At 66.8% G+C, this 57,671-nt stretch carries 51 protein-coding genes (2 of these 51 running past the window's edge); 28 read left to right on the top strand and 23 right to left on the bottom strand.

Going from position 1 to position 57,671, the window contains the following annotated elements; genetic code table 11:
• Positions 1-1,356 carry the 5' portion of a SpoIID/LytB domain-containing protein gene (locus ACQPW1_RS01110; protein WP_433660915.1) on the bottom strand. It extends 1,002 nt beyond the left edge of the window, so only the first 1,356 of its 2,358 coding nucleotides appear in the window; its start codon is at positions 1,354-1,356; its stop codon lies off the left edge, out of view.
• Positions 1,357-1,714: 358 nt separating this feature from the next.
• On the opposite strand from ACQPW1_RS01110, the gene ACQPW1_RS01105 reads away from it, so the two are divergent.
• Positions 1,715-4,348 (top strand): N-acetylmuramoyl-L-alanine amidase, encoded by a 2,634-nt coding sequence (locus ACQPW1_RS01105; RefSeq protein ID WP_433660914.1) that lies wholly within the window; start codon positions 1,715-1,717, stop codon positions 4,346-4,348.
• 608 nt (positions 4,349-4,956) lie between these two features.
• On the opposite strand, the gene ACQPW1_RS01100 is transcribed toward ACQPW1_RS01105, so the two are convergent.
• Together ACQPW1_RS01100 and ACQPW1_RS01095 are read right to left on the bottom strand one after the other, a co-directional pair.
• On the bottom strand, positions 4,957-5,757 hold the full coding sequence (locus tag ACQPW1_RS01100) for an HAD family hydrolase (protein ID WP_433665579.1): 801 nt from the start codon (positions 5,755-5,757) through the stop codon (positions 4,957-4,959).
• 551 nt (positions 5,758-6,308) lie between these two features.
• Positions 6,309-7,832, bottom strand: coding sequence for a hypothetical protein (locus ACQPW1_RS01095; RefSeq protein ID WP_433660913.1), 1,524 nt, complete (start codon positions 7,830-7,832; stop codon positions 6,309-6,311).
• A gap of 159 nt (positions 7,833-7,991) precedes the next feature.
• Between ACQPW1_RS01095 and ACQPW1_RS01090 the strand changes: the two genes are divergently transcribed.
• The 8 genes from ACQPW1_RS01090 to ACQPW1_RS01055 all read left to right on the top strand — a co-directional run bounded on the left by ACQPW1_RS01090 (position 7,992) and on the right by ACQPW1_RS01055 (position 17,967).
• Positions 7,992-8,969: an ABC transporter permease gene (locus ACQPW1_RS01090; protein ID WP_433660912.1), complete on the top strand. Its 978-nt coding sequence runs from the start codon at positions 7,992-7,994 to the stop codon at positions 8,967-8,969.
• Positions 8,966-9,886, top strand: coding sequence for an ABC transporter permease (locus ACQPW1_RS01085; protein WP_433660911.1), 921 nt, complete (start codon positions 8,966-8,968; stop codon positions 9,884-9,886). Before ACQPW1_RS01090 ends, ACQPW1_RS01085 begins: the two co-directional genes overlap by 4 nt.
• Positions 9,883-11,763, top strand: a complete 1,881-nt coding sequence (locus ACQPW1_RS01080; RefSeq protein WP_433660910.1) for an ABC transporter ATP-binding protein — start codon at positions 9,883-9,885, stop codon at positions 11,761-11,763. The genes ACQPW1_RS01085 and ACQPW1_RS01080 overlap by 4 nt, the downstream gene beginning before the upstream one ends.
• A 12-nt stretch (positions 11,764-11,775) precedes the next feature.
• Positions 11,776-13,464 (top strand): ABC transporter family substrate-binding protein, encoded by a 1,689-nt coding sequence (locus tag ACQPW1_RS01075; protein WP_433660909.1) that lies wholly within the window; start codon positions 11,776-11,778, stop codon positions 13,462-13,464.
• A gap of 68 nt (positions 13,465-13,532) precedes the next feature.
• Positions 13,533-15,182 (top strand): ABC transporter family substrate-binding protein, encoded by a 1,650-nt coding sequence (locus tag ACQPW1_RS01070; RefSeq protein WP_433660908.1) that lies wholly within the window; start codon positions 13,533-13,535, stop codon positions 15,180-15,182.
• A 32-nt stretch (positions 15,183-15,214) separates the two neighbouring features.
• Positions 15,215-16,897, top strand: a complete 1,683-nt coding sequence (locus ACQPW1_RS01065; protein ID WP_433660907.1) for an ABC transporter family substrate-binding protein — start codon at positions 15,215-15,217, stop codon at positions 16,895-16,897.
• Positions 16,894-17,556, top strand: coding sequence for a hypothetical protein (locus ACQPW1_RS01060; protein WP_433660906.1), 663 nt, complete (start codon positions 16,894-16,896; stop codon positions 17,554-17,556). Before ACQPW1_RS01065 ends, ACQPW1_RS01060 begins: the two co-directional genes overlap by 4 nt.
• Before the next feature lie 3 nt (positions 17,557-17,559).
• Positions 17,560-17,967: a hypothetical protein gene (locus tag ACQPW1_RS01055; RefSeq protein ID WP_433660905.1), complete on the top strand. Its 408-nt coding sequence runs from the start codon at positions 17,560-17,562 to the stop codon at positions 17,965-17,967.
• Between the two features lies 1 nt (position 17,968).
• On the opposite strand, the gene ACQPW1_RS01050 is transcribed toward ACQPW1_RS01055, so the two are convergent.
• Positions 17,969-19,423: an NF041680 family putative transposase gene (locus ACQPW1_RS01050; RefSeq protein ID WP_433658095.1), complete on the bottom strand. Its 1,455-nt coding sequence runs from the start codon at positions 19,421-19,423 to the stop codon at positions 17,969-17,971.
• Positions 19,424-19,551: 128 nt separating this feature from the next.
• Between ACQPW1_RS01050 and ACQPW1_RS01045 the strand changes: the two genes are divergently transcribed.
• The 5 genes from ACQPW1_RS01045 to ACQPW1_RS01025 all read left to right on the top strand — a co-directional run bounded on the left by ACQPW1_RS01045 (position 19,552) and on the right by ACQPW1_RS01025 (position 23,329).
• Positions 19,552-20,385, top strand: a complete 834-nt coding sequence (locus tag ACQPW1_RS01045; protein ID WP_433660904.1) for an MFS transporter — start codon at positions 19,552-19,554, stop codon at positions 20,383-20,385.
• A gap of 54 nt (positions 20,386-20,439) precedes the next feature.
• Positions 20,440-21,162, top strand: a complete 723-nt coding sequence (locus ACQPW1_RS01040; RefSeq protein ID WP_433660903.1) for a FadR/GntR family transcriptional regulator — start codon at positions 20,440-20,442, stop codon at positions 21,160-21,162.
• Between the two features lie 23 nt (positions 21,163-21,185).
• The gene (locus ACQPW1_RS01035) at positions 21,186-21,902 is read left to right on the top strand and encodes a sterol desaturase family protein (protein ID WP_433660902.1); all 717 of its coding nucleotides are present in this window, start codon (positions 21,186-21,188) and stop codon (positions 21,900-21,902) included.
• Positions 21,903-22,121: 219 nt separating this feature from the next.
• Positions 22,122-22,331, top strand: coding sequence for a heavy-metal-associated domain-containing protein (locus ACQPW1_RS01030; RefSeq protein WP_433660901.1), 210 nt, complete (start codon positions 22,122-22,124; stop codon positions 22,329-22,331).
• A gap of 29 nt (positions 22,332-22,360) precedes the next feature.
• Positions 22,361-23,329: a hypothetical protein gene (locus tag ACQPW1_RS01025; protein WP_433660900.1), complete on the top strand. Its 969-nt coding sequence runs from the start codon at positions 22,361-22,363 to the stop codon at positions 23,327-23,329.
• A 199-nt stretch (positions 23,330-23,528) separates the two neighbouring features.
• Here the strand turns inward: ACQPW1_RS01025 and ACQPW1_RS01020 are convergent, their stop codons facing one another.
• Positions 23,529-24,587, bottom strand: a complete 1,059-nt coding sequence (locus ACQPW1_RS01020) for an RNA-guided endonuclease InsQ/TnpB family protein (RefSeq protein ID WP_433660899.1) — start codon at positions 24,585-24,587, stop codon at positions 23,529-23,531.
• A gap of 89 nt (positions 24,588-24,676) precedes the next feature.
• Here ACQPW1_RS01020 and ACQPW1_RS01015 point away from each other — a divergent pair, with 89 nt between their 5' ends.
• Positions 24,677-26,929, top strand: coding sequence for a heavy metal translocating P-type ATPase (locus ACQPW1_RS01015; protein WP_433660898.1), 2,253 nt, complete (start codon positions 24,677-24,679; stop codon positions 26,927-26,929).
• 48 nt (positions 26,930-26,977) lie between these two features.
• On the opposite strand, the gene ACQPW1_RS01010 is transcribed toward ACQPW1_RS01015, so the two are convergent.
• Together ACQPW1_RS01010 and ACQPW1_RS01005 are read right to left on the bottom strand one after the other, a co-directional pair.
• A complete protein-coding gene (locus tag ACQPW1_RS01010) occupies positions 26,978-27,106 on the bottom strand; it encodes a hypothetical protein (protein ID WP_433660897.1) in 129 nt (42 codons plus the stop codon).
• A gap of 115 nt (positions 27,107-27,221) precedes the next feature.
• Positions 27,222-28,112 (bottom strand): NAD(P)H-binding protein, encoded by an 891-nt coding sequence (locus tag ACQPW1_RS01005; RefSeq protein ID WP_433660896.1) that lies wholly within the window; start codon positions 28,110-28,112, stop codon positions 27,222-27,224.
• A gap of 86 nt (positions 28,113-28,198) precedes the next feature.
• Between ACQPW1_RS01005 and ACQPW1_RS01000 the strand changes: the two genes are divergently transcribed.
• The gene (locus ACQPW1_RS01000) at positions 28,199-29,068 is read left to right on the top strand and encodes a hypothetical protein (RefSeq protein ID WP_433660895.1); all 870 of its coding nucleotides are present in this window, start codon (positions 28,199-28,201) and stop codon (positions 29,066-29,068) included.
• Positions 29,069-29,169: 101 nt separating this feature from the next.
• On the opposite strand, the gene ACQPW1_RS00995 is transcribed toward ACQPW1_RS01000, so the two are convergent.
• A complete protein-coding gene (locus ACQPW1_RS00995; protein ID WP_433660894.1) occupies positions 29,170-30,321 on the bottom strand; it encodes a helix-turn-helix domain-containing protein in 1,152 nt (383 codons plus the stop codon).
• Positions 30,322-30,503: 182 nt separating this feature from the next.
• Between ACQPW1_RS00995 and ACQPW1_RS00990 the strand changes: the two genes are divergently transcribed.
• A complete protein-coding gene (locus ACQPW1_RS00990; RefSeq protein ID WP_433660893.1) occupies positions 30,504-30,749 on the top strand; it encodes a hypothetical protein in 246 nt (81 codons plus the stop codon).
• Between the two features lie 341 nt (positions 30,750-31,090).
• Here ACQPW1_RS00990 and ACQPW1_RS00985 read toward each other — a convergent pair whose 3' ends face one another.
• From ACQPW1_RS00985 to ACQPW1_RS00965, 5 genes are all read right to left on the bottom strand, one after another.
• Complete coding sequence (locus ACQPW1_RS00985) at positions 31,091-31,429, bottom strand: hypothetical protein (RefSeq protein WP_433660892.1); 339 nt, start codon at positions 31,427-31,429, stop codon at positions 31,091-31,093.
• Between the two features lie 409 nt (positions 31,430-31,838).
• Positions 31,839-32,126 carry a hypothetical protein gene (locus ACQPW1_RS00980; protein ID WP_433660891.1) on the bottom strand — a complete coding sequence of 96 codons (288 nt, stop codon included), beginning with the start codon at positions 32,124-32,126 and terminating at the stop codon, positions 31,839-31,841.
• Between the two features lie 755 nt (positions 32,127-32,881).
• On the bottom strand, positions 32,882-33,004 hold the full coding sequence (locus tag ACQPW1_RS00975; RefSeq protein ID WP_433660890.1) for a hypothetical protein: 123 nt from the start codon (positions 33,002-33,004) through the stop codon (positions 32,882-32,884).
• Positions 33,005-34,411: 1,407 nt separating this feature from the next.
• Positions 34,412-35,164 carry a lysophospholipid acyltransferase family protein gene (locus ACQPW1_RS00970; RefSeq protein WP_433660889.1) on the bottom strand — a complete coding sequence of 251 codons (753 nt, stop codon included), beginning with the start codon at positions 35,162-35,164 and terminating at the stop codon, positions 34,412-34,414.
• Between the two features lie 14 nt (positions 35,165-35,178).
• Complete coding sequence (locus ACQPW1_RS00965) at positions 35,179-35,925, bottom strand: lysophospholipid acyltransferase family protein (RefSeq protein WP_433660888.1); 747 nt, start codon at positions 35,923-35,925, stop codon at positions 35,179-35,181.
• A gap of 316 nt (positions 35,926-36,241) precedes the next feature.
• Here ACQPW1_RS00965 and ACQPW1_RS00960 point away from each other — a divergent pair, with 316 nt between their 5' ends.
• A complete protein-coding gene (locus ACQPW1_RS00960; protein WP_433660887.1) occupies positions 36,242-37,069 on the top strand; it encodes a hypothetical protein in 828 nt (275 codons plus the stop codon).
• Between the two features lie 134 nt (positions 37,070-37,203).
• A complete protein-coding gene (locus tag ACQPW1_RS00955; RefSeq protein WP_433660886.1) occupies positions 37,204-38,775 on the top strand; it encodes a Rieske 2Fe-2S domain-containing protein in 1,572 nt (523 codons plus the stop codon).
• A 14-nt stretch (positions 38,776-38,789) separates the two neighbouring features.
• Here ACQPW1_RS00955 and ACQPW1_RS00950 read toward each other — a convergent pair whose 3' ends face one another.
• Positions 38,790-39,746: a DMT family transporter gene (locus tag ACQPW1_RS00950; RefSeq protein WP_433660885.1), complete on the bottom strand. Its 957-nt coding sequence runs from the start codon at positions 39,744-39,746 to the stop codon at positions 38,790-38,792.
• Positions 39,747-39,875: 129 nt separating this feature from the next.
• Positions 39,876-41,126, bottom strand: a complete 1,251-nt coding sequence (locus tag ACQPW1_RS00945) for an oxygenase MpaB family protein (RefSeq protein ID WP_433660884.1) — start codon at positions 41,124-41,126, stop codon at positions 39,876-39,878.
• Positions 41,127-41,226: 100 nt separating this feature from the next.
• Here ACQPW1_RS00945 and ACQPW1_RS00940 point away from each other — a divergent pair, with 100 nt between their 5' ends.
• On the top strand, positions 41,227-41,871 hold the full coding sequence (locus tag ACQPW1_RS00940; RefSeq protein WP_433660883.1) for a TetR/AcrR family transcriptional regulator: 645 nt from the start codon (positions 41,227-41,229) through the stop codon (positions 41,869-41,871).
• Positions 41,872-41,919: 48 nt separating this feature from the next.
• Here ACQPW1_RS00940 and ACQPW1_RS00935 read toward each other — a convergent pair whose 3' ends face one another.
• The 4 genes from ACQPW1_RS00935 to serS form a co-directional block, all read right to left on the bottom strand.
• Positions 41,920-42,525 (bottom strand): hypothetical protein, encoded by a 606-nt coding sequence (locus tag ACQPW1_RS00935; RefSeq protein ID WP_433660882.1) that lies wholly within the window; start codon positions 42,523-42,525, stop codon positions 41,920-41,922.
• Between the two features lie 123 nt (positions 42,526-42,648).
• Positions 42,649-44,190: an MFS transporter gene (locus tag ACQPW1_RS00930; protein WP_433660881.1), complete on the bottom strand. Its 1,542-nt coding sequence runs from the start codon at positions 44,188-44,190 to the stop codon at positions 42,649-42,651.
• A gap of 153 nt (positions 44,191-44,343) precedes the next feature.
• Complete coding sequence (locus ACQPW1_RS00925) at positions 44,344-46,209, bottom strand: putative bifunctional diguanylate cyclase/phosphodiesterase (protein WP_433660880.1); 1,866 nt, start codon at positions 46,207-46,209, stop codon at positions 44,344-44,346.
• 367 nt (positions 46,210-46,576) lie between these two features.
• Positions 46,577-47,839 (bottom strand): serine--tRNA ligase, encoded by a 1,263-nt coding sequence (gene serS, locus ACQPW1_RS00920; RefSeq protein WP_433660879.1) that lies wholly within the window; start codon positions 47,837-47,839, stop codon positions 46,577-46,579.
• 170 nt (positions 47,840-48,009) lie between these two features.
• Between serS and ACQPW1_RS00915 the strand changes: the two genes are divergently transcribed.
• The 6 genes from ACQPW1_RS00915 (at position 48,010) to ACQPW1_RS00890 (ending at position 53,802) form a co-directional block, all read left to right on the top strand.
• Entirely contained in the window at positions 48,010-49,710 is a 1,701-nt protein-coding gene (locus ACQPW1_RS00915; RefSeq protein ID WP_433660878.1) for an aldehyde dehydrogenase family protein, read from the top strand.
• A gap of 78 nt (positions 49,711-49,788) precedes the next feature.
• Positions 49,789-50,925: a septum formation family protein gene (locus ACQPW1_RS00910; RefSeq protein ID WP_433660877.1), complete on the top strand. Its 1,137-nt coding sequence runs from the start codon at positions 49,789-49,791 to the stop codon at positions 50,923-50,925.
• A gap of 9 nt (positions 50,926-50,934) precedes the next feature.
• Complete coding sequence (locus tag ACQPW1_RS00905) at positions 50,935-51,285, top strand: metallopeptidase family protein (RefSeq protein ID WP_433660876.1); 351 nt, start codon at positions 50,935-50,937, stop codon at positions 51,283-51,285.
• A 159-nt stretch (positions 51,286-51,444) separates the two neighbouring features.
• Positions 51,445-51,765, top strand: a complete 321-nt coding sequence (locus tag ACQPW1_RS00900; RefSeq protein WP_433660875.1) for a PE domain-containing protein — start codon at positions 51,445-51,447, stop codon at positions 51,763-51,765.
• A gap of 43 nt (positions 51,766-51,808) precedes the next feature.
• The gene (locus ACQPW1_RS00895; RefSeq protein ID WP_433660874.1) at positions 51,809-52,975 is read left to right on the top strand and encodes a PPE domain-containing protein; all 1,167 of its coding nucleotides are present in this window, start codon (positions 51,809-51,811) and stop codon (positions 52,973-52,975) included.
• A complete protein-coding gene (locus ACQPW1_RS00890; RefSeq protein ID WP_433660873.1) occupies positions 52,972-53,802 on the top strand; it encodes an ESX secretion-associated protein EspG in 831 nt (276 codons plus the stop codon). The genes ACQPW1_RS00895 and ACQPW1_RS00890 overlap by 4 nt, the downstream gene beginning before the upstream one ends.
• A gap of 29 nt (positions 53,803-53,831) precedes the next feature.
• On the opposite strand, the gene ACQPW1_RS00885 is transcribed toward ACQPW1_RS00890, so the two are convergent.
• Positions 53,832-54,284 carry a MarR family winged helix-turn-helix transcriptional regulator gene (locus ACQPW1_RS00885; RefSeq protein ID WP_433660872.1) on the bottom strand — a complete coding sequence of 151 codons (453 nt, stop codon included), beginning with the start codon at positions 54,282-54,284 and terminating at the stop codon, positions 53,832-53,834.
• A 62-nt stretch (positions 54,285-54,346) separates the two neighbouring features.
• Between ACQPW1_RS00885 and ACQPW1_RS00880 the strand changes: the two genes are divergently transcribed.
• Positions 54,347-54,715: a VOC family protein gene (locus tag ACQPW1_RS00880; protein ID WP_433660871.1), complete on the top strand. Its 369-nt coding sequence runs from the start codon at positions 54,347-54,349 to the stop codon at positions 54,713-54,715.
• A 14-nt stretch (positions 54,716-54,729) separates the two neighbouring features.
• Here ACQPW1_RS00880 and ACQPW1_RS00875 read toward each other — a convergent pair whose 3' ends face one another.
• The 3 genes from ACQPW1_RS00875 to ACQPW1_RS00865 all read right to left on the bottom strand — a co-directional run bounded on the left by ACQPW1_RS00875 (position 54,730) and on the right by ACQPW1_RS00865 (position 57,333).
• Positions 54,730-55,413: a histidine phosphatase family protein gene (locus ACQPW1_RS00875; RefSeq protein ID WP_433660870.1), complete on the bottom strand. Its 684-nt coding sequence runs from the start codon at positions 55,411-55,413 to the stop codon at positions 54,730-54,732.
• Positions 55,410-56,324, bottom strand: coding sequence for a prephenate dehydratase (gene pheA, locus ACQPW1_RS00870; protein ID WP_433665578.1), 915 nt, complete (start codon positions 56,322-56,324; stop codon positions 55,410-55,412). The genes ACQPW1_RS00875 and pheA overlap by 4 nt, the downstream gene beginning before the upstream one ends.
• Before the next feature lie 592 nt (positions 56,325-56,916).
• Positions 56,917-57,333: a hypothetical protein gene (locus ACQPW1_RS00865; RefSeq protein WP_433660869.1), complete on the bottom strand. Its 417-nt coding sequence runs from the start codon at positions 57,331-57,333 to the stop codon at positions 56,917-56,919.
• Between the two features lie 207 nt (positions 57,334-57,540).
• Between ACQPW1_RS00865 and ACQPW1_RS00860 the strand changes: the two genes are divergently transcribed.
• Positions 57,541-57,671, top strand: partial view of a DUF2470 domain-containing protein gene (locus ACQPW1_RS00860; protein WP_433660868.1) — the 5' end (the start) only. The gene runs 637 nt beyond the window's last position; only the first 131 of its 768 coding nucleotides appear in the window; it begins with the start codon at positions 57,541-57,543; the stop codon falls past the right edge of the window.

Genomic DNA, 57,671 nt, shown 5'->3' with positions numbered 1-57,671 from the left:
TGCAGCTTCATGCACCGGAGGCACATTCGCGCTGGATGGGACCGGATCCGGGACCGGCGGCACGCCAGCGGCTGGCGGAGCGGGCTGGGCGGCTGGCGGAGCGCTCGCGCTGGACAGGGGCAACTCAGGCAGCGGCGGTACGGCGGCGCCCGATGGTGTGGATCCGGGCGCCGACGGCACACTCGCACTGGATGTTCCGCCTCCGCGCGCGGCTGGGTCGGGCACCAATTGCAGGAGCGTGGTGAAGTCGACTACCTGTGCGCCGAGGGTGGCCGTCGAGATGATGACCCCGTTGGTGAACATGCGATACGTACCAGCGTTTTCCGGCAGTGCCATCTCCGGGCCGAGCGGCTGACCGACCTTGCTTGCCGGGCCACCGATCCGCCGGTATTCGACGTCGATCGGTGATTCACCGACGGCGGCCTGTTTGCGCGGATCCAATGGAACGCTCGGCGCATTGGGGGCGAGATCGGTCAGGGCGGGTCCGACTTCGAAGGTGTAGATGTCGGCGGGTTCGCCACCGCCGGGTGCGGAGGAGTACTCCGACCGCAGGATTCGCCCGTCGCGCAGCAGTACGGTCCCCGCGGAGGCAGCGACGGCGGCGACCGCACGCGGATCCTCCTTAGCGGTACCGGGATACGCCTGACAGTCGGTGGTGTCGCAGCTTTGCGCGTACGAATAACGGTGCTCGGCAAGGACATACGAGCGCGCGGCGATCGCCTGCGCCCGCAACGCCTCGGCCCCGCCCTTGTCCGCCCAGTTGGCCTGCACCTCGGCCGGGATGACGCCGAGCAGGTAATCCTCCACGTCGACGCGGTTGACGGTGCGCGCCTGCCCGTTCTCCGTCGCCACCCCGAGCGCGCCGCGATACCCCGAACCACCGCACAGGGTCAGGTGTTCCGCGGCGGGACGGTTGGGCCCCGGGTCGATCGGATAGACCCACGGATCGTCGGTCGCCGCCTGCCACAGCACCTCGCCGTCGCACCCGACCGTCACCACCACGTTCGCGCCGCCGGTCGGCAACGGGGTGAGATGCGCGGCCTGCCCGGCCTCGACCAACTGCCCGGCGACGCGAAGACCGGCGCCCGCGAAGGTGTCGAGAGTGGAGTCGTCTTGGGCGGTCAGCCGAATCCCCACGGCGTTTGCCGGAACGGTGCCGAGCGTGGCGCCGGGGTAGTAGTGCCCGAGGATTCTCTCCGCGGTCCACCCCTCCTGCGCGTTCGCGAACGCGCCGAGCTGACTCATGCCGCGCCCGTGACCCGGTCCCGCCACCGTCCGATACGGTGTCTCCCCCGGCCATGCCCACAGCACCAGCACGGCGCCGACGCTCAGCGTCACACCACCGACGACCAGCACCGTACGGCCGGATAGCGCAGGTTGACCCGGTCCGCGCTGCCGCTGCCCCCGGCGTGTCGCTCGTTTTGCTCTGCGCGCAGATTTCACCCGCATTTGTGCTCCCCCCGTGCTCTTTCGTTCCGGTGCTGTGTGGCGTCGCATCCGTTCACTCCCACGGTATTCCGGGGCCGGGCGGATTGGATACCTGTCGGCATGTCGTTCCATCCGGCCGCATTACGAGAGCTACATTCGAGCAATCACATAATCCTCAACCTGAGGTTTAGATATGTGACAGTTGTGACTATTGTGATCGTTGATACATCAGGAAGCAACCCTGGTTTTGCACACGATCACTGGTTCGACCTGAATGGAGACGCTCGTGCCCTACCGCAAACCGAAACGTTCCTACGTCCTCCCGGTTGTCACCACGCTTGCGGTAGCGGCCCCGCTCGCGGCGCTCACAATGAGCGACTCGCCCGACTACCGCACGACCACCGGATCCGAGCTCGCCGCCGTACCGGCGCAACTGGCCGAGGTCGTGCTGAACTCGGCCCCCGATATCGTGCTTCCGCTGCGCGAACTCACCGGATTGGATCTGCCGGATCTACACCTGTCGGATCTGCGAATGCTGCCGCTACCCGCGTCCATTCCCATTCCCGACGGACTACCGCTGCCCCCGGGTGTGCAACTACCCAAGGAAATCCCTCTTCCCAAGCTGAACGGTCCGCATCCGGCCACCCCCGGCCAGCAGAGCGCGCCAGGTCTGAACACCGCACCTGGATCGAACGCCACTCCCGGGCAGGGCATTGCACCAGGACAGACAGCATTTCCAGGCCAGGCCGCCGCACCGGGACAGGCACCATTCCCCGGGCAAGCCGCGACACCGGGACAAACACCAATTCCCGGCCAAGCCGCCGCACCCGGACAGACATCAATTCCGGGGCAAGCCGCCACACCCGGGCAAACATCAATTCCCGGCCAAGCCGCCACGCCCGGACAAACATCAATTCCCGGGCAGGCCGCCACACCCGGGCAAACGGCATTTCCCGGTCAGGCCGCCGCGCCGAGCCAGAACACCATTCCGGGGCAGGTCCCCAATTCCGGGCAGACCGCACCGGCGCCCACCCAATCCATTCCCGGCGTCCCCCGTTTCGTCGCCGATCCCGCCCGACTCGAACCGGGCACCACACCCGACACGCCCGCGCTCGCTCCCGGCGCGGTCTCGCCCGAGCTGGCCGACCAGGTCGGCGCACAGGTCAAGGAACTGACCAGGGAAACACCCTTCAGCGTGGTCGCACTGACCGCCGCCGATCTGACGAACACCAAGGCCTTGCTCCGCGCCCGCCAACCCGACGGCTCCTGGGGCCCCTGGTTCAACACCGAACCGGTGGACACCCGGCGCACCGATCGCGCGGCGGCAGGCGGCAAGACCGGCACCGAACCGCTCTACGTCGGCACCACCAACGCCGTGCAGATGCTGGTGACCCGCAAGCCCGCCGCGGCAACGGCACCGGACGCGGCCGCCCCGGACGCCGCCACCCTGCCCGCACCGCGCTCGGACGATCCCGCGCAGATGTCTGGCATCGACCTGACCGCCGTCCTCATCGATCCGGGCCGCGGCGCCATCGACGGCGCGCTGCACAAGGTTGCCGCGCCCGCGCCCGGCGGCGGACCCAAGGTGATCACCCGCGAGGGCTGGGGCGCCGACGAAAGCATCCGCTGCGAAGAGCCGACCTACGACGACGGTCCCGGCAAGGACGGCCTCGGCGGCATCACCGTGCATCACACCGCCGGACGCAACGACTACACCCAGGAAGAATCCGCGGGCATCGTCCGCGCGATCTACACCTATCACGCACAAACGTTGGGCTGGTGCGACATCGGCTACAACGCACTCGTCGACAAGTACGGCCAGATCTTCGAGGGTCGCGCGGGTGGACTCGACCGCGCGGTGCAGGGCGCACACGCGGGCGGGTTCAACGAGAACACCGCGGGCGTCGCGCTGATGGGCAACTACACCTCCGAACAGCCCACCGAGGAATCGATCGAGGCGATCGGCAACTTCATCGGCTGGCGCGCCAAGATCGCGCATCTCAACCCGCTCGGCAAGACCGTCATGTACTCCGAGGGCACGGAGTACACCTCGTACGCCATGGGCCAGGCGGTGAACCTGCCGATCGTGTTCGCCCACCGCGACGTCGGCAACACCGCCTGCCCCGGCGACGCCGCCTACGAAGAGATGGATCGAATTCGCGAAATCGCCGCGAGTGTCGCGGGCGGGGCGGAGCTCGCGAACAGCGGTACCGAAGGCACCGACAGCTATGCGAACAACGGAACCGACGGCACCGCGACCGGCCCGGCCCCGCAGGCCGCACCGCGCAACAAGCCCGACCTCACCACGCTGGCCGCACTCACCAAGAAGCTGCTCGGCATGGTCAACGAGAACCCCATCGCCAAGCACTGGGCCGACAAGGGCGGTTCCCGTGGACCACTCGGCGCGGTACAGACCGAGCCGATGCCCGCCGCGCAGGGCCAGCAGTACGCCAAGTTCGCCAACGGCTACGTCTACACCGCACCGGACGGCAAGGTCATCGAGGTGCTCGGCGCGATCCTCGATCGCTTCCTGCAACTCGGCGGCGACGCGGGCGTCCTCGGCCTCCCGACCAGCGACGCCTACAACGTGCCGAACGGTCAGCGCGCGGACTTCCAGTACGGATCGCTGATCCTCAACCAGGTGACCGGCATCGTCACCACGGTGTGGAAGACCTACAACGACACGTATCAGCAGAATGCGGGACGCACCGCACCCGCGCCCGCAGGCGCTCCCGCCCCCGCACCGGCTCCGGCCGAATCCCCTGCTCCGGCAGAACTTCCCGCACCCGCCGAGGTCCCGGCCCCCGCCCCGGCGGAGGCACCAGCTCCCGCCGACCTCCCCTCCCCGGCACCCGACGCTCTCCAGTTCCCGGCCCCCGAAGATTTCCTCCCGACACCCGCCCCCGAACCAGCAGGCTGACCCAGAATCAGCCACCACTCGGAGCCCGCAGCCAACCGCTGCGGGCTCCGAGTGCATTCACCCCACACCCCCGCGCCGCGCACCTTCTAGCGCCCCGCGCACACAACAGCAGGCAAACCCTTACGCAGCAAGCAAATTCGTGCGCGTCAGGCCACCCAGCGACGCCACGCCGCTACAGATTCGCGCGAGGCGAGGCCAGTGCGGGGCGGCGACCGCGCTCGTGCGCGCACCGTCACCGCGCGCACCTTCTAGCGCCCCGCGCACACACCAGCAGGCAAACCCCTGCGCGGCAAGCAAATTCGTGCGCGCGAGACCCCCGTGACACTACGGATCCGCGCGAGGCGAGGCCGCTGCGGGGCGGCGACTGCGTTCATGCTCGCGCCGTCAGCGCGCGCACGTTCCAGCGCCCCGCGCACACGACGACTGGCAAATGCATGCGCACCAAGCGAATTCGTGCGCGCGAGGCCAGGCAGCGGCGGTGCGGATTCGCGCTGGGCAGTCCCGAATCCTGGGTAGACATCAAGATCATGGGGAACTGGTCCAGTTCCGCTCTCCCGCGATGCCTGCACCTGTTCCCCCTGAGCTTGTGGAGCGGCGACGGCGACGGGTCAGATCCACCAGCGTTCGAGGATGCGGGCGACGCCGTCGTCGGAGTTGGATTCGGCGACCTCGTCGGCGGCGGCCTTGGCTTCGGGGTGGGCGTTTGCCATCGCGACGCCGTGGCCGGCCATGGTGAGCATGGGGACATCGTTGGGCATGTCGCCGAAGGCGACGATGTTGGCGGACTCGACGCCGAGGCGCTGCGCGACGATCGCCAGACCGGAGGCCTTGGTGACGCCGGGGGCGGACAGTTCGATCAGTCCGTGCTCGGTGGAGTAGGTGATGTCGGCGCGCTCGCCGATCAGCGGGGCAAGGACGGTGCGCATGTCGGAGCTTCGTGCGCCGGGTAGTCGGATCAGCATCTTGATCGCCGGGGCGTCGATGACCTCGTGCCGTGCGACCGTGGTGTCGTCCGGATTCAGCCAGGCATGCTCGTACAGCGGGGAGCTCACGAACTGCGGGGTGACCGCGTCGTGCGCGCTCTCGCCGACCCGCTCGGCCGCGAGCCCGCACCCCGGCAGCGCCTCCTCGGCCAGGTCCGCGATCCAGGCCAGCGTCTCCACGTTCAACGTCATGCTGGCCAGCACCCGATCGGTGGCGCTGTCATAGATCACCGCCCCGTTCCCGCACACGCACAGCGGCGCATAGCCGAGCCCGTCGACCACCGGATCGATCCAGCGCGGCGGCCGTCCGGTGGCGAGCACGAACGGCACACCATCCCCGATCAACGCGTCCACCGCCGCCTTGGTGCGCGCGGTGACCCGCTCGTCGTGATCGATGAGGGTGCCGTCGACATCGGTCGCCACCATCTTCGGCTTGGGCAGGTGCAGGAGGGTCACCTATTCCATCCTGCCGGACAACCGTCTAGTCGTGGCGGGGGTATCACCAGGAACGTGACCATCAGCCGCCCCGAGCGGTCAGGCGAACCTGCGGAATCCGCCCCACGCGAGCACGGATGCGGAGCCCAGCACCCGCCGCCACCGACGGACTCGAGGCGATGGTGTGCCCAGAGCCGCGGCACCGGATTACGCAGGCGGTGGCCCGGCGACCTGATCCCGCGTGCCGCTACATCGACTGCCGACACGCCCGGGGCTGCGTGCGCCGATAGGCCACACGACCGGGCTCAACACCCAGGGCTACGACTGCGGCTGACGCCAAACGGTGTCATCCGCAGGCTGCGGTGGTGCAGCGGGATCGGGCGGCGGCACCGAAATGGTGGCCGCAACACCGTCTCGTCGTTGCGCCCGATGGCAGCTGTGGCCAGGCGACCTCATCCGGCGTGCCGCAACACCGACTGCCGACACGCCCGAGGTTGCGTGCGGCAACCGGCCACACGACATGGTCACTCGACACCCCAGGGCTACACCGGCGGCTGACGCCAAACGGTGTCATCCGCAGGCTGCGGTGGTGCAGCGGGATCGGACGGTGGTGCCGAAGATGGTGGGCGCAGCAACGTCTCATCGTTGCGCCCAATGGCAGGCGGTGCCGACGCGGCGCCGACTTGCGGCTCAGACGGTGGTGCCGAAGACGGTGGCCGCAGCAACGTCTCATCGTTGCGCCCAATGGCAGGCGGTGCCGGTGCGTCCCCGGCTTGCGGCTCGGACGGCGGCCACGCGACTTGGCCGTTCGGTGCCGCGGCACCCGGCTGCGCAGGTGCACCCCAAGCGCCTTGCGGCACGAACGACTGCCCCGCGATCGGATCCGGCGAGGGACCGTGTTGCACCGGCGTACCCCAGGCGGCTTGCGGTGCGGCCGACTGCCCGTTGAACTCATCAGTGGTTCCCGCAGCGCCAGATATCTGCCAAGCCTGACCTGACTGCGCGGATGTACCCGAGGCAGCTTGTGGCGCCGAAGGCTGCTGCCAGGAGGCCTGAGCAGCGCCAGGGGCTTGCCCGGGTTGCTGCCAGCCCTGATCAGGCTGACCCCACGCAGCTTGCGGTGCGGAGTTCGGCTGCGGCCCATTGCCCTGAGCGCTGGCAGGCGGCTGCTGCCAGGAGGCCTGAGCAGCGGGCACAGAGCCACCGGCTTGTCCCGGCTGCTGCCAAGCCTGACCAGGCTGACCCCACACGGCTTGCGGTACAGAGTTCGGCTGCGATCCATCGACCTGAGCAGCGGGCGCAGGACCGGCTTGTCCCGGCTGCCAGCTCGGTCCGGGCTGGGCCCATGCGGTTTGCGGTGCGGCCGACTGCTTGTCGGCCTCGGCAGTGGGCACCGCAGCTGCGGGTTGCTGCCACTGGCCGGGCGGGCCCCAGGCAGGCGGCTGTCCATCGACCGGAGCCGCCACACCGGGCTGCATCGGCGGCCACGGCTGGCCGGGCTGCGGACCCGGGTACGGGTAGCCGTACTGCTGAGGGACTGCGGCGACCGGGGTGTGTGCCAACCAGCGGCTTGTCATGGGGAGCAGGGCGAGTATCGCGGTGGCGACGGGGAAGATCAGACCCAACAGGCCGCCGACTCCGCCGGTGAGGGCGCCGTAGCTGTCCGACGAGCTGTCGTGGGATCGGGTGAGCGCGAATCCGACGCCATCCGAGACGATCACCGCGACACAGCCGACGACGACGAGCAGCCGACCGAACGTTTTCCTGCTGAACATCGCGACCGCGCCGACCGCGAGCACGATGGCGGCCACGAGCGCGATCGCACCGGACACGATGGCCCACGTCTGGAACCAGTCCTCGGAAAGCAGTCCGGTCGTGTCGTAATCATCGAGTTCCCACCCGATCAGCCCGAACGCCAAACTAATTCCGCCACCGAACAATTCACCGACGCTGCCGACACACGCCAGCACCCCGGCGGTGATCGCGGTCGCCCCGCTCGGCGCCGACATTCCGGTCGCATACGCCGGATACGGGTTGTACCCACCCGGATATTGCGGATAACCCATGACTCCCCCTTCGTCGCGTCGAACCGACCGCGCACGCGTGTTCCGCAAGAATAAAGGACATGCCCGGCCCCGCGTGACACGCGCGTCCGGGTCTTCGTCCTTATGATCAGGGGCTAATACTCGACGCTGGTCCGTCCAGCCGAAAGACCACGAGGACTGATGACCGGCTTCCTGCTACGACGCGCGCTTCACTATGTCGTGCTGTTGCTGCTGGCGTCGTTCCTGACATTCAGCTTGGCGTCGCTGACGTTCCGCCCGCTGGACAGTCTGGAACAACGCAATCCGCGCCCACCGCAGGCGGTGATCGATGCCAAGGCCGAGGAGTTACATCTCAACGACCCGATCCCGCAGCGCTATATCACCTGGCTGAAAGGGATACCGCAAGGGGATTTCGGGAAGACCCTGGCCGGGCAGCCGGTGAGCCAGGAGTTGCCGCGCCGGGTCGCGGTGAGTCTGCGGCTGCTGATCATCGGATCTTTGGTCGGCACGGTTCTCGGTGTCTTGATCGGTGCGGCCGGTGCGATCAGACAGTACAAATTCAGCGACTACTTCACCACGATCATCTCGCTGCTCGTGCTGAGTACTCCAGTGTTCCTTCTTGCGACACTGTTGAAATACGGTGCGCTGGAAATCAATTCGCTGACCGGGTCGCAGATATTCCTTTACACCGGGGAGACCTCGGCGAATCGGATCGACGGATTCTGGCCGCAACTGCTCGACCGGGTCCAGCACCTGGTGTTGCCGACGGCCGGTCTCGCGCTCGGCGGCATGGCGGGCTACAGCCGCTACCAACGCAACGCGATGCTCGACGTGCTGCAGAGCGATTTCATTCGGACCGCCCGCGCCAAGGGCCTGTCCCGCAGCAAGGCGTTGTACAAGCACGGCCTGCGCACCGCGCTGATCCCGATGGCGACGCTGTTCGCCTACAGCCTGCTCGGCTTGATCACCGGCGCGACGTTCACCGAGAAGATCTTCGGCTGGCACGGCGTCGGTGAGTGGCTGGTCGATTCGATCAACGCCCAGGACCTCTACCCGGTGGTGACCGTGACCGCGTTCGCCGGGCTGGTGGTGCTGGTGTCCGGCCTGCTCTCCGACGTCGTATTGGCCCTTCTCGATCCCCGGGTGCGTGTCCGATGACCGAAGCCGAAATCATCGTCCAGGGCGCCCCCGAGCCCGCCGCGGCGGGCCGGAGCAAGCTGGTGCTGCGGCGGTTCCTGCGCAACAAGCCCGCAGTGATCGGCGGGCTGATCCTGATCGTGCTGTTCATCGCCAGCTACGCGTTGCCGCCGCTGCTGAAGTACGACTACCAGCAGCTGGACTACACCGCCCTGCTGAAACCGCCGAGCGGCAGACATCCGTTCGGCACCACCCAGATCGGCCAGGACGTGCTCGCCCAGACGCTGCGCGGCATGCAGAAGTCGCTGCTGATCGGCCTGTGCGTCGCGCTCATCTCCACCACCATCGCCGCCACCGCGGGCGCGACCGCCGGGCTGCTCGGCGGCTGGACCGACCGCGCGATCATGTGGCTGGTCGACCTGCTGCTGGTGGTGCCGAGCTTCATCATCGTCGCGCTGTTCGCGCCGCGGACGAAGGGCAGCGGTTCGATTCTGCTGCTGATCCTGCTGCTCAGCGTGTTCGGCTGGATGATCAGCGCGCGCATCGTGCGCGGCCTGACGCTCAGCCTGCGCGACCGCGAATTCGTCAGGGCCGCAAGATATATGGGCGCGCCGACGCGCACCGTGATCATCAGCCACATCCTGCCGAACATCGCCTCGATCCTGATCATCGACACCACGCTGGCGGTCGGCGCGGCGATCATGGCCGAAACCGGGCTCAGCTTCCTCGGTTTCGGTGTGCAGCCGCCGGACGTCTCGCTCGGCTCGCTGATCGCGTCCGGCACCAAGTCGGCGCTGACCTATCCGTGGCTGTTCCTGTTCGCCGGCGGCCTGCTGATCACCATCGTGTTGTGCGCCAACCTGGTCGGTGACGGACTGCGCGACGCATTCGACCCCGGCGCCAAGCGGGCGCGCTCGAAGAAGAAGGCAAAGGTATGACGGGCGCTGACCCCACCGAGAAGGTCGTGGTCGAGAAGAACTTCACCGCACCGCTGCTGGAGGTCACCGACCTTCGCGTGTCCTTCCCCAGCGAGGAGGGGCGCATCGAGGCGGTACGCGGGGTCAACTACACCGTCTCCGACGGCGAAGTGCTCGCCATCGTCGGCGAATCCGGCTCCGGCAAGTCGGTGTCCTCGCTCGCGGTGATCGGCCTGCTGCCCGAGCAGGCCCGGATCGGCGGCTCGATCCGCCTACGCGGCCGCGAGCTGCTCGGCCTCGGCGACCGCGAATTGTCCAGGCTGCGTGGCAGTTCCATCAGCATGGTGTTCCAGGACCCACTCTCGGCGCTGACCCCGGTGTACCGGGTCGGCGAGCAGATCGCCGAAGCCCTACTGGCACACGGCAAGCTGAGCCGGTCCGAGGCGACGGCCCGGGCGATCGAGCTGCTCGGCCTGGTCGGCATCCCGGAACCTGCGGTGCGCGCCAAGGCCTTTCCGCACGAGTTCTCCGGCGGCATGCGCCAGCGCGTGGTCATCGCCATGGCGATCGCCAACGATCCCGCGCTGATCATCTGCGACGAACCGACCACCGCGCTCGACGTCACGGTGCAGAAGCAGATCCTGAACCTGCTGCGCAAGGCGCGTGACATCACCGGCGCGGGCGTCATCATGATCACTCACGACATGGGCATCGCGGCCACCCTGGCCGACCGGGTCGCGGTGATGTACGCCGGAAAGATCGTCGAAACCGCCACCACGACAGAACTTTTCAACGCCCCGCGGATGCCGTACACGGTGGGCCTGCTCGGCTCCATCCCGCGGATGGACCGCCCGGCCCGCCAGCCGCTGATCCCGATCGTCGGCGCACCGCCGGCCATGCACGCGCTGCCGCCGGGCTGCTCGTTCGCGCCGCGCTGCCCGATCTCGATCGATGAATGCCGGGTCGCCGAACCACCGTTGGAGAAGACCAACCCCGGGCACTCCGCCGCCTGCATCCGCACCGCCGAGGTCGGCACCGACGACCTGTTCGAGGCCTATCGGCAGGAAGTCACCGAGCCGAGGGTCGAGGCCGAGGTCAGCGACCAAGTGGTGCTCAAGGTTTCGGAGCTGGTGAAGACCTTCCCGATCACCTCCGGCATCCTGTTCAAGCGCCGCAAGGGCGAGATCCGCGCGGTCGACGGCATCAGCTTCGAGATCCGCGCGGGCCGCACACTGGCCCTGGTCGGCGAGTCCGGTTCCGGGAAATCGACGACGCTCAGCCAGATTCTCGACCTGGTCCGGCCGGAATCGGGCACCATCGAGATCATGGGCAGCGACGTCGCGACCCTGACCAAAGCGCAGAAGCGGCAGATCCGCCGGACGATGCAGATCGTCTTCCAGGATCCGACCGCGTCGCTGGACCCGCGCCTGCCGATCTTCGACGCGCTGGCCGAGCCGATGCGCATCGACGGGCGCCCGCGCGACGAGATCAGCCGCCGGGTACCGGAACTGCTCGAACAGGTCGGCATGCGCCGCGATCACGCCGAGCGCTACCCCGCCGACTTCTCCGGCGGTCAGAAGCAGCGCATCAGCATCGCCCGCGCGCTCGCGCTGGACCCGGAGATCCTGGTGCTCGACGAACCGGTGTCGTCGCTGGACGTCTCCATCCAGGCCGGCGTGCTGAACCTGTTGCGCGACTTGCAGGTCGAGCGCGGACTGTCCTACCTGTTCGTCTCGCACGACCTGTCCGTGGTGCGCAATCTGGCCCACGACATCGCGGTGATGTATCGCGGCAAGATCGTCGAATCCGGTCCGGCGGAACAGATTTTCGCGGACCCTCGACACGAGTACACGCGCGAGCTGATCGACGCGGTGCCCGTTCCGGCCGTCAGCCGATAGAAGGAGAGTGCGATGCCGATCCGAGCAAGCCGAATGACGGCACTGCGATGGGCGATACCGGTGGTCGCACTCGGCCTGGTCGCGTCGGGCTGCGGCTCGACCGACAACGGCTCGACCACCGGTGTGTCCAGCGCGATCGGCACCACCAGCGATATCAATCCGAAGGGCGTCGACGAGCTGCGCGATGGTGGCAACCTGCGGCTGGCCACCACCGCGTATCCGGCGAACTGGAACACCCTCTCCACCGACGGCAACGACGCCGACATCGCCGACATCGAACGACCGTTGATGCCGCGCGCCTTCGATACCAACGCGGCGGGCGAGCTCAGCGTCAACCACGACTACTTCACCGATGTCGCGCTGACCAACACCAGCCCACAGCAGGTCACCTACACGATCAATCCGAAAGCCGTGTGGTCCGACGGCAATCCGATCACCTGGGAGGACATCCGCTCGCAGGCCAAGGCGCTCGACGGCACCGACAAACGCTTCCTGATCGCCATCACCGTCGGCTTCGACCGGGTGGAGAAGGTGGAGCGCGGCATCGACGACCATCAGGCCGTCATCACGTTCAAACAGCCCTTCACCGAATGGCGCGGCCAGTTCGCGGGCAACATGTCGCTGTTCCCCAAGTCGGTGACCGCCGACCCGGAGATGTTCAACAAGGGTCTGGTCGACGCCATGGGACCGACCGCGGGTCCGTTCCTGGTGCAGTCCACCGATCGCGGCCAGGACCGAATCGTATTGGGCCGCAACCCGAATTGGTGGGGTGCCAAGCCGAAGCTCGACACCATCACCTGGAGTGTGCTCGACCGCAACTCCTGGGTCGGTGGTCTGCAGAACAACGAGCTCGACGCGGTGCTGCTGGCCAACCTCGATGACGCGACGACCGTGCGGAAGTCCTCCGGCATCGTCATCCGGCGGGCACCGGGTAATCGCTGGCGGCACATCACCTTCAACGGCGCACCGGGCTCCATCCTCGCCGATCCCGCTGTGCGCGTGGCGATTTCGAAGGCGATCGATCGCCAGGGTATCGCCTCCGCGACCCAGAACGGGCTCGTCGAGCAGCCGAAGCCGCTGAACAGCCACGTCTTCCTGGAGGGACAGGCGGGCTACCAGGACAACAGCCTCGGCTTCGACCCGGCCGCCGCCGCAAAGGAACTCGACGCGCTCGGCTGGAAACTCAACGGCGACACCCGCGAGAAGGACGGCCGCAAGCTGGAAATCCGCGACGTGATGTACAAGGACGACACCTGGGTCCAGATCGCGCAGATCGTCCAGCAGAACCTCGCGCAGATCGGCGTCAAGCTGACCATCGACACCAAGCCGGGCGCGGGCTACTTCACCGACGTCATCATCCCGGGTGACTTCGACGCCGCCCAGTTCATCTTCGTCGGTGACGCGTTCCCGCTGAGCAGCATCCCGCAGACCTACGGCTTCAACCCCGGCGACTGGCAGAACAACTTCGGCCACATCGGTTCTCCCGAACTCAACACCCTCATCGATCGCACCATCTCGGAACTCGATCCGAAGAAGGCGATCGAGTTGGCCAACGAGGTCGACCGAAAGGTGTTCGAGGAGGGCCATTCTCTGCCGCTGACCCAGTCCGAAGGTAACTGGGGCGTGCGCGCGAATATCGCCAACTTCGGGTCGCCGGGCTTGGCATCGTACGACTACACCAAGATCGGATTCGTGAAGTGAGCCAAGCCGTACAACACCGTCGAACGTCGCTGTGGAGACGTTCGGCGGCAACACGATTCGCCGTTCCGATGGTCGCGCTCGGCTTGCTCGTGAGCGGTTGTGACAGCTCCGACGACAGCAGTCATGCCCAGGGTGAGACCGGTGCGCTGAGCACGACCAACGACATCAACCCGAAAGCGCGCGACGAACTGCGCGACGGCGGCAACCTGCGACTGGCGACCTCGGCGATTCCGGAGAACTGGAACACGCTGACCATCGACGGCAACGACGCCTCGATCAACAGCATCCTCCGGCCCGCGATGCCGCGCGCCTATCGGACCGATGCCGCGGGCAAGTTGTCGATCGACACCGACTACTTCACCGATATCCAGCTCACCGGCACCAATCCACAGGTCGTCCGCTACACGATCAACCCGAAGGCGGTGTGGTCCGACGGCTCGCCGATCACCTGGGAGGACATGCGCTCTCAGGGCGCGGCGCTGAGCGGGACGGACAAGCAGTTCCTGATCGCGCAGTCGTTCGGCTTCGACCGCGTGGAGAAGATCGAACGCGGCGCCGACGACCGGCAGGCGGTCATCACGTTCAAACAGCCATACTCGGAATGGCAGGGGCAGTTCGCCGGTGAAGGGTCGCTGTATCCCAAATCGGTGACCTCGAATCCGGAGGCGTTCAACAAGGGCCTGATCGATGGGGTCACCTTCACCGCGGGGCCGTTCATCGTGCAGAACGTCGATCGCACCCAGCGCCGCGTCGTCCTCGGCCACAATCCGAAATGGTGGGGCGACAAACCGAAGCTCGACACCATCACCTTCAGCGTGCTCGATCCCGCCGCGATGATTCCCGCGTTGCAGAACAACGAGATCGACGCGGTCGGGCTCGGCACCCTCGATGACGTGAAGACCGCGCGCAGCACCCCCGGCATCACGATCCGCCGGGCGACCAGCAACTTCTGGGGCCATCTGCGCTTCAACGGCGCACCGGGTGCCATTCTCGCCGATCCCCAACTGCGCATTGCCGTTTCGAAGGCCATCGACCGGCAGGGCATCGTCACCGCCATTCACAACGGCATGATCGAGAATCCGAAACCGCTGAACAATCACGTCTTTCTGGCGGGTCAGGTCGGCTTCCAGGACAACTCGGCGCCGATCGCGTACGACCCCGCCGCGGCCGCGCGGATGCTCGACGACCTCGGCTGGAAGCTCAACGGCGACGTGCGGGAGAAGGACGGCCGCAAACTCGAGATCCGCGACGTCATGCTCAACAGCCAGGGCTGGATTCAGATGGCGCAGATCATGCAGCAGAACCTGGCCCAGGTCGGTGTCAAGCTGATCATCGACACTCGGCCGGCCCAGGGTTTGTTCACCGACGTCATCCGGCCGGGCAATTTCGATGTCGCCCAGTTCTCCCTCGTCGGTGACGCTTTCCCGATCGGCGATCTCGCCCAGGTGTTCGCGTACAACCCGAACGACCTGCAAGGCAATTACGGCCGGATTGGTTCGCCGGAGTTGAACGCGTTGATCGAACGCACCATCTCCGAACTCGATCCGCAGAAGGTGATCGAACTGGCCAACGAGGTGGATCGGAAGATCTTCGAGGAAGGGCATTCGCTGCCGCTCTATCAAACGCCGGGCAATGTGGGCGTCCGCGCCGAACTGGCCAATTACGGGGCGGCCGGGCTGGCCTCCTACGACTACACCACAATCGGTTTCGTCAAGTGACTACGCAGCATCCCTGCGGGAAGGAGCGAAACATGCGAGTTCGTTCATGGACAACGCGATTGGCGATTCCGCTGGTCGCCATCGGGTTGATCGCGGCAGGATGCAGCTCCGACGACACCAGTGCGCCTGCGGGTTCCACCGATGCGCTCGGGACTACGAACGACATCAATCCGAAGGATGTCAGCGAGCTGCGGGACGGGGGGAACCTACGGCTGGCGCTCAGCGCGCTCCCGCAGAACTGGAACGGGCTCACCAACGACGGCAACGACTCCGACACGGCCGCCCTGTTGCGGCCGACCATGCCGCGCGCATTCAAAACCGATGCGGCGGCCAATCTTTCGGTCAACACCGATTACTTCACCGATATCCAGCTGACCGCCACCGAGCCTAAGCAGGTGGTCACCTACACCATCAATCCCAAGGCGGTCTGGTCCGACGGCGCGCCCATCACCTGGGAAGACATTCAGTCGCAAGCACACGCGATGAGCGGTGTGGACAAGTCGTTCCTGATCGCGGCGAATGCCGGCTTCGACCGGGTGGAGAAGGTCGAACGCGGTGTCGACGATCGGCAAGCGGTCATCACCTTCAGCAAGCACTACGCCGATTGGCGTGGACAGTTCTCGGGCACCACGTTCTTCTTCCCCAAGTCGGTCACCGCGACGCCGGAGGCTTTCAACAAGAGCCTGCTGCAGGATCCCGGGCCGAGCGCGGGACCGTTCATGGTGCAATCCGTCGACCGGTCGCAGGGACGCGTGGTGCTCGGCCCCAACCCGAAGTGGTGGGGCGACAAACCGAAGCTCGACACGATCACCTTCAGCGTCCTCGACAACTCGGCGCAGCTGCCTGCCCTGCAGAACAACGAGATCGACGCCGTCGGCATCGCCAGCCGAGATGAACTGAAGACCGCGCAGAACACCGCGGGGATCGTGCTTCGCCGAGCGCCGGGCAACCAGTGGTCGCATCTGACGTTCAACGGCGCGCAGGGCTCTATCCTCGCCGATGCCAAACTGCGGGTGGCGATTTCGAAGGCCATCGACCGGCAGGCCATCGCGACCGCTACGCAGAACGGCCTGGTCGAGAACCCGAAGCCGATGAACAACCACGTCTACCTGGCCGGCCAGGAGGGCTACCAGGACAACAGCCTCGGCTTCGATCCGGCCGCCGCGGCAAAGGAACTGGACGATCTCGGGTGGAAGCTCAACGGTAATGTCCGCGAAAAGGACGGCCGCAAGCTGGAAATCCGCGATGTCATGTACAACCAGGACGTCTGGGTGCAGATCGCGCAGATCATCCAGCAGAACCTCTCCCAGGTCGGCGTCAAGCTGAACATCGAGACCAAGCCGGGCAACGGCCTGTTCACCGACGTGATCATTCCGGGCAATTTCGATGTCGGGCAGTGGAGTTGGGTGGGCGACCCGTTCCCGCTCAGCAGCCTCTCGCAGATCTGGGGCTACAACCCGGATGACGTGCAGGGCAACTACGGCCGGATCGGCTCGCCCGAGCTCAACGCCCTGATCGAGCAGGCGGTGTCGGAGCTCGACCCGAAGAAGGCCATCGAACTGGCCAACCAGGTCGACCGCAAGATCTTCGAGGAGGGGCACTCGCTGCCGCTCACGCAATCACCGGGCAATATCGCGGTCCGGAACAACCTGGCGAACTTCGGTGCGGCGGGCCTGGCCACCTACGACTACACGAAAATCGGCTTCTTGAAGTGAGTTTCGGATCGGGCCTGCCCCTGGCCTATCCGATCAGCGTGACGGTCGGCGCCCTGGCGATATGCCTCGCCTGGGCGCCGTTCGGCGATGTGGACCAGGTGGCGGCGTTGGCGACGGTAGCGCTGGGGATCGTCGGATACTCGGGATACCGGATCGCTGTTGCGCAGGGACTTCTCGCGTTCTGGCCCGCGGGAACGGCACGCACCGTGGGTATTTCCCGAATTCGGCAGCAGCATCGGCTGGTCAGCCGGTCGTGGTTGGAGATCAGCGGGACCGGGCGACCTCGTTGGCTCCCGGTGTATTTCGACTCGGCATTGATGAGCATGACCGAAACGCGGGCTGAGCTCACGGACCGGACGATCCACGTCGCGGGGGTTCGCCTTTACCCCTCCGGCCGCATTCGCAGCACGGAACCGCCAGGGCGACTCATCGACAACCCGTCCCGACCCGACCCGGATGGCCCCGCGCTCACCACCACCGCGACTCGCACGCGCCGACGTCTGCTGCTCGATGCTCAATCCACCGTTGCCGCACCGTTCGCCGCGCTCATGTGGATCTACGTCGACGGCGGTGACTTCACCACCTTTCTCGCCGCCACCTGCGTCGCGGCCGCCACTGCGCTCTGGTTGTCCGCCATTCGTGGCTCCGATCCGAGCTGAGCTTTGATCGCGCAGTCCACGGTTGTAGAAGCGAAACTGCCCAAGGACTTTCATCGACTGTGGGCTGCTTTCACGGTCAGTCAGCTCGGAAGTTCGCTCAGCGCAGGCGCATTGCCGTTGCTCGCGATCATCGTGCTCGGGACGTCGGACTTTCGTATTTCGCTGCTCGCGGCGCTGTCGGCCGTGGTCAGTGCGGTGATCGCGTTGCCGCTCGGGCCCTTTGTCGAGTTTCGCCGCAAACGTCCGGTGATGATCGGCTCGGATCTGCTGTGCTTCGCGGCTCTTGCGACGGTTCCGGTGGCGATGGCGTTCGGGGTGCTCAGTTACGGGCAGCTGTGCGTTGTGGCGACCGTCCAGGTGCTGGGGACGATGGTATTCAGCGCGGCCAGCGGGGCGCACCTCAACTTGTGATTTAACCTGCCCGCCTCGGCTTGGTGCCCTTCTTGTGGTGGGTGGGGCGGGTGTGCGCCTGGCCGGTAGCCAGGATGAGTCCGACGTCGTGACGGGTGGCGCGCTGGCGGTTTTTCGAGCCCGTGGGGCGTCCTGGACCCGGCTGGGTGAGTTTCGGTGCAGCCGTGGGAGATCCGGTCTTCGTGCGGATGTAGCGAAACCCGCGCCGCACTCTTGCTGGTGTAAGTCTTTGTGGCTCAGCGGGTTTCTCCCACGGGCGTCGTAGGTCTTCGGCGAGTGGCCGGGTCAGCCGTAGCTGGGTGTAGGCCACCAAGGTCAACCAGGTCCATCGGTCGGCTGCTTGCGGGTCGCGCAACTGCGGGCGGGTCCATCCGAGGGTTTGTTTCCACATGCGGAATGTGTGCTCGATATCGAAGCGGCGCAAGAACATTCGCCAGCATCGGTCCACATCGTCGGCGGTGGCCTCGACCCCGGACCACCACAGCCACACCGGTTTGTTCACCCCGCCGCTGGGCAGATGCTCGACCCGTAGCCGGATCACGGTGCCTTCGATGATCGGCAGTTCGCCCTCGTGAGTACTCCAGGCCGAGCGGCGGGTCAGCATCGGATGAACACGATCCCACGCCTGGACGGCCGCGGTTCCGTAGAGGCGGGTGTCGGTGCTGGTCACGACGTCCTCACCGCCCCAGGTGCTGGGATCTTTGAACACGAACTCAGCCCCGTGTTTGGGCGGGCGTCCGCCGGCCGGGTTGTGTCGGTGTTCTCCGGCCGCGCGGCGCAGCACCCGGTCTGAGCGCATGCGGGCCAGGATCTGCACCGGCAGATCACGCAGCAGGTAGGCGATGCGCGGGGCGTCGTAGCCGGCGTCGAGCACGAACAGCATGCGCGGGTCCTCCTCGCGCCACTGACCGGCGGCGATAAGCCGCTGCGCGAGGTCGCGGATCTGGGCGGTGGTCACCGCGGCGAGGTCGGCGCCGGGTGCCAATCGCTGCGCATCCAGCGGCGCGGTCCATGAGGTGCGGCCGGTTTCGAGGGCAGCGATGATCGAGTACGGCCAGCCGGGGATCATCTGATGCTCGTTGCGGCCACGTCCGTAGGTGTGGCAGAAAGACCGATCCGGGCACGTCGCGCCATCCGGACGCAACCATGGTGAGACGTCGACGGCCATCACCAGGCGCCCACCGGCCGCCCTCGGCAACCGCACACCGGCCAAAGCCGTTCGGAGACGTTCGATTTCGACCTTGCCGTGGTTCACCGCGTCGTAGAGGGCACCGTGTCCGCGGCGGTGTTCGGGCGCGAGGGACAACCCGACCAGCGACCGGACCGGCCCGTCGGTGCACAGCACCGCCTCGCACAGCTCGAACAACGCATCCGCCCGCGCGGTCAGGCAGTCATAAAAGCCCTGCCGGAACGCTACAAGTTCCCCGAGCGCGCTGCCGCGCCCGCCATCGGTCATACTGATCAATGCAGCCCTTGTCTGAAGTTCCTTGTGTCGCAACAGGAATCATCAGCCAAGGGCTGCTTGCATGATCAACCGGGGTCACACCACCGGCTCGCACTGGTTAAATCACAAGCAAAGCGCTTGTGCCAGAACCTCTGCTGACGACCGCGAACAGTCGATTCGAGACGACGGCCTGGACCGTCGCCGGTCTGGGTGCCCCGATCGGCGGCGTGCTGATCGGGATGTTCGGCGCGGGGGCCACCGTGCTGCTCGATGCCGTCAGTTTCTTGTTGTCCGCGTTGGGGATTCGCTCACTGAAGCAACCCGAGCCGCCACCGCCGGTCGCGCAGGTCGAGCGGCACTGGGGCGCCGACATCCGCGTCGGGTGGGCCTACATCTTTCGGCATCGCACGCTGCACGCGCTGTTCTGGAACGCGATGGTCTTCGGCGGGGCGATCCGGCTCACCGGGCCACTGCTGGCGATTCTCATGCTGCGCGAGCTCCACCTCGTGCCGTGGCAGTACGGGGTAGCGCTTGGTATCCCCTGCTTCGGCGGAATCATCGGATCGCTGCTGACGAGCCGACTGGTCAGCCGCCTCGGCGAACGCACCGTCCTGCTCGGCTTCGGCGTGCTGCGCACGTGCTGGATGGGGTTCCTCGTACTCGCCAGGCCAGGGGTGCTCGGGCTGGTCGTCATCGTCGCGGCGGAGACCGCGCTGTTGTTCTGCGCCGGTGTGTTCAACCCGGTCTTCACCACGTTCCGCATGCGCGCGACAGCCGATGAGTACATGTCGCGAGTGGGCATCGCCTGGTCCATCAGCTCCCGCAGCTGCCAACCAGCATTCATCGCCCTGGGCGGCGCCTTGGCCACCGTCACCAGCGTCCGCTTCGCCATCGGCTGCGCCGCCGTCGCCCTACTGACCAGCTCGCTGTTACTGCCGTGGCGAGCCTGGCCCACCCGCCCACACACTACCTAGGCAAATTGGTCTGACCACTTGACCTCCTGACCTGTTTGGGCGCAGAGTGGGGGTATGGCGTTGCAACCTGTGGTCAAGCGGTCGGTGTCGGGGGATGTCTTCGAGCAGATCGCGGCGGATGTGCTGAGTGGGGAGTTGGCGCCGGGGACGGCGCTGCCGAGCGAGCGGCAGTTGGCGGAGGCGTTGGGGGTGTCGCGACCTGCGGTGCGGGAGGCGTTGCAGCGGCTGGCGGCGGCGGGGTTGGTCGCCGTGCGGCAGGGGGACGCGACGACCGTGCTGGATTATCGGCGAGGGGCGGGGCTGGAGGTTCTGCCGCGACTGCTGGTGCAGGCCGGGGAGCTGGATCCCGCTGTGGCGCGCAGCATTTTGGAGGCGCGGCTGCACAACGGGCCGAAGGTGGCCGAGCTCGCCGCGGTCCGGCTCGGCGCGACAGATTCCGCGACGGTCGGCGCGGCACTGGCAGGGAGCGTGGAAGCGCTTGCTGCGGAACAGGATCCGGTCGCACAGCAGCGGCATGCGATGGAGTTCTGGGACCACGTCGTCGACGCGGCCGACTCGATCGTATTCCGGCTGATGTTCAACATGCTGAGCGCCGCCTACGAACCGGCGCTCGCGGCGCTGGCCCCGGTCATGTCCGCCGAGGTGGGCAATGTCGAGGCCTACCGCGAACTGGCCGCCGCCATTGTGGCGGGCCGGCCGCAAGAGGCCGCCGATATCGCCCGAGCCCTGCTCGAGCCGGCGACCACCGCACTGATCGACGTCCTCGGCGGACACTGATCACGCATCACCAAGGAATCTCAATGACGAAACCCCATTCCTCCGAGCAGGATTCGGTCGAGACGAGTGCCCGCGCGCGGGTGCGCAACGACGAACGGGCACTGCGCCGCGGGCTCACGCTCGGCGCGGCGTTCCGCGAGTTCCTGCGCCATCCCTCGCCCTGGCTCATCGGCCTCACGCTGATCGCGGCGCTGGTCGGCCGAATCCTGGTCGGCGACTGGCAATTGTCCGACGCGCTGGTGCCCGCGGCGATGCTCGCGGTGTTCCCGGTCTTCGAATGGATCGTGCACGTCACCGTATTGCACTGGCGGCCACGGCAACTCGGCCCGATCCCGATCGACAGCGAACTGGCCCGCAAACACCGTGAACACCACGTCGATCCGCGCGATATCCCGCTGATCTTCATCCCGACCAAGACGCTATCGGTGCTGGTAGTCGTCCTGATCGCGTTGGCCGCCTTCGCTTTCCCCCGCCTCGGCCTCGGCCTGACGTTCCTGCTCACCATCACGGTCCTCGGCCTCGGCTACGAGTGGACCCACTACCTCATCCACACCGACTACAAGCCGAAAGGCTCGCTCTACCGCGCGGTCTGGCGCAATCACCGGCACCACCACTACAAGAACGAGCACTACTGGTTCACCGTCACCACCTCCGGCACCGCCGACCGCCTCTTCGGCACCCACCCCGACCCGGGCGAGACCGAGGCCTCCCCCACCGCGCGAAAGTTGCACGCCGGCTGACCCGACCGCCGTCAGCACGAGCCGTCGCCCTGATCCCTCAGGGCGACGGCTTTTTCATGTCGTTGGATCGCCCGCCGATAGGCCCCACCAGCCTTTTCTTTCGACTGTGAGCAGGCGCACTCCGAGCTCCACGAAACTCCATCTTGACGAAATACCCTAGGGGGGTATGGTAGCTCTCAGGAGCACGGCAGAGGCCGTCGCCGCAGAAGGAGAAACACCATGAGCACCGCGATCACCGTGACTGTCACCGGAATGACCTGCGGCGGCTGCGCCAACCGAGTTCGCGAGGGGATCGGGCGGATCGAGGGCGTCGAGGGCGTCACGGTCGACTTGCCCACCGGCCAGGTCACCGTCGACAGCACCGCCGCGATCGAGCGCGACACCATCGTCGCCGCCATCGACCGGGCCGGCTACGCCGTCACCGACTGACGCGCGACCACACGGAAACTGAGCGTCCAATGAACGCATCCACCAAGTTCGCCGGCTTCGCCCTCGGCCTGGCCGCCGTCTTCGGAATCGCCCTCGCCACCGGCGCGGCGATCGGCCCCGATCCCGCCGCCCCCGAATCACACGCTCACGACGACGGGCCTACCGCCCGACAAGACCAAGCACCTGGAGGGATGGTGGCCACCGACAGCGGATACACGCTGCGCCTCGACACCGCGCGCACCACCGCCGCGCCGAACGTCCCGCTGCGCTTCCGCATCCTGAACCAGGACGACGCACCGCTCACCCGCTACCAGCGCAACCACGACAAGGACCTGCACCTGATCGTGGTCCGGCGCGACATGATCGCCTTCCAGCACGTGCACCCCGCCCTCGGCGGCGACGGAACCTGGAGCGTCCCACTGGATCTCACCCGCGCGGGCGACTATCGAGTGTTCGCCGACTTCATCCCCGAGGGCGGCCAGAACCTGACCCTCGGCACCGATCTGCGGGTCGCGGGCAACTATGACCCGCAGCCGCTGCCGGTCGCGGCGACCACCAGCACGGTCGACGGCTACACCGTCACCCTGGACGGCACCGTCGCCACGGGTCAGGCGTCGAAGGTCACGCTGTCGGTGAGCCGGGACGGTAAGCCGGTCACCGATCTCCAGCCCTACCTGGCGGCGTACGGTCACCTCGTCGCGCTGCGCACCGCCGACCTCGCCTACCTGCACGTACACCCGGACGGTCAGCCCGGCGACGGCGTCACCCCGGCCGGACCGGGAATCACGTTCTACGTCACCGCCCCGAGCGCGGGCGACTACCGATTGTTCCTCGACTTCCAGCACGAAGGAGTGGTCCGCACAGCCGAATTCACCCTGACTGTCGGCCAGGGAGCCGCGGCGGCCGAGCCGGTGGCACATGACGGGCACGGCGGCGCGCCTACTCCCGAACCGGCACACGGCGGACACGACGCACCCGCCCCGGCGCACAGCCACTGATGGTCACGCGCGCTGCCCCGCAACGACCAAGTCTCCACTACCGTGCCCGCGCACAGAACGGAGCACACGTTAACGCTTCTCCTGTCTGAAGGCAGGAGATTTCACGCTCAGACCGCAACCGAACCAACCGCCCGAAGGAGGTGATCCGATTGTCTGACGTCCTCGACACGTGTGTGGCCGCGCTCTGCCACAGCCAGAATCACCCTGGCGGCGTTCCGATCCCGACAGGCGGTGTACCCGCAGTCGTGGCACCGGAAGGTTCGTCCCCGAGTTCGAGTCGCTGCTTGGCTCTCGCGAAGCAACTCGAACACGTCATGCTCGTATGAGCGGGCCGCACCAACACCACCCTCCGGCCGGCCCGCACACCACGCTCGACCAACTCCCGCTTCGCCGCACCAATCGCCGCATCGGCCGCTTTGCGAGCCATGGTGGACTTCGCCAGAAACCTCGGCTGGAAGTCCTCCACCGCGATCACATCATGATGATCGACAACACTTTTCGCCCAGACCCGCGAATCATGCTGGGTTTGCCGCGCCGCCTTCTTATACAGTCTCGCCGCCACTCGCGCGGCCCGCTGATACCCACCCGACTGCCGACCACGCTCGCTGCGCCGCCTAGCCATCTTGCGTTGCGCCCGAGCCAGTTCCGCCGCGCAGCGGGCGCGGTACCCCAGGTATGGCAGGTCGAACGACGGGTGGGTCGTCGTGGCTGTGGTACGCACACCCCAGTCGATGCCGATGCCGCCCTCCGCCACGGCAGCGGGTTCGACGGCACGGCGCACGACGAACGACGCGTACCAGTGTCCGAGCGAATCCCGGATTATCCGCACACTGCTCGGTTCGGATGGCAACGTCCGCGACCACACCACTGGGATGTTGATGCCTTTGGCCAGCACCAGCCGCCCGTTACTGATGCTGAATCCGCGGCGGGTGTACTCCAACGAAACCTGGGCCCTCTTGCGGGCCTTGAATACCGGTCGCCCCCGGCCCTTGACGGTGCGCGATCGAGTGAGCGCTTGCGAGTAGGTCCGCAACGTCTGCTGCTGCGCGACCTGCGATCCCACCCGCAACCACGCGTTCTGGCGGCGGGCCTCGGTCAGCAGCTTGCTCAACATGCCGAAGGTCGGCTTGTTCCCCGACTTCTGCTGGTGGACAGCCTCATTCCACAGGAACCGGCAGCGATCCCACTCAGCCAGCAACGCCGATTCCGCAGTACGGCCCGGCCGCACACGAAAGCTGTACCGCACCACCTCATCCACGCCCCACAACCTAACTGGCACCACCGACAACGAACGGAGGACAGCGCCTCCACCCCCATGAACGAGAGGGTAACCGCGCTAAACACCTGATGACCACTACGACACAACCCCCCGGCATCGGGCAGGTCGAACTGGTGATCGGCGGCATGACCTGCGCGTCCTGCGCCAATCGCATCGAGAAGAAGCTGAACAAGCTCGACGGTGTCACCGCGACGGTGAACTATGCGACCGAGAAGGCGCGGGTCGATGTCACCGGTGACGTCTCGCCGGAGGACCTGATCGCCACCGTCGAGCAGGCCGGATACAGTGCGGTACTGCCCGCGCCGAAGACCGCGACTACGGAACCCGTTGCCGCCGAGCCTGATCCGACCGCCGCGTTGCGCACCCGACTGCTGGTCTCGCTGGTGCTGACGGTGCCGGTCATCGCGATGGCGATGATCCCCGCGTTGCAGTTCGACAACTGGCAGTGGCTGTCGTTGACGCTGGCCGGGCCGGTCGTGGTGTGGGGTGCGCTGCCGTTCCACCGGGCCGCGCTGACCAACCTGCGGCACGGCACCGCCACCATGGACACGCTGGTGTCGATGGGAACTCTTGCGGCGCTGGGCTGGTCGTTGTACGCGCTGTTCTGGGGCACCGCGGGCATGCCGGGCATGAAGCACCCGTTCGAGTTCACCATCTCGCGGATGGACGGCACCGGCAGCATCTACCTGGAGGCCGCGGCGGGCGTCACCACGTTCATCCTGGCCGGACGGTTCTTCGAGGCACGCTCCAAGCGGCGCGCCGGAGCGGCACTGCGGGCGCTGCTGGAGCTCGGTGCCAAAGAGGTTTCGGTGCTGCGGGAGGGACTCGAGCAGCGGATACTGGTGGAGCAGTTGGCCGTTGGCGATCAGTTCGTGGTTCGTCCCGGCGAGAAGATCGCCACCGACGGTGTGGTGGTCGAGGGCTCGTCGGCGGTCGACGCCTCGATGCTGACCGGTGAGTCCGTGCCGGTGGAGGTCGGGACCGACGACGCGGTAGTCGGCGCCACCGTGAACGTCGGCGGGCGGATCGTAGTGCGCGCCAGCCGGATCGGCTCGGATACGCAGCTTGCCCAGATGGCGCAGCTGGTCGAAGACGCGCAAACCGGTAAGGCGCAGGCACAACGGCTGGCCGACAAGATCTCCGGCATCTTCGTGCCGATCGTGATCGCGCTGTCGATCGCGACGCTCGGATTCTGGCTCGGCACCGGCGGTTCCGTCGCGGCGGCCTTCACCGCCGCGGTCGCGGTGCTGATCATCGCCTGCCCATGCGCCCTCGGGCTGGCCACGCCGACCGCGCTGATGGTCGGCACCGGTCGCGGCGCGCAGCTCGGCATCCTGATCAAAGGTCCGGAGGTGCTGGAATCGACCAGACGGGTGGATACCGTGGTGCTGGACAAGACGGGCAACGTCACCACCGGCAGGATGACGCTGCTGGATGTCGTTGCGGCCGAAGGCGAGGACACCGGCGAGGTGCTCGCACTCGCTGGGGCGCTGGAAGATTCGTCCGAACACCCGATCGCGCAGGCGATCGCCAAGGGTGCCAGGGCGAAAGTCGGTGCGCTGCAAGCGGTCGAGGGCTTCGCAAACATCGAGGGCCTCGGGGTGCAGGGCGTGGTGGATGGACACGCGGTGATCGTCGGACGGGCCCGACTGCTCGCTGACTGGTCACAGCACCTGGACGCCGAGTTGACGCGGGCGATGCAGGCCGCCGAAGCCGAGGGTAAGACCGCGGTGGCGGTGGGCTGGGACGGCAAGGCGCGCGGCGTGCTCGTCGTCGCCGACGCGGTGAAACCGACATCCGCCCAGGCGATTTCGCAGCTGCGAGCACTGGGACTCACGCCGATCATGCTGACCGGCGACAACAAGGCCGCCGCTGCGGCGATCGCCGCACAGATCGGCATCGACGAGGTGATCGCGGATGTACTGCCGCAGGACAAGGTCGACACCGTCAAGCGGTTGCAGGCCGAGGGCCGGGTCGTCGCGATGGTCGGCGACGGTGTCAACGATGCCGCGGCGCTGGCCCAGGCCGACCTCGGCCTGGCCATGGGCACCGGCACCGACGTGGCCATCGCGGCCAGCGATCTCACGCTGGTGCGCGGCGATCTCCGCGCCGCCGTCGACGCGATCCGGCTGTCCCGCCGGACCTTGGGCACCATCAAGGGCAACCTGTTCTGGGCCTTCGCCTACAACGTCGCCGCCATCCCGCTGGCCATGGCCGGACTGCTGAACCCGATGCTCGCGGGCGCCGCCATGGCGTTCTCCTCGGTCTTCGTGGTCAGCAACAGCCTGCGCCTGCGCACCTTCCGCTCGACCGCGCAGTAACCCGACGGGACGGCACCCAATGGGTGCCGTCCCGTTCGGCGTCGCGGGCTATTGCAGGATGCCGCTGTTTCCCAATGCCATCGCGGCACTTCCGGTGCCCCACGCCGCAGCGGCGCTACCGGTCACACCCAAGAGGGCGAGCAGAGCAAGCACGATTTCGACCTTCCGTAGAGCCATTGATCAGCAAGCGAAAGTTACTGCCGCCCAACAACACTCCACAATGGTCCAGCCCGAACTCTCGGCAACCTCCCGCGCAACTGCCAGCCGATTCACAGCCGGTGATCCGGCGTCGCTACGCGATAGTTCCTCGGCCACGAGAAGCCGAGGTCGGCGCTTCGCGGAACAGCGCGGCATGGTCGGCGGCCCACTCGGTATAGGTGCGAGGTGCGCGGCCGAGGGCGCGGCGGAGATCGTCGGTGACGATGGCGTTGCCGCCGGTGCGGACATACTCCTGACCGGCGAGGGCGCCGTCGATGAATGCCTCGGACATCCCGGCGGCGCGCATATGTTCGCGGGCGGCTTCATTCGGTACGTCGACGACTTCCAGCGGTTGGCCGAGCACCTCGGCGAGCACGGCCACCTGGTCCGCGCTGGTCAGCAGGTCCGGGCCGGTGAGGGTGTAGATCTGGCCCGCGTGGTCGGACGAGAGCAGCGCAGCCGTCGCGACCGCGGATACGTCGCGCGGATCGACGACGCCCTGCTGACCGCTGCCGGTCATGCTGGGTACGGGCTGACCGTTGCGGATCGCGTCGGCCCAGCTCAGGGTGTTCGAGGCGAAGGAACTCGGGCGCAGAATGGTCCAGTCGACACCGCTCTCGCGCGCGGCCTGTTCACCGGGCAGGTGCCAGGCGCCGATCCGGCCGACCTGCTCCTCGCCGGTGCCGATGGCGGAGAGCTTCACGATGCGGCGAACTCCGGCGTCCCGCGCGGTGGTGATCAAGGTGTGGTCGACGTCGACGTATTCCGGGCCGAGGATGCCGACGATGAACGCGGCGTCGACGCCCTTCGCGGCCGCCGCGATCGAGGCCGGGTCGTGGTAGTCGCCGCGGACCACCTCGACGCCGGCGGGCAGCTGCGCCTGCGCGGGGTCGCGGGTGACGGCACGGACCTGCTCGCCGCGCGCCACCAACTGCCGGACGATTTCGCTACCGATGGTGCCCGTGGCACCGGTGATCAGAATCATGAGCCCAACGCTGCCGCCCCGACCACCTGGTTCTCTAGGAGATTTCGGCACAGCCGCCGAGCCGCGGAGTGCTTACAGTGGATTCGGTGACCACCATGCTGCGCACGGCGTCCGTCGTGACCGCCGACCTCGTCGAGACGACGGCCCCCGCGCCCGAATCGCTGCGGCCGTGGTTCACCGATCTCGGGCGCATCCCGACGGTGCGCGACCTGGCCGACTCGTTCGCACACATCCCGCAGGCCGCGACCACGATCGTGCTGCGCACGCAGGAGTCCGGACCGCGCGAGGCGCTCGTCATCGGACCGCAGACCAAAGCCCTGTACTCCCATCCGAGCAAGCCCGCAGCGTGTACGCGGCTGCGTCTTGCGCCAGGCGCGGCCCGGCCGCTGCTCGGCGTGCCCGCGGCGGTCCTCACCGATCGGGTGATCCGCCTCGCCGACCTGCCCGGCGTCGCCGCCGATCTCGCCGATGAGCTGATGGAGCTGGGCGCCGACGAGGTCTTCGGGTTCCTGGAAGATGCACTACCGCAACGCATCTCCGAGGACGCGACCCGCCGCGCACAACGCGAGGTGCTCCGCTCGGCCGTCACCGCGCTGTCAACGGATCCGAACGCCCGCTCCATGCGCGCACTGGCCAGCGACCTCGCCGTCAGCGAACGCCAACTCCGCAACCTGTTCACCGCCGGAATCGGCTTCTCCCCCAAGCACTTCGCGCGCATCGATCGAGTGCGCCGCATCCTGACCCAAGCACGAACCAAACCGTCGGCGCAATTCACCACTAGCACAAGCGATTACGAGACAACAACGTCTCTCGCACAGCTCGCCGCCGACAACGGCTACTTCGACCAATCCCACATGACCGCAGACTTCCGCACCCTCATGGGCGTCCCCCCGAGCTCATTCCTCCGCGGCGCCCTCCCCACCCCCTCCCCCTGCCGCCCACTCGACCGCATCTGACCGCCGACTTCCGGTCGCTCATGGGCACAACTCCTGACCGCTGTTTCAAAGGAAGGCTGCTTAACCCAGCCCCCAGAGAGATGACCCACGTCTGACGGCAGCTACGGCCGGTAGGTGTCCCGGAATGCTTCGCGCACCATGGCCGCATCCGCGGTGTCACGATCCTCGATGCCGGTGACCACCTCGGTCACGCGCCAGTAATTCGACGGAACCAGACGTCCGGAGATCACCGCCGCCAGTGCCACGTCCGCAGCTTCATCGGGCTTGTCGGCGGCCACCAGGGCCAGGCCCAGATCCAGATTCGCCGAAGCGATCCGGCGCGGGCGGGTGGAGGTCGCGCCGGACAGATCGGTCAGGACATGCCGGGCGTAGGACTCGGCCGCAGGATCACCGAGCCATGCCAGGGTGGTAGCCACATAGGCGTCCGACTTGGCAGGGTCGTACCGGAAATGATGCTCCGGCCGGTCGGGAACGCTGAGCCCGGACACCAGCCGGGCGACTCTGCGCAGCGCGCCGTAGGTGCCCGTGCGGTCTCCGAGCCGCGCCAGCGCGCGGCCTTCCTGAGCCGTCGCCTGAATGTGGACCGAACTTTCCTCCGGGGCAATGGATTGTGCTGCCCGCGACAGCTCGGCGGCGGCGGTGAACTCTCCGGCGGTCAGTAGCTGCCAAGCGCGCGTCTCGAGGCACCAGGCCGATATCCCCGGGTGCTGTGCTTCGTCGGCCAGCTTCCACGCCAGGTGCCCTCGAGCTGCTGCGGAAGGGGTGTCGCCCAGGTCGACATGGCAGGTACTGCCCAGCAGCGACAACCAGCCGACCGCAACAAGTAACCGGCGGTGCTGGGTCAGAGTCTTGCGGGAGTCCATGAGTCGTCCGGCGTAGCCGAGATGCTGGCGTATGCGCACGAGCAATTCGCTCGGCGCAGTCGTGGGATAGGCAGAGGCCAGGTCGTCAACGGCGAGTTCCAGCCGTTCGAGGGTGTCGCCTCCGATATCCGAGGCCGCCGCGCGCTGCATCCATTCCGCCGTCGACCGTTCGCCATCGGCCGGTTCGACGAACAAGGTCGAGCCGACTCCCAGCGCGTCGGCGTACGCGCGCACATGCTCGGCTCTGACAGTGCGCTGTCCTGTCTCCAGCAGCCCAAGCAACGCCTTGCTGTAGTGCGTGCGTGCCGCCATGGCGGACAAGCTGAATCCGGCCGCCTCGCGCGCAGCACGCAGCCGCTCACCGGTGACGTTCTCCCCGCCGGGGTCCATACGACCCACGGTAGCCGTGCGCCACCTTCGTTGTAGACGGATGTGGACAGCAAGCGGGTCCCATGACCAAAAGCGCACGCCTAGCGTCCTTTTCATGGCCTCGCCGCCGGGTACCGAACCGGCCCAGCACCGGCTCCCCGGCGGCGGGTGCCCATTGACCCCGACAGCGGAAGGGGCGGGCTGTGAAACTTCCCGCACGACGCGATGACGACGAGAACGCCCGGAAGCTCGCGCTGGCCCCCGACGACGGTCCGCAATACCTCCAGCACAGCGACGGGTCCTGGTCGCTGGTCGGCCCGGACGGCTGGCCGGTCGCGCTGGACGACTACGTCGAACCGGCCGCCGACGTGACCAGTGTCCTGGCGACCTCGACCACAGTGCTGATCGACGTGGACCCGATCACCGTGCGCGACACCGAGATCCGATGAGCGGCGGATGGGTGACGTTCGGGTGGGTCATTGTTGCTCGCGCTTCCGCTGACTGTCGGCCTGGCGGCGATTCTGTGGCCGGAGCGCATCCCGAAGGACCGGACCGTCGACGACATCCGGCGCGAATCGAAGATAAAGGCACCGACTATTGAAGGTGGGCTGCCAGTTTCCTCACCATCGCGGTGACGATAAGCCCCGCTATCGTCATACTGGAGCGGCTCGGGAGCACCCGGCCGTGCCGTGTGCGTGCAAACGGGCGAAAGCCCCCTGCCGAGTACCAGTCGGCAGGGGGCTTTCTTTGGGCTAGTGCAGGTGGGCGTCGAAGTCGCCACCTTTCGGACTTACGGGTCGATGAAGTGATCGAAGATGGGCAGTGCGATCCCGAAGGCGACGACGCCGGCGGTCAGAGTCGCCAAGAACTGCACCGGAGTGCTGTCGGGAATGGAGAGGGATGTGGTGCCGGCCATGAAGATCCCGACCAGCACGGAGCCCGCTATCAGGATCCAGCCCCGGCAGCTCGTCAGAATCGACTTCAGGTCGATCATCTCAAGCCAGACCAGGACCGTCACCCCGGCGCCGGTGCCAGCGGCGACCGCTCCGGCCATTGGGCAGCCGGATGCTCGCATGACGAGGCCGTAGAGGTACCCCATGACGAGGCCGATCAGGATCAGCCCGGCCATCTTCGCGGGAATCCGGACCCCGGACCCTCCGGTGTTTCCCCCATTTTCTGCGCCCCCGGTACTGCCCGTGTTTCCTGTTGTGACGCTCATGCTGTGGAACGGTCCTTCCGCATTGATCTCGATGCCGCCGAACGGAGCTCGGCGCGCAACGGGCAGCGTAGCGCACGAAAGCACCCATGCCACAATACGGGTGCGGCAGTGTCGCGTTGTGTTCATGCAGTGTCGGAATACGCGTCATGTGACGTTGCCACGGTGCTGCTGCGCCACCAGAGTATCGGACCCACGCGCCGAGCTCGGCACATGAAGGCGTGAGAACCAGGAAGGGACGGAGCCACCGGCCCCGTCCCTTCCTGCTGTATCTATTCGGTTCTTCTCGGCTCTGGCGCCGGCCCGGCTCGTCGGTGGTTCATCATCGCCGCCCGGCGGAGCTGGCGCTGCTCTTGCGCATTTCGGCAGCGGCGGCGAGTAGACGCTGCTTCTCTTCTTCAAACTGACGTTCGATCTCATCTGGATCGAGCGCGTTTCGCAAACCGTCGAGGATGAACTCACGGGCGAGCTCGGCAATCGACATCCTGCGGATGCCTGCGATGCTCATCAAGTTCTGATAGTCGGCAGGACGCAGCCGAAGACTAAAGGTCGAGTTTGTGGGATTGGCACCGTGCGGGCCGTTATCGGATTTCGCATTGCTGTTGGCCATGTTGAGTCAAGCTCCTATTTTCGAGTGGGTCGAAGATCAGGAGAGAGCCCTCATCTGGTGCTTTGGTGAGGTTTGAGTTTGAGACACAACTTCTCCTTGCGGTATTTTTTGGTGCTTCGGTCGCAAGTAGTGAAGCGACCGTGTGTAACCCAAAACCGTTCAACTACCGCAAGCCGATGTACGAGTGATGCCACAGCACCGTAGCACCTGAGGTGCATCTAGTGTATCCGGAGTATCTATTGAGACGAGCGGCATGGCAGAGATGGGGCGGACGAGAGGCGTTCGACATGGCCCCTGCAGCTGTGGCAAGCAACTGGATGCTTCTGGTTCATCGACCGCATCAGCGTCGTGTGGGGGCGGCTGGATCGCAGATGAGCGCGGTGTTCCTACCTGCCGCGAGGTGGTCCGCCATAGCCGTCGCCAGGGCGTGAAGTTGTAGAGACGGGACCGTGCCAGAGAGTGGTTGCCGATACGTCACCGTGACGAATCGGGGGGGTTCCCACTTTTTTAGGGGGTTGCGAGCTGTCCGGCGATCAGTAGTCTGCATGGGACCGCCATCGCTCATCGTGGATCGGCGAGAACCCAAATCGCTTCCAGGAAGACAAGATCGGATGCCCCGGACACTTCGAGTCATGAGGTGTGGGAGCACCCCACGACTCAAAGTTGCCAGGTCAGCTAACTTTGGGCGGCGGAATGCGGACACTGCCCGCGAATCCGCCACGCAACTGCCGCGGCTGGCCTTAAAGTGTCCTCGTTCAGTAGACGGCGTTCGGGTCGCAGACGATCTCGAAGTCGAGTCGTACGAGCTTCACCGGCTCTGCGTCTTCTTTTTTGGGACTGTCTTCTTCGTGGTGGTTGGTTCTATTCGCGTTAGCCATCCTGGCTCCTTGCTCTTTTGGAACTAATTTCTCAGTACTGATAGTTGATGACCGATCTAGATCTCCTGACAGGTGCCGATATGGAAATTCAATCGACGTGGTTGGGTGCGATTGTTGTCGGCGAGGAAACGTAGTGACCGGTATGTATAAGATCAATTCCTTTGTTCATCCACCGGCTAATTCGGCTGCGAAGCCCAAGGGACGGTTAATTTTTAGGGGGGTTGTCGCCACCCGCGTGAGGGTCGGTTAGTCTGAGGCTGGTTCGGCTAGAAAGCGGCGAGGAGGGGTGGCCGCCGGATCAGTGCCGGTGGCCACCCTCGCCCGTCCTGTGCATGCCGATTTGCATGCGCTGACATGGAACTCGCTCTTGAAGACTCGGTCGAGCCTGCTAGGCGAGCGCCCCGGCCGCACTTGGCTGGGCAGAGCCGGGGTGCTCCCTTCCTTTGCGCCCCACCACCTCTCTTGTGCCCTCTTCGGCACGTCTTCCGCTTTGCTTTCGTCGGTGTCGATACCCGCGTAGGCCGTCGGGTTCAGATACCTAACACATGGAACGTACCTGTAACGACTGACCAAGTTTCATTGTCCCCACCCCAGCGGTGAGAAGTTATCTCGAAACTCCTACATGCACGATGTAAATCGTTGGATTTTCCGATGTCCATTCGCGCAGCGAGCACCCGAAAGACGTGGGATGAATACATAGATCAGGAGGGTAGAACAGGTTCCTATTTACTGATGAGTAAGAATGGAGCTTAACCGGACGCCCGTCATATAACGTTGAAATCACGATCACTAGGGCTTCCGGGAATTCAGCCCGTCTGAGCCTGCTACCTGGGTCTTTCTGCGACCACCAGACTGGCCGATGCAATCTCGCCCGATCATGCCCGAGAGCAACCACGCTGTGTCGGCCTCTAGTCGGGTGAACCAGTCGAACTTGGCTGCCACTCATCGCCACCGGTCTAGGCATGACCGCGGGGTCCATTAGCTGCTCGAAAGTGATCGATCAGCCCCTGCGGACACCGCGACCGAGCACTCCTGCGCCCGGCCGCAGCGATCTACTCGCGGCGGGCTCAGGGAAAAATCGAGACGCAGGACACAGTCCTGTACCTCAGGGCTCTTGACAGGTCAACTCACTGATCTTGCGACGAGAAGAGAGAATCGATGGATCTTCTTCGGCGTGAATCTGTTTGGGAGCAAAAGTTCCACTCTTGAGCATCTGTTCACAGGCTATTTATGTTCCCCTCATAGCGCGCCGTCGACGGCACCGGAGCGGGGGAGGAGACCGTCGGCACGGACCTTTCCACATGACCGCGGACTTCAGCAGCCGCATAGGCGTCCGCCGAGCTCATTCCTCCGCGGCACCCTGCCCACCCCTCCCCCGGCCGCCCGCTCGACCGCCTCTGACCGAACTCAGGGGTTTTGGGGTTGGGACTTGGCTCGGCGGCGGGCTAGTTCTTCTTGTTCCAGGACTGCGGCTTCGGCGAGGGTGGGGGCGGTGCCGCCGAGGCGGGCGGGGACCCAGCGGGCCCCGGGTTCCATGGGGTAGTCGTGTTGGGCCTGGGTGAGGAGGTCGGTCATGTGGGTGCGGAGGGTGGCGGTGAGGGTTTCCGGGGGTTCGGCGGGTGGGATGGGGTCGCCGATGCGGATGTTGATCGGGAACTTGTGGCGGCCGAGCTTTTTCGGGATGTCCTTGGTCCAGACGCGGTGGGCGCCCCAGATGACTACGGGGATGATCGGGACGTCGGCTTCGATCGCCATGCGGGCGGCGCCGGATTTGAAGTCCTTCAGTTCGAAGCTGCGGCTGATGGTCGCCTCGGGATAGACCACGACGAGTTCGCCGTCGCGCAGCGCTTGCACCGCGCGGCTATAGGATTCGGCGCCAGCCGTGCGGTCGACGCCGATTGCCTTGCAGTGCTTCATCAAGAAGCGGACGATGCCGTGCTCGAGCTCGGCCTTCATCATGTAGCGGACGTTGCGGCCCGACTTGCGCCCGACCAGTCCGATCTCCATGAAGTCCAGGTACGCGGTGTGATTCACGGCGAGGACGGCGCCGCCGGACTGCGGGATCCGCTGCTGATCGGCGATGTCGATGCGCAGCCCTTGCACCTTGAAAATGGTGCGCACCAAACCGGCGAGTACGTCGTAAACCGGTTCCCGCGCCATCCGAATCTCCGCTGCTACGAGGCCGTCTTCTTACGTGCGGCTTTCTCCGCAGCCTCGGCGGCATCGAGCGCGTCGGCCTCCTCCAGGGTAGGAGCGCTGCCGCCGAGCCGAGCCGGTACCCAGTACGCGCCTGCCTCGTGGGTGTAGTCCTTTTGCAGGTCGAGCAGCATCTCCTGCATGGTCGAACGCAGCTTGGCGGTCAACTCGGACGCGGGCTCGGACGGCGGGATCGGTGCGCCGACCGCGATGGAGATCGGAGTGTTGGTGCGGCCGAGACGCTTCGGGAAGCCCTTGGTCCACACCCGCTGTGCGCCCCAGATGACGATCGGGATGATCGGCACGTCCGACTCGATGGCCATCCGCGCGGCGCCGGACTTGAAGTCCTTGATCTCGAAGCTGCGGCTGATGGTCGCCTCGGGGTACACGCCGACGAGCTCGCCGCGCTGCAGGTACTCGACGGCGGCCTTGTACGAGTCGGCGCCAGCACCCCGGTCGACCGGAATGTGCTTGAGCGCGCGCATGATCGGGCCGGAGATCTTGTCGTCGAAGACCTCTTTCTTGGCCATGAACCGGATGTAGCGCTTGGGGGTGCGCACCGGTAGACCCGCGTAGGTGAAGTCCATGTACCCGGTGTGGTTGACCGCGAGCACGGCACCACCCCGCGCGGGGATATGTTCAGCGCCCTTGACGGTGAACTTGAGGCCTTCGACGAAGAAGACGGTACGGGCAAGGCCGATGATCGTCCGGTAGACGGGTTCCACAATTCCGCTAGCGTAGTCGCTGACTGTCCCATCCGGCAGTGGGCCGCTGCGTTATGGGTCACACCGGGCCTGGGACGGTTCGCTCGGCCCGTCGCACGCTGTAGAGAAGAGGATCGTCGAAGTGGAAAGCGCCCATCTGAATCCACCTGGACGCGACCGGAAAACGCGGGATCACCTCGGCAGGACAGCATCGCACGCGGACAACTGGGAATCCGTTCGAACTATCGGCACCGGACTTGTGCGCTCGCTGGACCACTCGGACGCCGAGTCGCATCGAACTGCTCGTGGTCAGCGGGCTCGGCTAGACCGTCGGTCGGTGCGGACGTTGATCGGCGGCTTGGCGATCACCAGCGCATTCGTGCTGGCGGGCTGCGACTCCGCCGTCGGTATTCCGAACGACGAGCCGGTGGCGATCGCGGCCACGAGCACGACGCCGCCTGCCGCCGTCCCGTCCACCCCGGGCACCACGCTGCCGCCCGCCACGTCGTCCGCCGCACCCTCGGTGGGCCCGGTCGCCGAACTGCCTGCCGCCGTGCAGCGTTGGGCCGCGGATCTGAAGACGAGCACCGTCGCGCAACTGCAGGCCAAGTGCTGGACCATCGCGCCGCGGAACGTGGCCGACATGTACGCCGACGAGCAGCCCATCCTGGCCGCCCTCGCGCAGCCGGGCACCGCCACCCAGGACACCATCACCTGGAAGAGCCGGACCACCACCGTTGCCGTCGATCGAGCCGCCCTCGCCACCGGCTACGCCTGCCCGCGGGTCGCTTCCGGCGGCACCGACATCGAATACAACGACGCCGACGCCCGGCACACCGTGCGTCGCTACCTGGCCAGATTCGTCGGCGCTCCGCTCGACGCCGCCGACAAAGAGGGCACCTACCCGCTGGTCTGCAAGGCGACTCCGGCGACCTGGGATCCCACCGGAACCGGCAAGACGACCGCCGCACCGCTGGCCAACAACCCGGGGAAGCTGACCGGCGCCACCAAGTTCGCCGATCAGGAAATCAGCTCCGAGGGGCTGCGGGGGGACTACATCGCCGTCAACGTGCCGGTCACCAACTCGTCGGGGACAACGCAGACGCGCACCTTCACCCTGACCGACGGGCCGCAGGGCTACTGCATCGGCGACGTCTCCCCTTAACCGCGCTCGGGTCAGCGCACTGTGACCGCGGCACGGGCCAGCCGATTCGTAGCAGGCTTCGAGGCACCGCGAGCGCCTGGTAGTTCCATACAGCCATTACCCTGGATGGCTGGTAACGGTAGGAGGAGCAGCTCGTGCAGATCACCAGCGTCGGACACGCCGGATTCCACATCCGCACCGCGGCGGGGTCGATCCTTTGCGACCCCTGGGTCAACCCCGCGTACTTCGGTTCGTGGTTCCCGTTTCCCGACAACACCCAGCTGGACTGGGACGAGCTGGGCAACTGCGATTTCCTCTACGTCTCGCATCTGCACCGCGACCACTTCGACGCGGAGAACCTGGCCAAGCACGTCAACAAGGACGCGACCGTGCTGCTGCCGGACTACCCGGTGCCGGACCTGAAGCGGGAGCTGGAGAAGCTCGGCTTCCACAAGTTCTTCGAGACCGAGGACTCGGTCAAGCACACGATCACCGGCAACGGCGCCGAGCTCGACATCATGATCATCGCGTTGCGCGCGCCCGCGGACGGGCCGATCGGCGACTCCGGGCTGGTCGTCTCCGACGGCGAGACCACCTGCTTCAACATGAACGACGCCCGCCCGGTCGACATGGACGTGCTGCACGACTCGTTCGGCCACATCGACATCCACCTGCTGCAGTACTCGGGCGCCATCTGGTACCCGATGGTCTACGACATCCCGAACCGGACCAAGTCGAACTTCGGTAAGCAGAAGCGGCAGCGCGGCATGGACCGTTGTCGCAGTTACATCGAGCAGGTCGGGGCCACCTGGGTGGTGCCGTCGGCCGGTCCGCCGGTGTTCCTGGACGACGAGCTGCGCTACCTCAACGACGATCGCGGCGACGAGGGCAACATCTTCCCGGACCAGATGGTGTTCCTGGATCAGATGCGGATCCACGGCAACGAGGGCGGGATCCTGATGATCCCCGGCTCCGTCGCCGATGTGCGCGGCGCCGAGCTGGAGTTGACCCATCCGTTCGAGCCCGGGCTGGTCTACGACAACAAGGCCGAGTACATCGAGTTGATGGCGCAGCGGCTCGCGCCCGTGCTCGCGAAAGAAAAGGAATCCTGGGCGTGGCCTACTGGTCACTCCGCAGGCTCCGCTCCCGTGGGTGACGGGCCGTTGCTGGAGCCGTTGCGGGAGCTGTTCGAGCCGATCATGGCGCAGAGCGATCTGATCTGCGACGGCATCGGCTACCCGGTCGGCCTGGTGATCGGCGACGAGACCGTGGTGCTGGACTTCCCCAAGCGCGTGGTCCGCGGCGCCATCGAGGGAGAAGGCAAGTACCGCTACGGTTTCCGCATCGCCCCCGAGCTGGTGCGTACCGTGCTGCGGGACAACGAACCCGACTGGGTGAACACCATCTTCCTGTCCACCCGCTTCCAGGCGTGGCGGATCGGCGGCTACAACGAATTCCTCTACACCTTCTTCAAATGCCTCACCGACGAGCGGATCGCCTACGCCGACGGCTGGTTCTCCGAGGCGCACGACGATTCCGCCTCGACCGAGCTGGCCGGATGGGAAGTGCAGCGCCGCTGCCCGCACCTCAAGGCGGACCTGTCGAAATTCGGTGTGGTGGAAGGCAATACCCTCACCTGCAACCTGCACGGCTGGCAGTGGGACCTGGAATCGGGACGCTGCAAGACGTCCAAGGGTCACGAGCTGCGCTCCCGCAAACTGAGCTGAGCCGTCGGCGCACGTCAGGTGTGGGAGCGGGTGGCTATGCCGACCGCGACCAAGGTCAGGGCGCTGCCTACGACGGCGGTGATGGACAGGCCTGCGCTGGTTGGCGTGGCGATGTCCAGGACGATCGACATCAGGAGTTGGCCTGCTACCGACGTGAGACCGAGTAGCAGGACTCCGATCCAGCGGACGGTGATGGTGGCCAGCGCGATAAAGGCGATGCCGATCAGGCCACCGAGGTAGAGCCAAGGCTGCGTGGGGAATTCGTCGGGGAGACCGGAGCCGATCAGGACGACGGCTTCGATCACGACCAGGGCGATGAGGCCGACGCAGAAGTTGACCAGGGTGGCGGAGAGTGGGCCGCCGACCTCGCCGACGCGACCGTTGACCGCTTGCTGCCAGGCCAGCCCGATGCCTGCCAGGGCGGGCAGGATGATCAGCAGTGCGGTCGGTGCGCCGCGCAGCGAGTCGGGGACCGAGAGAGGCCCCGCTGGTGCGCCTGAGTGGCCCGCCCCGGCGATCAGCACCGCGAGCACTGCGAGCGCGGCACCGCCGAATCGCAGTGCGGTGACCGGAGTTCGACCGCTCGGACCCACGCCGAGGCGGTCGACCACGAGGCTGCTCAGAAGTTGGCCCGCCACGACGGCGACGGTGAAGGCGGTGACTCCGATCGCCGCCACCGTCAGCCCCTGACACGCGACGAAGAAAGCACCACAGAGCCCACCGAGCAGGTGCCACGGTCGCAAAGTGCCCGCCGACAGCGCGTTGCGGACCTTCGCCGCGCCATCGCGCAGGCGACCACTGAACGCGAACGCGATCACCAGGATCAACAGACCCGACCCGAAACTGATGGTGGCCGCGGCGATTCCATCATGCAACCGCGCCCCGAGCGCACCATTGATCCGCCCCTGCACCGCAACCCCCGCCCCGATGCAGAACCCGAACCCAAGCCCCAACCTCACCCGCGCGGTCACCCCCGGCACGCTACCGTCGCGCCCTCGCGTCGAGGCGAGTACGCCGCGCATGGATTTGCGCGGCGCGCACGAGATTTCCAGCGAATTCGCGCGCACCGGAAGAATTCGTGCGCAGGACCGGGGGTCAGGTCAGCCGACGCGGAGGGGGCGGGTGGCGTAGGTGTCGTGGCGGGCGTAGGTGCGGTCGCCGCCGTTGCGGGCGATGGAGCCGCGGACGAGGCGGGTGCGGATGCGGGCGCCGAGGTTCTCGTGGAAGCGGGTGGCGCCGGGGAGGATTCGGCGGGGAACCTCGAGTGCGCCGTTGACGACGGCGGTGGCCATGACGGCGCTCTGGAAGAATCTGCTGTCGGGAAGACCGAGGAAGTCGGCGTTGGTCGAGCCGAGGATGATTCGGCTGTAAGCGACCATGTAGCTGGTGACGATCCGGCGCAGTGCGCGCTGCGGCACGGTGTCGTTGCCGACGAACAGCCCGCCCGCCGCCGGGATCAGAGCCTGGGCCAGCAGCTGGGAGTCGGCGTCGGGGATGAATTCGGTGTCGGCGAGGATCCAGAAGGCACGCCAGGTGTCGTTCTCGCAGGTCGGCAGGATCTCCGGGTCGACGCCGAGCAGGAACCCGACGTAGCGCCAGAGCTGGAAGACCGCGTCCTTCTCTTTCGCCGAGAACTGTAGGCCGAGTGCTTGGGCCCCAACGAGATTCGCCATCGAGAACAGGCCGAGGGTGCCGACGGTGAGCACCTGGTTGATCGGGTGGTCCCACGCTTCGTAGTCCCAGTCGGGGCGGCGGTTCGTGCCTGCCCGCACCAGCGCGTGCATCAAACGCACGCGCAGCACGCTCTTGTAGCCGACCGCATTGTGTTGCAGCGCACCGGGAGTCGTCACGTCGAGCCACCACTGGGTGGTCTCCGCGAGCCGGCGCGGCGCCATCGCACCGAGGTCGCCGGTGCCGACCAGGGTCTTGTCCGCGCGGGACGCCAGGTAGCCGCCCATCAGGGCGAACATGCCCATCGCGATGCCACCCCAGACGCTGGTGCGGCCGACGACGCGGGCGCCGCGGTCGATCTTCTCGCGGTCCAGCCAGTACGGATCGGCTTCCACCTGTTCGAAGAAGGCCGTCAGCTCCGCCGGGGCGTCCGGCACGGTGTCGATGCCGTTTTCGACGGCAAGCTCGAACATCCGGCGGCCCTCACCGACGGGCAGCCGCTTGAACATCGCGACCATGGCGTCCGCGAGCGGATCGCCGACGTTGGTGAAGCGGCGGAAGGAGTCGCGCTGGGCGGCAGTGCAGCTCAAATCGCCCGGTGCCAGGACCGGCACGGCGTATTTGAACGGGAACTCCGTGAACAGCTGCGGAGTCGGCAGTTTGTGGTTGTCATGCGCCATTGCACTTCGCCCGTCAGATCGAGGTTCGCGGTCGAGCATTCTGACAAGACCGTCCCACAGAATCTGATATCTGGCAAGGATGTATGCCAGAATGACTCGGATGGCTATCACCTCGCGGTCCTACGGCGGCGTGCCGATCGAACAGCGCAAAGCGCGGCGTCGCGTCGCGCTGCTCGATGCCGCGCAGGAAATCATTGGTACCTCGGGTTTCGCCAAGCTGACGGTGTCCGGGTTGTGCACGCAGGCTCGGCTGTCGGAGCGGTATTACTACGAGAGCTTCAGCGATCTCGACGCGGTGTTCAGCGAGTTGTTCGATCGGATCGTCGACGAGATCGGGCAGGCGGTGGTCACCGCGTTCGTCACCACGCCCACCGACATCCGCGCCAAGACCAGGGCCGCCATCGCCGCGGCGATCGACCTGATCGCGGATGATCCACGCAAGGCGCGCATCGCCACTGTCGAGGCGCAGCTGAACCCGGCTCTACTGATGCGCAGGGCCGAGGTGATGCGCTCGTTCGCGGGCATCATGATGGCCGTGTGCGCGGGCGAGGTCGGCGCCGACGTGGTCGAAAGTGCCGGTGACCAAGCCGAATTCGCCGCGACCCACCTCCTCGGTGGCCTCTGGGAAACCACCAGCAGCTGGCTGGCGGGCACCCTCCCGGTCACTCGCGCCAACCTGATCGACCGCTCCACCGACCAATTCCTGCTCACCGCAAGCCATCTCATCGGCGTTTCGCTCGACTAGACGAGTAAGTCCCCGGCGGGCATCCGAATGTCGGCCGCTGTTGTGGTCCTACTTCGGGAAGGAGAAGGACTGCTCGACCGACGCGAACATATCCGACGTGGCCGAAGCGAACGCTAATTCCGATGCGTTCTTGTCGCGCTCCGCAATTTCGACGATTCCGTACCAGAGGTTGTTGTGCTTCGACATCTGCGTTCGCAGAGCGAGCATCTTGTCACCACTGGTCCCCATCTGCCGGGCCCACTCCTGCCCCGCAAACGACACGGTTGATACCGGCCCATACTCCGGGTTCGGATAATCCTCATCCATGCTCTTCGTCATCCGACGGGTGGCGTCTTCGGCCGAGTTGGCGAACTGCTCGGACACGATCGCGAGCATGATGCCGCACCGAACCGATGGTGACCAGTAGTACAAAGCAGTCACCAGCTCATCACTATCAGGAGATCCGTCCCCCTTTTCCCGATGGGGCCCCGCTGTCCAGTCGGACGGGAGGCCGACCTCGATGCCGTCGACCTGTCGGGTGGAGAACTCGCCTGTGCCGGAAGCGCATTCGGTATTCGTCGGGGTCGCATCGGCTGCGGGTGCCGTGTCGGCTACGCACGCCGTCACTGGTGTTGCCGCGAGCGCGACGAGCGCAAGTAGGGCAGTTGAACGCATGGGAATGTGTCCCTCTCGGTGGTGCAGCTTCCGAGCCTATGGACGCTGATCCAGGCGCACAAACACCTTGACCTGCATGATGATCCGAACATGATGGCCCGTGCGGACTCCGGACTTACTCGACTAGTCCTGGTGCCGTCGAGGTAGCCAGGACGGGGTCAGCAGGGCGATGGGGAGGATGGTGGCGCCGAGTAGGGCGAGGGTGGTCGACATGGACCACCAGGTGGTGGTGAGGGCGGCGAAGGCGAAGACCGCGAGGGAGACGACCTCGCCGAGCAGGCCGGATACCGAGGTTACGGTGGCCCGGGCCGGGCCTTCGATCGCGTCCTGGAGGCGGGCTCCGGCGACGACACCGGCGTTGTAGACGATGCCGTAGGAAATGCCGATTTCTGTGAAGCCGATGACGGTAAGGACATACACGGCGCTCGGTCGGTGCTCGGCGAGTCCGGCGATCACTGCACCGGCGAGGAACAAAACACCGCCGATGCCGACGGCGATCGCCATGATGCGGCCGGACATGCCCTCGGTGCGTCCGGCCAGCAGCGAGCCGACCAGCGAGCCGAGCACGGTCAGTCCGACGAGCAGCGGCACGACCGCCGTCGCTACGTCTACCGATTCCGCCAGCAGCGCGAAGTACTCATCGAATGCCGTGATACCGAACAACAGCGCCCCGAGCAGCACGCCGTTGCGCACCGCACGCACTCGAATCGATTCTCCGACACCGGTCTTCAGCATCGTGAGGTACCGCGCGAACGGTCCCGCCGCGCCCACCCGCCCCGGCTGCGCGTCGGCGACATCGAGAATCGGGCGCACCATCGCCGCATCGCGATCACCGACGCCACCACCGAACGCGTCGCCGTCGCCCGACACCGCTCGATCGCCGACCGCGTTGGCGAGACCATCGGTCGTGGTGTTGCGATTCGTGTCAGTAGCAAGGCCATGCGGCGTCGAGGCGTGCTTGTCAGCGATCGGCGTGGCTTCGTCTTCCAGCTCATCGACGTCGGCGGCGGATACCGCCTTGGGTGCGCTCGGCAGGGACAGCGCGATCACCGTGTGCAGTGCCGCGAATCCGACGCTCGCCCAACCGATCAGCGCGTATCCACCCCAGAGGTACAGCGGGGTGGCGGCGACGATGCCGACGACGATCGCGGTTTCCGAGGCCGCACGGGTGTAGCCGAGGATTCGGGCGTAAGAGGACTGCTCCTGGCGGGCGGCGAGGTCGTCGTACACGAGGGCTTCGAAGGTGCCGGAGGCCAAAGCTCCTGCGGTACCCCATAGTACGAAGCCGAGTGCGAAGCCCAGGTAGGTCGGGACGAGGGTCCACAGGGCGAATCCAGCGGTCAGCAGAACACCGCTGAAGACGAGGAGCCAACGCCGCGACACCGTGTCCGCCCACGCACCGGACGGCACCTCGAGCAGGAACGAGGTGGTCGACCAGATCGCGAACAGCGAGGAAATCTGCCCGGTGCTGAGCCCGTGGTCGGCGAACAGCAGGGAGTACAGCGCGTAGAGCGGGATCAGGTCGCCGATGCCGTGGAAGAGCACCGCGCGGATCGTCAGCGAGCGCAGCGACAGGACCGGGAGCGCCTCAGGACGTTCAGCGCTCTGGGCATCCGGCAACATCTGGCGGGGCGCGATCCGGAACACGCGCAGCGCATCAATCATCGACTCCGCGCGCGGCAGAGCCGGACGCGAGTGCAGACTGAAAGTGTCGGTGCTACCCGTCAGCCGGGCGAGCACCCATCTGACAGATCAACAGACGTAGACGATCAAACGCATGCGGTCAGCATGCGAGCCCGAGCAGACCACGTCAAGCGTTTATCCGAGTGGCAGCCAGCCGTTGGCGGCGTGCATCGAATCCCCGTCGTCGAGCTCCCGCCCCACCACACCGGGCCCGACCCTGCCGTGGTTCTCGTTGAGGTCACTGATCAGGTCCGCGACCGGGTGCGAGTCGCTGTAGTGGTAACCCTGTGCGAGGGCAAACCCGAGTTCGGTGAGCACCGCGGCCTGGTATTCGGTCTCGACGCCTTCGGCAATCACCTGGAGATCCAGCGCGCTACTCAACGCGGCGATCACGCCGAGCAGCGGCGGCGCCGGGGAATCCGAGCGGATCGCCGCGACGAAGGACTGGTCGACCTTGAGGATGTCGCTCGGCAGCGTGGCCAGCCTGCTGAGCGAGGAGTATCCGGTGCCGAAGTCATCGATCGCGATGCGCACGCCACGGTCCCGCAGGGTGTGCAGATTGGCGATGGCAGTGTGCGATTCGGCCGCCAGCTCGCTCTCGGTCACCTCGAGCACCAGCTGTTCGGCGGGCCAGCCGGTGTTGGCGAGGATGCCCGCGACTCGGTCGGCATAGCCTGCCTCGGCCAGCTCCAAGCCGCTGACGTTGACGTTCAGTGTCAGATCGAGCTGGGCGAAGGTGTCCTGCAGCCGAGCGGCGTCGGCGCAGGCCCGGCGCAACACCAGCTCGTCCAGATCGGAGATGAGGTCGTATTCCTCGGCGACCCGGATCAGTCCCTCGGTGGTGACGTCCGGCTGCGCGCTCGACGACCAGCGCAGCAGCGCCTCGACACCGACCGCCTTGCCGCCGCCCTCGCTGAGGCTGACGATCGGCTGGTAGTGCACGTCGAGCAGGCCGCGGTCGATGGCCTCGCGCAACTCCACCGCAAGCGGCAGCTGGCGCGACGACTCGAGCACCGTCCGGTTGCGACCCGCCTGCTTGGCCCGGTACAGGCCGACGTCCGCGCGGCTCACCAGCAGCGAGCCGGATTCGCCTGGCTGCCACGAGGTCACGCCCGCCGAACAGCCGGTGGTCACCGCCGCGCGCAACTGCTCGGTGAGCAGGATGGCGGCCTGCTCGGTGGTGTTGGGCAACAGCATCGCGAACGCGTCGCCGCCGTAGCGGGCCAGACGCTGGTCCGGCGCAAGCAGTTTCGACCAGGTGTCGGCGACCCGCTGCAGCACGGCGTCGCCCGCGCGGTGGCCGAGGTGGTCGTTGATCTTCTGGAAGCGGTCGAGGTCGACGAGCACCAGCGCGAGTCCCTGGCCGGTGCGGGTCGCGTGCTCGATCGCGGAGTTGAGCGCGCGGTCGAAGCCGCGTCGGTTCAAAAGGCCGGTCAGCACGTCGATGTCGGCTTCCGAGGCCATCCTGGTGAGGATGCCGACGACCACGCCGACGCCGAAGGTCACCCCGGCCGGGATCAAGCCGGACCACCACGGCAGCCCGGGATGCACCGGCCGCATGGGCAGCACCCACAGACACAGCACCATCGCGAAGGCGATGTGCGCGGCGGCCTGCGACCACGCGAAGAACAGCGCGGCATCACAGGCGACGAAGACATAGAAGGCGGCGAGGCTGATGGCGCCGACGGTGTTCGGGAAGGCGTAGACCGCGATCGTCACCAGCACCGTCGCGATGGCGACGTAGACGTGATGCACCGAATGCGGCAGCCGCGGACCCCACGCGAGCAGCGTTAGCCCGAGCGTCAGCGCAATCGCCGCAGACGTGCCGACCAACGCCCGATTACCCTCGTCGCCCGGGGCGATCGCAGTAATCAGCAGACCCAGCACACCACCCATGACGTAGAACGCCCCGGTGGTCCGAGCCATGACCATAGCTGTCGCCAGCGCCGATGCCGCCCGCACCCGGGTTCGGGTATCGCCGCGCGCCCCGATTCCTCGCACGGGGAATAGCCTAGACACAACGAATCCCCGCGGTTGCCACATCCCGTGAATCCGGCATGGCGAACCGGTAGCTATTCATCTTCGCGAAACATTCGGGTAGCCAACGCGACTTGGCCACTGGGGCCCACACTCGACATTCGTCGGTGCCCGCGCGGCTTGGCAAGGGGCGTATCGCAGACAGTTCGGACGGATGGGTGTCCGCCGCACCGCCTGATGGTCGTGGCGGATCGAGTTCGTCGGCGATGGCCGGAGGTACCCGGAAAGACAGCAGCCGTGCGCAGTCCGGCTACGGACCGCGCACGGCTGGCGCGAATGTTCGGACACGGCACATCGACCTGGTCCCGTCGACGCGAATGCCCAGGTCCGCCTACTTGGGCGGGGTCAGGACCTCGGTGCCGACGAACGGAACCAGTGCCGCGGGTACCCGCACCGAACCGTCGGCCTGCTGGTGGTTTTCCAGGATCGCCACGATCCAGCGGGTGGTCGCGAGCGTGCCATTCAAAGTCGCTGCGATCTGCGGCTTTCCGTTCTCGTCGCGGTAACGCACCGAAAGGCGACGGGCCTGGAAGGTGGTGCAGTTCGAGGTCGAGGTGAGTTCCCGGTAGGTCTGCTGGGTCGGCACCCAGGCCTCGCAGTCGAACTTGCGCGCGGCCGAGCTGCCCAGATCGCCTGCGGCGACGTCGATGACCCGGTAAGGGACCTCGACAGCCGCGAGCATGTCCTGCTCCCAGCCGAGCAGCCGCTGATGCTCGGCATCGGCCTGCTCGGGCGTGGTGAAGACGAACATCTCGACCTTGTCGAACTGGTGCACCCGGATGATGCCGCGGGTGTCCTTGCCGTAGCTGCCCGCCTCGCGCCGGAAGCACGACGACCAGCCCGCGTACCGCTTCGGGCCGTTGCTCAGGTCGAGGATCTCGTCCGAGTGATAGCCGGCCAGCGGCACCTCCGAGGTGCCGACCAGGTAGAGGTCCTCCTCGGCGAGGCGGTAGATCTCCGAGGCGTGCTGGCCGAGGAAGCCGGTGCCCGCCATGATCTCCGGGCGCACCAGCACCGGCGGGATCATCATGGTGAAGCCGTTGGCCACCGCCTTCTGCGCGGCCAGCTGCAGCAGACCGAGTTGCAGCAGCGCGCCGTAGCCGGTCATGAAGTAGAAGCGGGCGCCCGAGACCTTCGCGCCGCGTTCCATATCGATCAGGCCGAGCGACTCGCCGAGTTCCAGGTGGTCCTTCGGCTCGAAGTCGAATTCCGGTGGCGTGCCGATGTTTTCCAGCACGACGTAGTCGGCCTCGCCGCCCGCGGGCGCGCCGTCCTGCACCACGTTGGAGATGGCGCGATGCGCGGCGTCCATGTCGGCGTCGGCGGCGTGCTGGGCGACCTCAGCCTCTTTGACCTTGACCGACATCTCCTGCGCCCGCGCGAGCAGCCCGGAGCGCTCCTCTTTACTCGCCTTGCCGACCAACTTGCCCATCGCCTTGTGCTCGGCACGCAGGTTGTCCGCGGTGGCCACCGCGGCGCGGCGGGCGGCGTCCGCCTCGAGCAGGGCATCGACGAGGGCGGGGTCTTCGCCACGGGCGCGCTGCGAGGCGCGGACCGCGTCGGGGTTGTCCCGCAGGAATCGGAGGTCGATCATGAGCACCCAGCCTAGTGGGCTGTGTTTTATTTGCGGCACTCCCGGGTCCCTCCGTGGTTACACTGCGCTGCCTCCTCCGGGCCCGTCGCTCGCGCCGCGGGGTATTGCTGTTTCACCCCGATATCCCAGGATGCCGACCACTCGGCCGATAGCGCGCGCATAGTTGGCTTGTGGGTACAACTTTCGACGAATCAGCGATCGACGAAGCACTGGCCGAGCTGACCGCGGGCGAGAAGGTGTGGGCACAGACCCCGCTGCGCCGCCGCCGCGAGCTGCTCGACGACCTGCACGCCCGGACCGGACGGTTCGCCGACGACTGGGTGCGGGCCGCGCGGACCATCAAGGGCCTGGACGCGGACTCGCCGCTGGTCGGCGAGGAGTGGATGTCCGGACCGTTGACCATGCTGCAGGCCACTGCGGCGTTGTCCGCGACGCTGGCGGCGCTGGAGGACGGGCGCAGTCCGCTCGACGGGGTCACGGTGAAGGCGGCGCCCGGCAATCGGGTCGCGGTGCCGATTCTGCCGTTGAGCACCTATGACCGGTTGCTGCTCAACGGTTTTCACGGCGAGGTGTGGCTGCGGCCGGGCGTCGACGCCGATACCGCGCGGCGGCGGGCCGGGCTCGCGCAGCTCGAGCCGACCGCGACCGGCGGCATCGGGGCGGTGCTCGGCGCGGGCAACATCACCTCCATTCCGCCGCTGGACGCGTTGTACGAGCTGTACGCGCACAACCGGGTGGTGGTGCTGAAGCTGAATCCGATCACCGATCCGCTGTACACGGTGTTCGAGATGGTGTTCGCGCCGCTGTGTGAGCTCGGGGTGCTGCGCATCGTGACGGGTGGCGCGGCGACCGGCAGCTACCTGGTGCACCATCCGGACGTCGCGCATGTACACATGACCGGCAGCGCGCAGACGCACGACACGATCGTGTGGGGGCCGGGTCCGGAGGGACTGGAACGCAAGTCGGACAAGCGGCCGCTGCTGGACAAGCCGATCACCAGTGAGCTCGGCGGTGTGTCGCCGACCATCGTCGTGCCCGGTGACTGGTCCGACGCGGATCTGCGTTATCAGGCCGAGCACGTGGCGACACAGCGGCTGCACAACGGCGGCTACAACTGCATCGCCGCGCAGGCGATCGTGCTCAGCAAGGACTGGGCGCTCAAGGACAAGTTCCTGGCGGAGCTGCGCACCGCGCTCGCGCAGGCGCCGCAGCGGACCGCGTACTACCCGGGCAGCGACTCGCGGGTGGCCGACGCGTTGGCCGCCTATCCCGATGCCGACCAGGTCGGATCGGGGCGGGTGCTGGTCGAGCGGTTGCCGCTCACCGATACGCCGCTGTTGCGGACCGAGTACTTCTCGCCCGTCCTCGGTGTGGTCGAACTGCCGTACGCGGGAGGTGAATTCCTGCAGCAGGCGGTCGATTTCGCGAACAATGAACTCACCGGAACGCTCGGCGCGAATGTGCTCGCGCATCCGGCGACCATCCGCAGGCTGGGCATCGGCTTCGACCGCGCGATCGAGCGGCTGCGCTACGGCGCGATCGCGGTGAACGCGTGGACCGGGCTCGCCTTCCTCGCCCCGCGCGCCTCGTGGGGCGCGTTCCCCGGCCACACCCTCGACGACGTGCAGAGCGGAATCGGCGTGGTGCACAACGCCTTCCTGCTCGACGACGTGGAACGCACGGTGGTGCACGGACCGTTCCGGCCTGCGCCGCGCTCGGTACTGCACGGCGAGCTGGCGTTGTCGCCGAAACCGCCGTGGTTCGTCGACAACGCGGCCGCGGCGGCGACCGGGCGGAGGCTGACCGAGTTCTACGCGAGCGGCAACCCGGCGCGGATTCCCGGCATCTTCGTGTCCGCGTTCCGTGGTTAGTGCGGCCGGGCGCGGCGAAAAGGGCTGATCAGACCAGGTCGTGGCACTGCGGCTCGGAGACTGCCATGATGGATCGCGATGTCCTCCTCCGATCATGCACCCAAGCCAGAGCCATCGAGCCGGCTACCCAAGCGCGGCCTGCCGTCGCGCCCCGGCGCGGTGCGGCGCTCGTTCGACACGGTTCGGGGCTTGTTCACCGGCGACACGCCGTTGCCCGCGCCGACGCTGCGGTGGGGGCTACTGCTGGTGGCCGCGGGTGCGGTGATCGCCGCCCTGGTGACGTTGTTCGTGACCGGGTTCGACAACAACAAGATCGAGGCGCACACCCCGGGCTCGCCCGGCGAGCCGGTGGTCGACAAGGAGTTCGGCACCGCCGTCAAGGGTGATTGCCTGAGCTGGTCCAAGCCGGACCACTCCGATCTGTCCAAGGTGCGCTGCGATACCAAGCACATGTTCGAGGTCGCGGCGGATGTCGACATGAGCAAGTACCCGGGCAAGGAATTCGGGCCCGGTTCACGATTCCCCGACTCGCTGCGGCTCACCGAGTTGAAGGAAGAGCACTGCGTGCCCGCGGTGCAGCAGTACATGGGCGGCAAGTTCGATCCGCGCGGGCGCTACATCGTCGGGTTGATGTATCCGAGCCCCGACGGCTGGCAGCACGGCGATCGCACGCTGCGCTGCGGGCTGCAGTACGCGGCGAGCACGGGCACGCCGCCGTCGGTGGGCAGCGCCGCCGAACACGACCAGTCGAAGGTGTACGGGCCCGGCGTCTGCCTGGGCATCAATCAGAACCTGCCCACCGATCCGGTGGACTGCGGGCAGGTGCACGCGGTGGAGGTCGTCTCCACCATCGACCTCGGCCAGCGGTTCCAGGGCGGCCCGCCCGCCAAGGACGACCAGGACAAGTTCGTCGAGGACGAATGCGCGCGGACCTCCTCGGACTATCTCGGCGGGCCCGACGTGGTGCGCAACAAGACGCTGACGCTGTTCTTCGACTACCTGGACGCGCGCAGCTGGATGGCGGGCAGCCGCAAGCTGGACTGCATGGTCGGCAAGGGCGCCGATCGGGAGGGGTTCGCGCCGATCACCGGTTCCGCGAAGGGCGACATCCTGATCAACGGCCAAGCCCCGCAGCCACCGCCGAACACCGGCCGCTCGACCCCGACCCCGCTGCCCGGCGCGGCGCCGCTGCCCGCCCAGCCACAGCCGAGGTAGATCGCGACCATGTCGGTCTCCATGTCCGAGGACCGGTTCGAGGAACTGGTCGGCGACGCGCTCGATCGCATTCCGCCGGAACTGGCCCGAGCCATCGATAACGTGGTCGTGCTAATCGAACCTCGCAATTCGAAGGATCCACATCTGCTCGGGCTGTATCACGGGATCGCACTGACCGAACGGGACAGCCATTACGGCGGCACGTTGCCGGACACGGTAACGATCTATCGCGAATCCATCCTGGCCATCTGCTCGGATGAGAGTGAAGTGGTGGAAGAGGTGACGATCACCGTGATCCATGAGATCGCACACTATTTCGGCATTGACGAAGACCGCCTACATCAGCTGGGATGGGGCTAGTCTTTACCCCAGCTGTATGAGTGCGGTTGCAGTTGGGGTGAGACAGGAAGAAACTTTAGGGGATTCGATGGAACCGATCGCTTCGCTGTCGCGTCCTATCACTCGAAGGGGGAATTCTCGTGGTTCCGCCCCATAGCCGCCACTAGAAGGAGTCGAGTCATGGTTGGTCACGTACTGGTACAACCCGAAGTCGTCCTTGCTGCTGCCGCTGAGCTGGATCTACTCGCCGAGCGGCTGGCCGCCGCCGCCGCGTTGACCGCGCCCGCGACGCACGTCGTCCCGTCCGGCGTCGACGAGGTCTCGTTGCACGCCGCGAACCACCTGAACAAGGGTGCGATGACGCATGACCAGGCGGTCGCCCAGGGCATCCTGGAGCTGCACCACGCCGCCGCGACACTGCGCAGCCAACTCGTCACGCACCTCGGCGAAGATGTCGTCCGGGCGGGCGCCATCAACGTCGTCAGCGGAACAATCGCTTAAAGCCTGCGGGCATCGCAAATAGAACAAGCAAGGGGAGAAAAGCATGACCGCAGGAATCACCGGGGTGTTCTGGCTGCCCCGTATGGCAGAAGGTAACTCGATCGCGCTGAACGCGGGCGCGCACGCGATCCCGATCTCGGCCGCCGCGACCGCGTGGGGCGGGCTGACCGCCGCCTGGATCGACGCCACCGCGACCGTCGCCCGGGTGATGGCCGAGCTCGGCGTCGGTATGCAGGGCATCAACGGCATCTCTGCGCTGTCCAAGCTCACCGGCTTCATCGGCTGGGCCGAGCAGCAGGGCGTCATGGCCGCCACCATGGGCTCGAAGGCGGCCGGCAACGCGATCGCGTACACCGTGGCCTCGATCGCCATGCCGAGCATCCCGGAGATCGCGGCCGTCGACGCGGCGCGCGTCGCCGCCCACTCGACCGGCGGCGTGCTGAACGGCAGCTCGGAAGCGGCCGAGGCGGCCAAGGCCGCGCTCGACCTGCGTGCCGCGCTCACCATGGAGACCTACGAGGCCGCGACCACCGCGATGGTGGTTACCCCCGGCGAGTTCGTCAACCCGCCCGCGATCGCGCACGGCGCCGGTTCCGCCGACTCGGCCGGCCAGGCCGATCAGGCGTTCCAGGCCACCAACGCCGATCCGGTGCAGGCCGCGATCTCGACGGCAGCCGCGTTCGTGAACAACCCCGCCGTGATCGGCGCCGCGACACAGGTGGCGAACGTCGCGGGCTCGGTGGCGACCACCGGTGTGTCCACCGTCGGCACCATCGGCACGCAGGCGATCGCGGCAGTCACCACCGCCGCGACACCCGGGATCTCCACTGCGGCACCGGCTGTCATGGTCGGCGGCGCGGGTCTGGCCTCCGCCGCGGTGTCCGCGGGCACGCGGTCCGCGTCGTTCGGGCCCGGCACCTCGGTCTCGCTCGGCAACGGCTCGATGAAGCTTCCCGAAGGCTGGGGCGCCGGCACGCTCGGTGCCGCACCCACCGCGGCTCCGGTCGCCGAGAACGTCTCGGTCAGCCAGCCCACCGCGGCGCCGGTGCAGCGCAACAGCACGCCGGGTAGCCCGCTGATGGGCAACCAGGTTCGCGACGAGGACGACGAGTCCGAGCACAAGAGCCAGGATTACCTGCGCGCGGAGCACTTCAACGACGGCCGCTACGCCGCCGACGGCGTGATCGGCGCGGAGACGGCCGCTAAGTGACGGTGCTCGGTGCGGGCCGCGGCCCGTCGATGCTCGCGTCGGTGGTGTTGTCGCTCGACGAGATGCAGTTTCTCCTGGAGAAGCTGGAGATCGACGAGGTGCCCGTTGTGCTGGACGCACGCGGGCAATACGACAACGTGACCGATCACGATGCCGCGATGGCCGTGGCCGCCCAGTCGCTCACCGATCGGGAACTCCTGATCGGTGACGTGATCCACCAGGAACTCGAAGACCGGCTGCTCGCGCTGTATCGACCGCACTGGGTGGTCGCGCTACGGCTGTTCGTAGAAGGTCGAGCGAGTCGCATGTGCCTCGCGAAGGGCGACGATGTTGTCACCGTCGCCCTGCGCGGGCCGCAGTCCTACGTGATCGACGAAGCACAGGAAGACCTGCCCGGCCCGGTACTCGCGGCACTCGGCCCGGCCGACCCGCTCGACCTGACCGGGATGCGGGCGCCGACCGAACAACTGGTCCCGATCTTCGACGACACCGGTGACGCGACGGCGACCGCCAACCGGCTGGCGAAGGTCGGCACACCGGCGGCCGACGCGAAAGCGCTGGCCTCGGCGATGGTGCAGATTCACTCACACGCCGAGATCGTCGGCGTGGTGTACGGCGACGGCACCCGCGATGTCACCGACAACCACATCGCGGTGTTCAACACCCGTGCGGGGCGTTTCATCGCGACCGCGAGCAAGTCCGACGACGGGGTGAAGTGGACGTCGCTTGCCACCGGAACGGCGGCGCGGTTGCGAACGGCGTTGCAGGACTTGATCAGTGGGCTGCCGGAGCGGGCGGAGTTTCCGCGGAAGCCTGAGCAGGTCTAGGGATTCGGGCCTGCTTGTCGCGGAACGAGCTATGCACCTTCGTTGCCAGCGCGCAGGGAACGGATCATGGTCCGGAGGATCCGGAACGCGCCTGATTGCTCGGTATCGGTCAGGTCGGCGAGCATTCTTACCTCGACGGATCGGACCGCTGCGGTCGCCTTCTCGAGGCTCCGTCGGCCGCTCGGCGTGAGCCGCGTGGGAAGAACCTTCCCGACGGGTGCCGCTGCGGGTCTGGTCACATAGCCGTCTCGTTCCAAGGCTTGGAGCAGCACGTTCATCGTCTGTCGGGTCACGAACGCGCCCCGCGCGAGCTCGGAGTTCGACAAGCCTGGTCGTTGCGCCAGCAGCTCGAGGCAGGAGTAGTGCGTCACGCTCATCCCGAGCGGCCGCAGCACCTCCTCCATGGCTATCCGGAGGGCGCTCGACGCCTCTTTCAGCAGATAGCCCAGTGACGTCTCCAGGTCGACACCCTCTTGACTCATGTCAGTATTCTGACATAGGTTGACCCGTGTCAGAAGACTGACACAGAAGAAGGAGAATCATCATGCCCGCCACCGGCCCCGACTTCATCTCGCTGCAAGCGCGCGACCTCGACGCGTCGCAGGCGTTCTACGAGCAGTACCTCGGCCTCGTCCGCTCGCAGGCCGGACCGCCGCACGCCGTCGTCTTCGAGACGAAGCCGATCGCGTTCGCACTCCGCGACATCGTTCCCGGCACCGATCTCGCATCCGTCGCTCAGCCCGGCATCGGTGCCGCAATCTGGCTGCACGCCACAGACGTTCAGGCCATCCACGATGCACTGGTCGCCGACGGTCACACCATCATCTCCGCACCGATCGACGGCCCCTTCGGTCGGACATTCACCTTCGCCGACCCCGACGGCTACCAGATCACCCTCCACGACCGCGCCTGATTGGAGCAGCTCTGCTAGCCCATCGGGTCGTCGGCGGTGGGGGCGACGTCGTAGCCGAAGGGTGGGGTGAAGCGGCCCCAGCGGATGCAGTCCCAGGTGCCGTCGGGGAGGGGGACGAGTTCGATGGTTTCGGTGTTGTCGAGGTGGTTGTTCGTGGTGAACGGTGGGAGCACGTCGGCGAGATAGCGGGAGACCAGGCGCATTGCCGCGCCGTGGTTAACCAGGAGGACATCGCCGGTGGCCGAGTCGGGGGTCAGATAGGTTTCGCGGAGTTCCTCGATGACCGGGAGGAAGCGGGCGAGTACGTCGCGTCCGGATTCGCCGCCGGGGACGCGCTCGTCCAGGTCACCGTTGTGCCAGGCTCGGTAGATCTTCTGGAAGAAGAGGTGCGCTTCCTCGCTGTGCTTGCCTTCCAGGTCACCTGCCTGCACCTCTTGCAGGTTGTCCAAGACGGTGGCGGGGACGCCGGTCGCGGCTTCGATGTAACCGGCCGTCTGGCGGGCACGCAGCGCCCCCGAGCAGAACAGGACCCGCGGCGGGTTCAGCAGGGTTTCGCCGAACAGCTTCGCCTGTGCCGCACCACGTTCGGTGAGCGGCAGACCGGGAACCTTGGTGTCGAGTAGTTTCGCGACGTTGCCCTCGGTCTCCCCGTGCCGGACCAAAACCAACTTCGCCGGGCCGATCTTTCCTTCGGTCACAGATCCGCCACCCCCTTTCGTAGCTGGGTCAGCCACTCGGCCGCCGCATCGTCCGAAGGCGGTGGCGTGCCGGTCGCCGACGTCGCGGGCCAGGAACCGAGGAATCGGATCCGGGCGGTGCGATGTAAAGCCTTGAGCGCCTCGGCCACCGCAGTGTCATCGATGTGCCCGACACAGTCGAGATAGAAGCGATAGGTGCCCATACCCGTGCGGGTGGGCCGTGATTCGATCCTGGTCAAATCGATACCGCGCGTGGCGAACTCGGCGAACGCGCGCATCAGCGAACCCGGCTCGTTCGTCAACTCCAGCACGATCGAAGTCCGATCCGCACCGGTCGCCGGCGGAGCCACGCATGGACGGGTGACCAGCACGAAACGGGTAATCGCCCGCTCGTGGTCGGCCACGCCGGAGGCCAGCACCGCCAAGCCAAGCCGTGCCCCGGCCAACGCGGTGGATACCGCAGCATCGGCATTGCCCGCCGCCACATCCTCGGCCGCCGCGGCATTCGACGCCGAGACGTAGGGCTGCGCCTGCGGCAACTCCCGCGACACCCACTCCCGCACCTGCGCGGCGGCCACCGGATAGGCGGCCAGCGTGCGCACCTCGGACAGGCTGGTGCCGGGGTGACCCAGGATCGTGAAGGTCACCTCCAACTCGGTCTCCGCCACAATCTGCAACCGCGGACCGATGGCAAGCGAATCGAGCGTCGCGGAGATCGAACCCTCGACCGAACTCTCGATCGGCACGACCGCCCCTGCCACGTCCCCGGACCGGACCAGCTCGAGCGCACCCCCCTGACTGGGCGCGGCAACACGCTCGACGGCCCCTTCGAAGGCCCCCGAGGATTCGAGTTCGGCAAGGGCCATCTCGGTGAAAGTTCCGGAGGGCCCGAAGTACGCGATGCGCGGCACGGTTACGACCTTACTTGCGTCCGCCACCAACGCTCCCGGGTTTAACCCCCACCCCCACCCCACCAGGCCTTTCAACCACCACCACGGCCACGTCGCCGCCCCCCCAACACTCCGCCGCCGACATCCCGGCTACCGCACCGCCACCGTGAGTGGCACATGGCTGCGGCATCGGCCGAGACACCTCTCCATGGTGTGCCACTCACCAAACACATGCGCGCTGACCGAGCCCCGTCGGCGGCGAGTGGAACATGATGGCGGATCGGCCGAGTAAGCCAGGCCGAGGTGTGCCACTCACCAACGCACGCGCGAGCTAATCGAAGGCCCTGACAGTCGCGAGTGACACATCGTGGCGCCATCGACGGAGTGCCACCGTGGTGTGCCACTCGACCGGCGCCACGGCCGAGATGCGCACTGACCGCCAGCCCTTGTTGGGCGGGTAGCGCAGGTGGCGGCATCGCCCCGAATAGGGCCGTCGCGGTGTGCCACTCGATCACCATGAACCGAGATGCGCGCCGACCACCGGCACTTTGGGGTGAATGGCACATGGTGGCGGCATCGGCCGAGTAGGCCCGCCACGGTGTGCCACTCGCGGTCAGCCGTGGGTGAGGGGGTGTAGGGCTTGGGTTACCTCGTCGATGGCGTCGGTTTCGATGGCGAGAAGGACGGTTCGGAGGGCCTCTATCGCAGGGGGTTTCAGCGCGTTCAGGAATGCGGTGTTCGGGGTGGACAGGGCGGTGGGGATGTCTTCGCCGCAGAGGGCGGCGGCGGTGGCGGCGACGATCGCGAGGGCTCGTTCGCCGGAGGCGGTGCGGGCGATGAAACCGGTGTCGGTGTGGACGATGGTAGCCAGGAAGTCGGCGATGTCCGGGTCGGGGGCGTCCGCGTCGAGGGTCGGGGCGGAGTTGCCGGGCCGCGGGGCGCACACCAGGCCGTCGACGAGATTGCGCCGGGCGGGTGTCGTCAATGCGATGAGTACCGGTTCCCCGGTTGCTTCCGATCCGTGCGCCACCGATCCACGGTACCAACCGGGTACGGAGTTCGGGTGTGCGCTAGGTCGAGGTCACGACCAGTGGGAGGTCGAAATCGGTTCGGGCCGAGTGAATTCTCAGGATCAGGATGGGGCGAACGGTTGCGGATGTTCCGCTCGTCACTTAGCTTAGGGTAACCTAATTGAGCGCCCGAGCGAGGCGAACAACGCCCGACCACGGAGGTTTGCATGCCGCGTCCGACACCGACTGTCACACCGTCCACCGCCGAGCGGGTGCGCAGTGCGTGCGCGCATGCGGAGCAGGCCGTACTGGCCATGCCCGGCATCGACCCGACGCCCGTCTCCGTGCATCATGTGCG

It is taken from the genome of Nocardia sp. CA-128927, assembly GCF_050955855.1.
Taxonomy (GTDB): Bacteria; Actinomycetota; Actinomycetes; order Mycobacteriales; family Mycobacteriaceae; genus Nocardia.
Note: the sequence above shows the minus strand (reverse complement) of the source record. Positions and strands in the feature narration are given on the sequence as shown.

What these genes read in the sequence shown, in the direction of transcription:
- ACQPW1_RS01100 (WP_433665579.1), bottom strand. Translation starts at nt 5,757, where the DNA reads ATGGTGGCGACCGATGTCGACGGCACCCTCATCGATCACGACGAGCGG.
- ACQPW1_RS01095 (WP_433660913.1), bottom strand. Translation starts at nt 7,832, where the DNA reads ATGGGTTATCCGCAATATCCGGGTGGGTACAACCCGTATCCGGCGTAT.
- ACQPW1_RS01090 (WP_433660912.1), top strand. Translation starts at nt 7,992, where the DNA reads ATGACCGGCTTCCTGCTACGACGCGCGCTTCACTATGTCGTGCTGTTG.
- ACQPW1_RS01085 (WP_433660911.1), top strand. Translation starts at nt 8,966, where the DNA reads ATGACCGAAGCCGAAATCATCGTCCAGGGCGCCCCCGAGCCCGCCGCG.
- ACQPW1_RS01080 (WP_433660910.1), top strand. Translation starts at nt 9,883, where the DNA reads ATGACGGGCGCTGACCCCACCGAGAAGGTCGTGGTCGAGAAGAACTTC.
- ACQPW1_RS01075 (WP_433660909.1), top strand. Translation starts at nt 11,776, where the DNA reads ATGCCGATCCGAGCAAGCCGAATGACGGCACTGCGATGGGCGATACCG.
- ACQPW1_RS01070 (WP_433660908.1), top strand. Translation starts at nt 13,533, where the DNA reads ATGGTCGCGCTCGGCTTGCTCGTGAGCGGTTGTGACAGCTCCGACGAC.
- ACQPW1_RS01065 (WP_433660907.1), top strand. Translation starts at nt 15,215, where the DNA reads ATGCGAGTTCGTTCATGGACAACGCGATTGGCGATTCCGCTGGTCGCC.
- ACQPW1_RS01050 (WP_433658095.1), bottom strand. Translation starts at nt 19,423, where the DNA reads ATGACCGATGGCGGGCGCGGCAGCGCGCTCGGGGAACTTGTAGCGTTC.
- ACQPW1_RS01040 (WP_433660903.1), top strand. Translation starts at nt 20,440, where the DNA reads ATGGCGTTGCAACCTGTGGTCAAGCGGTCGGTGTCGGGGGATGTCTTC.
- ACQPW1_RS01035 (WP_433660902.1), top strand. Translation starts at nt 21,186, where the DNA reads ATGACGAAACCCCATTCCTCCGAGCAGGATTCGGTCGAGACGAGTGCC.
- ACQPW1_RS01030 (WP_433660901.1), top strand. Translation starts at nt 22,122, where the DNA reads ATGAGCACCGCGATCACCGTGACTGTCACCGGAATGACCTGCGGCGGC.
- ACQPW1_RS01025 (WP_433660900.1), top strand. Translation starts at nt 22,361, where the DNA reads ATGAACGCATCCACCAAGTTCGCCGGCTTCGCCCTCGGCCTGGCCGCC.
- ACQPW1_RS01015 (WP_433660898.1), top strand. Translation starts at nt 24,677, where the DNA reads ATGACCACTACGACACAACCCCCCGGCATCGGGCAGGTCGAACTGGTG.
- ACQPW1_RS01010 (WP_433660897.1), bottom strand. Translation starts at nt 27,106, where the DNA reads ATGGCTCTACGGAAGGTCGAAATCGTGCTTGCTCTGCTCGCCCTCTTG.
- ACQPW1_RS01005 (WP_433660896.1), bottom strand. Translation starts at nt 28,112, where the DNA reads ATGATTCTGATCACCGGTGCCACGGGCACCATCGGTAGCGAAATCGTC.
- ACQPW1_RS00995 (WP_433660894.1), bottom strand. Translation starts at nt 30,321, where the DNA reads ATGGACCCCGGCGGGGAGAACGTCACCGGTGAGCGGCTGCGTGCTGCG.
- ACQPW1_RS00985 (WP_433660892.1), bottom strand. Translation starts at nt 31,429, where the DNA reads ATGGCCGGGCTGATCCTGATCGGCCTCGTCATGGGGTACCTCTACGGC.
- ACQPW1_RS00980 (WP_433660891.1), bottom strand. Translation starts at nt 32,126, where the DNA reads ATGGCCAACAGCAATGCGAAATCCGATAACGGCCCGCACGGTGCCAAT.
- ACQPW1_RS00975 (WP_433660890.1), bottom strand. Translation starts at nt 33,004, where the DNA reads ATGGCTAACGCGAATAGAACCAACCACCACGAAGAAGACAGTCCCAAA.
- ACQPW1_RS00970 (WP_433660889.1), bottom strand. Translation starts at nt 35,164, where the DNA reads ATGGCGCGGGAACCGGTTTACGACGTACTCGCCGGTTTGGTGCGCACC.
- ACQPW1_RS00945 (WP_433660884.1), bottom strand. Translation starts at nt 41,126, where the DNA reads ATGGCGCATGACAACCACAAACTGCCGACTCCGCAGCTGTTCACGGAG.
- ACQPW1_RS00940 (WP_433660883.1), top strand. Translation starts at nt 41,227, where the DNA reads ATGGCTATCACCTCGCGGTCCTACGGCGGCGTGCCGATCGAACAGCGC.
- ACQPW1_RS00935 (WP_433660882.1), bottom strand. Translation starts at nt 42,525, where the DNA reads ATGCGTTCAACTGCCCTACTTGCGCTCGTCGCGCTCGCGGCAACACCA.
- ACQPW1_RS00930 (WP_433660881.1), bottom strand. Translation starts at nt 44,190, where the DNA reads ATGATTGATGCGCTGCGCGTGTTCCGGATCGCGCCCCGCCAGATGTTG.
- serS (WP_433660879.1), bottom strand. Translation starts at nt 47,839, where the DNA reads ATGATCGACCTCCGATTCCTGCGGGACAACCCCGACGCGGTCCGCGCC.
- ACQPW1_RS00910 (WP_433660877.1), top strand. Translation starts at nt 49,789, where the DNA reads ATGTCCTCCTCCGATCATGCACCCAAGCCAGAGCCATCGAGCCGGCTA.
- ACQPW1_RS00905 (WP_433660876.1), top strand. Translation starts at nt 50,935, where the DNA reads ATGTCGGTCTCCATGTCCGAGGACCGGTTCGAGGAACTGGTCGGCGAC.
- ACQPW1_RS00900 (WP_433660875.1), top strand. Translation starts at nt 51,445, where the DNA reads ATGGTTGGTCACGTACTGGTACAACCCGAAGTCGTCCTTGCTGCTGCC.
- ACQPW1_RS00895 (WP_433660874.1), top strand. Translation starts at nt 51,809, where the DNA reads ATGACCGCAGGAATCACCGGGGTGTTCTGGCTGCCCCGTATGGCAGAA.
- ACQPW1_RS00885 (WP_433660872.1), bottom strand. Translation starts at nt 54,284, where the DNA reads ATGAGTCAAGAGGGTGTCGACCTGGAGACGTCACTGGGCTATCTGCTG.
- ACQPW1_RS00880 (WP_433660871.1), top strand. Translation starts at nt 54,347, where the DNA reads ATGCCCGCCACCGGCCCCGACTTCATCTCGCTGCAAGCGCGCGACCTC.